Origin of the sequence: Nocardia sp. CA-145437 (assembly GCF_050956485.1) — a bacterium.
Classification (GTDB): Bacteria; Actinomycetota; Actinomycetes; order Mycobacteriales; family Mycobacteriaceae; genus Nocardia.
Map to the genome: position 1 here is coordinate 6931642 of NZ_CP191204.1, position 56023 is coordinate 6987664.

Below are 56023 nucleotides of genomic sequence, written 5' to 3' on the forward strand. Positions count from 1 at the left end.
TCATCCGCGGCCTGCTGGCCCCGGCCCTCATGCGCCTGATGTCCACCGCCAACTGGTGGGCTCCCAAACCCCTTGCCGCCCTGCACAAGCGGATCGGGCTGGAGGAGGAGCCGGGCGCGGCGGCGGCCGGCGACGAGGACCGCGAGGTCGCGCTGGCCCGCTAGCGGCGGGCGGCGCGGCCCGCGTCGACGACGGCGACGAAGTTCTCCAGATCCGAGATCAGGGTGTCGACGGATTCGGGGGCGCCGCCGTCGTCGTGGTGGTGCAGCCAGTCGGCGACGAGCTCGAACATGCCGCCGATGGTGGCCAGGGCCAGGGCCGGCAAGCGGTGTTCCTCGTGCGGGTCGGCTTGCAGCCATTGGTGTTTCAGGAATTCGGCGGACCACCGGCGATTGGTACGGCGCATGCCCTCGACGGCGGGCGAGATGCCGCCCGCTTCGCCGAAGGTGACCTTCGCGAGGCGGGGGTCGTCGGCGATGGCGTGGACGAAGGCCGCGAGGACGGTGGCGCGGCGGGTGGGCCAGTCGGCGTCGGCGGTCTCGACGGCCACCTCGGCGACGCGTTGCTGGATACCGGTGGTGATCTGTTCCAGCAGGGCGGTGTAGCACGCCTCTTTGCTGTCGAAGTGGTCGTAGAAGCCCTTGGTGCCGACGAAGGCGTGCTGGCAGATCTGTTCGATGGAGGTGCCCGAATAGCTTTGCCGGGCAAAGAGTTCGGTGGCGGCGGTGAGGAGCTGACGGCGGCGCTGGGCGCTGCGCTCGCCGGCGTCGAGGCCGCGGATGCGACGCCGGACGGGGGGCGCGCCGGTCGACGCGGCAGATTTGCTGCGGGACATACCTAAACGATAGCCAAGCCCGTTTCAGAACGACATCTTGTTGATAACCCGGGCCCGTGCTGTAACCGCTGTCACGTCGAGGAAGGGAACGGCGAGTGGCGATCGAATTCAGGAACCGCCGCCGCACAACCGCTTCCGGTCGATCAAGACGGTCCGGACGCGCTCGTGACGCAGACCGAGATCCCGTTGAACGCCGTCTTCGGCGCGCGGGGCCGGCCGATCGGGCCGCGGGGAGAACTGAGCGGCGGGACACCCGCGCGGAGCAGACCGAATCGTATATTCCACGGTCCCGGGGTTGCCGTGCCCCGGGGCCGGGTATGGTCGGCTCGGAAAAAGTTTGCCAACGGGGGCTCGCACCAGCGGGCTGAGAGGACGGCTGATGGGCCGTCGACCGTATGAACCTGACCGGGTAATGCCGGCGTAGGGAGGATCTGCAATGTCATCGAGTCGTGTCTCCAGCTCGGCCGCCCCGGTCGACACCGTGACCACCGGCCCCATCCAGGGCAGCGTCAAGCACTACGAGCAGGTCGAGGCCGACGGCACGACGCTGCGGGTTCCGGTGCGGCGCATCAACCTCACCAATGGCGAGCACTTCGACGTGTACGACACCTCCGGTCCGTACACCGACGACACCGCCACCATCGATCTCGAGGCGGGTCTGCCCAAGCTGCGCGACAGCTGGGACAAGCCGCGGGTCGACGGCCCGCCGACCCAGCTGAACTGGGCGCGCCAGGGCGTCGTCACCAGCGAGATGCACTACATCGCCGCCCGCGAAGGCGTTTCGCCCGAGCTGGTGCGCGACGAGGTGGCCGCCGGTCGCGCGGTGATCCCCGCCAACCACAAGCACCCCGAGTCCGAGCCGATGATCATCGGCAAGAAGTTCGCGGTGAAGATCAACGCGAATATCGGCAACTCGGCCGTGAGCTCCTCCATCGCCGAGGAGGTCGAGAAGATGGTGTGGGCCAGCCGCTGGGGCGCCGACACCATCATGGACCTGTCCACCGGCAAGAACATTCACGAGACCCGCGAGTGGATCCTGCGCAACTCCCCGGTCCCGATCGGCACCGTGCCGATCTACCAGGCCCTGGAGAAGGTGAACGGCGATCCCACCAAGCTCACCTGGGAGATCTACCGCGACACCGTGATCGAGCAGGCCGAGCAGGGCGTCGACTACATGACGGTGCACGCGGGCGTGCTGCTGCGCTACGTGCCGCTGGCCGCCAAGCGCGTCACCGGCATCGTGTCCCGCGGCGGGTCGATCATGGCCGCGTGGTGCCTGGCGCATCACCAGGAATCGTTCCTGTACACCAACTTCCGTGAGCTGTGCGAGATCCTGGCGAAGTACGACATCACCTTCTCGCTGGGTGACGGCCTGCGTCCGGGTTCCATCGCGGACGCCAATGACGAGGCCCAGTTCGCGGAGCTGCGCACCCTGGGTGAGCTCACCAAGATCGCGAAATCCTATGGCGTGCAGGTGATGATCGAGGGCCCCGGCCACGTGCCGATGCACAAGATCGTGGAGAACGTGCGGCTGGAGGAGGAGCTCTGCGAGGAGGCTCCGTTCTACACCCTCGGCCCGCTGGCGACCGATATCGCGCCCGCCTACGACCACATCACCTCGGCCATCGGCGCGGCGATCATCGCCCAGGCCGGTACCGCGATGCTGTGTTACGTGACCCCGAAGGAGCACCTGGGTCTGCCGAACCGCGACGACGTGAAGGTCGGCGTGATCACCTACAAGATCGCCGCCCACTCCGCCGACCTGGCCAAGCAGCACCCGCGAGCCCAGGACCGCGACAACGCGCTGTCCAAGGCGCGCTTCGAGTTCCGCTGGACCGACCAGTTCAACCTGGCGCTGGACCCCGACACCGCGCGGGAGTACCACGACGAGACCATGCCGGCCGAGCCCGCCAAGACCGCCCACTTCTGCTCCATGTGCGGTCCGAAGTTCTGCTCCATGCGCATCTCGCAGGACGTGCGCGACTACGCCGAGAAGCACGGCCTCACCGACGTGAACGCCATCGAGGCCGGAATGGCCGAGAAGTCCGCCGAATTCGCCGAGGCGGGCAACAAGGTGTACCTGCCGGTCGTGTCGTAACGATCGAATTCGAGTCGGGGCGGGTGGCTTTCGAGCTACCCGCCCCGGCTCGTCTCAGGGGCGATTCGTGATCTGCTGGACGGCCCAGCTGTTGCCGTCCGGGTCGTCGAAGAACACGAACCCGCTGTTGTTCAACGGATCCCCCTCGGTGACCGGCCCCGGCAGCACCTGGATGTCACTCACCTCGACGCCTCGCTCGACCAGTTCGGCGTGCGCACGCTTCAGATCGTTGACCACCAATTGCAGTCCCTTGATGCTGCCCGGCTCCATCTTCGGGACCGCGCCCTCGCCGATCACGATCGAGCACCCCGACCCCGGCGGCGTCAGCTGGCAGATCCGGATCCCCGGCGCCGGCTGGGTGTCGTGGTCGACATGGAACCCCAGCTTGCGGGCGTAGAAGTCCTTGGCGCGGTCCACGTCCGACACCGGGACGATGACCACTTCGAGTGTCCAATTCACGGCGGATCCTTCCGAATCGAGTGTTTCTCCCAGTAGTCGGAGCGACAGCACGGAAATCATCGTGAACGCTACCCAGGTGTATCGCCCGCGGGGGTCACTCCGGCGAGTAGAACGTGCCCTTGCCCGCGATGTGGGGGAGGTCGGTGTCGATGGTGACCTCGACCCGCCCGGGACCGGTCGGCAGCGTCTCCGGCACCCACAGCGCGTTGCTCGGCCCGAACGGCGTGCCGTCGCCCAGCGGAACCGGCGGGAAGCTGCCGCTGGCGCCGGTATCGAGATTGCGCCAGCTCAGGGTCGCCGTCGCGCCGCAGCCCGGGTTCGGGATGGGCAGGAACGTGAATTCGGCGCGCACCCAGACGGTTTGCTTGCCGTAGTAGGTGTTCTGGGGATCGTGGAACGCCTGGATCTGGCCGAAGCAGGGGAAGGCCCCCGATCCGGCGGTGTAGGCGGGGGTGAAGGTGGTGACCGGGTCGGCGGCGGCGGTGCCGGTGGCCGCGAACAGCGCGGCCGCGGCGAGCGGCAGGGCGAACAGGGGACGGATCCAGCGCATCGCGACTCCTCGAATTGATTACGGGGACAAACGAATGTCGGCGAGAACCCCGCCAACGCTACCGTTCACTGGTCACGGCACTACCGGTCACTGGTCACGACGCTGCCAGCGGTGCGCGAATTCGCCCGGGGCGGGCGGCGGGCCGGGCAGGTCGCCGGTGGCGGTGAGGCCGTCGACGAGCAGGGCCAGCACCCGGCGGCGCAGCTGGGCGGTGCGTTCGGTATCCGGCAGCGTGACGGCGGCGCAGGCCTCGAGGATCAGGCCCAGATCGGCGACGGTGACCTCCGGGCGCAAGGTGCCGGATTCCCGTGCGCGGCGCAGGAGTTCGTCATTGAGCTCGGCGCTGCGCAGCACAGCGGGAAGGATCGAGTCGTCGGCGGTGAAGGTGCCGGCCAGGTGCACCGCCAGCGAGTGGACGTCGGCGTCGACGACACTGCGCAGGAACTCCACCAGCGCCGCCCAGCCGTCCGGATTCTCCAGGGCCGCTTCGGCTTCCGCGTTGTAGCGACGCAACCCGCTGTAGCAGAGGGTGCGCAGCAGGTCCTCCTTGCTCGGATAACGGCGGTACAGGGCGCTGATGCCGACGCCCGCACGCTCGGCGACGGCCGAGATCGGGGCCTTGGGTTCGGCGAGGAACACGTCGCGGGCGGCGGCCAGGATGAGTTCGTCATTGCGCGCGGCCTGGGCCTTGCGGCCGGACAGGGCCCGCTGAGCTGTGCTTTCGGCTGTTTTCGACATGAATCGAGAATACCACTTGAACGGAATGATCCGTTCCGTTATGGTTTAAACAGAACGAAGCATTCCGTTCCATAAAGGAGAGAATGATGAACACCCAGCCCACCACCGCCATCCGCCCGTTCCGCATCGACGTCCCCCAGGCCCAGCTGGACGAGCTGGCCGACCGCCTGCGCAAGACCCTGTGGCCGAACGAGCTCCCCGGCGTCGCCGACGCCTACGGCGTCACCAACGACCGGGTGCGCGGGCTGGCGACGTACTGGCTGGAGGAGTTCGACTGGCGGGCGCTGGAAGCCAAGCTCAACGCCTACCCGCAGTTCACGACCGAGATCGAGGGCGAGGACATCCACTTCCTGCACGTGCGGTCCTCGCGGGCGGACGCCACCCCGGTCATCCTCACCCACGGCTGGCCCGGCTCGGTCCTGGAGTACCTGGACGTGATCACCCCGCTCACCGAGCCCGAGGACGCCGAGGCGCCCGCCTTCCACGTGGTCATCCCCTCGCTGCCGGGCTTCGGCTTCTCCGGCCCGACCCGGTCCGCCGGCTGGAGCCGCTACCGCACCGCCGGCGCCTGGGTGGAGCTGATGAACCGGCTCGGGTACGAGCGTTTCGGCGCGATCGGCAATGACGGCGGCTCGATGGTCTCCCCCGAGATCGGCCGCATCGCCCCCGATCAGGTGGTCGGAGTCCATGTGACGCAACTGTTCTCGTTCCCGTCCGGCGATCCGGCCGAAATGGCCGACCTGTCCGAGGAGGACATGGCGGCGCTGGCGCATCTGCAGTGGTTCTACGAGAACAAGATGGCCTTCAACACCCTGCACAGCCAGCAGCCGCAGACCATCGCGTTCGCGCTCGCGGATTCGCCGGTGGGCCTGCTGGGTTGGAACGCGCAGCTGTTCAGCGAGGGCCTGGACGATGACTTCGTCATCGGCAACACGGCCATCTACTGGCTGACCGGCACCGCCGGGTCGTCGCTGCGCTTCTACTACGAGGACGCGCACGCCGAGCAGCCGCAGGGCCCGACCACGGTGCCCACCGGGCTGGCCATGTTCAAGGGTGACTTCCAGTCCATTCGCCGCTTCGCCGAGCGGGATCACAAGAACATCGTGAGCTGGCATGCGTACGACGTGAATTCGTCCACGTCGACGAGCGCCAATGACGCCGCCGGGCACTACGCCGCGCACGAGGCGACCGACGTGCTGGTCGCCGACATCCGTGGATTCTTCGCCGGTTTGCGCTGATTCGCATGCGACGGGCCCGCACCCTCAGGGTGCGGGCCCGTCGCATGCCTGGACCCTCCCGCATGTTCGCGAGACGCGCGGCGATGTTCCCCGACGGCTCCCGTTGATGTACTTGATTCACCTTCGCAACAACGAATAACCCGAGGTGAGAGACATGAACATCGCCCTTTTCGGAGCCACCGGAACCGTCGGCCGCCACGCGGTCACCCAGGCCCTCGCGGCCGGACATCAGGTCACCGTCCTGGTCCGCGATCCGGCCAAACTGACCGTCACCCACGAGCGACTGCGGGTCGTCACCGGTGACGTCCTGGACCCGGCCGCCGTCGAGCGGGCCGTCATCGGACAGGACGCGGTGATCGTCGCGCTCGGCGCGGGCCGCAAGGGCGTGGTGCGCGCCGAGGGCACCCGCCACGTCATCGAGGCCATGAACCGGACCGGGGTGAAGCGGCTGATCTGCCAGTCCTCGCTCGGCGTCGGCGACAGCGCGGGCAACCTGAACTTCGTCTGGAAGTACATCATGTTCGGCATGCTGCTGCGCCCGGCCTTCGCCGACCACGTGCGGCAGGAGGAGTACGTGCTGGCCAGCGATCTGGACTGGACCATCGTGCGGCCCAGCGCCTTCACCGACGGCCCGGCCACCGGCGACTACCGCCGCGGCTTCCCGGGCACGGAATCCGGTCTGAAGCTGAAGATCTCGCGCGCCGACGTGGCCGGGTTCCTGGTCGAGCAGCTCGACGACACCTCGTATGTGCGTCGTACGCCGGGCATTTCGCACTGATCAGGTCAGGCGTGCTCGTGCATGTCACCCCAGGACGGGAAGGGATCCGGGTACCGCAGCCACGCCCGCGGCCCGGCTTCCCACTCGGCGTCGGTGAGCAGCGCGGCCGTCAGCAGGTCCCGCACGTGCGGCCGGTCGAGCTTCACACCGATGAACACGATCTCCTGTCCCGGAGCCAGATCCAGCGCGTCCCAGTGCGCGCCCGGCTCGAACGTGAGATTCGGACCGGCCTGCGACCAGATCGCCGCCAGATCCGGACGGCTGGCCAGCCAGAAGAAGCCCTTGCTGCGCAGCAGTCGTTCCAGCTGGGAGAGGGCCGCGCCGAGACGCTGCGGATGGAAGGGCCGATCGGCGGTGAAGGTGAGGCTGCCGATGCCGTACTCCTCGGTCTCGGGGGTGTGCCCGCCCGCCAATTCCTCCGTCCAGCCGTCGAATTGGGCCGCCAGGTCCGGGTTGTAGCGCCCGGTGTCGAGCACCTCGGCGAGATCGACCACGCCGCGCGCGGACCGCACGATGCGCGCACCCGGATTCAGTCGCCGCACGGTCGCCTCCACCGTGCCCACCGCGTTCGCGCTCACCAGGTCGGTCTTGTTGAGTACCAGCACATTCGCGAACTCGACCTGTTCGATGAGCAGGTCGGCGATGGTGCGCGCATCGCCCTCACCCGCCTCGAGATTCCGTTCCGCCAGCGCCTGCCCCTTGACGACTTCGGCGAGGAAGGTGGAGCAGTCGACGACGGTCACCATGGTGTCCAGTCGCGCGAGTTCGCCGAGCCGGAAGCCGTCCTCGAACTCCCACTCGAAGGTGGCGGCCACCGGCATGGGCTCGGAGATGCCGGTGGATTCGATGACCAGCTGATCGAAGCGCCCCTCGCGGGCGAGCGTGCCCACCGATTCGATGAGGTCCTCGCGCAGCGTGCAGCAGATGCAGCCGTTGGTGAGCTCGACCAGCTTCTCCTCGGTCCGGTCCAGGTGCCCCTGGCCCGCGACCAGGGCCGCGTCGATGTTCACCTCGCTCATGTCGTTGACGATGACCGCCACCCGGCGACCCTCCCGATTGGCCAGGATGTGGTTGAGCAGGGTCGTCTTACCCGCGCCGAGGAAGCCGGACAGCACGGTCACGGGCAGGGGCTGGGTCTGCGGATCGGAAGTCATGGCGTTAATGGTAACGGTTTTCATTTGCAGCTTGGTATCGGAGCCCGGAAAAAAGCGAAACGCCCGGCCGGAACAAGTCCGGCCGGGCGTTCGGCGTTCGATCAGCTCAGTGTTCGATCAGCTCAGCGTTCGATCACTTGCCCAGGGAGCCCGTGGGCAGACCGGGCAGGCCGAAGGAACCGCCGCCCCCGCCGGGCGTGGTGGCGTCCTTGACGTTCAGGGTCGAGGGCGCGGAGGTCGAGCCCTTGTACCCGGTGCCGCCGGTGTAGACCGCGGTGATGACCCGGTTGCCGGTCTGGCCGACGGTGTACTGCAGGGTCGCCTTGCCATTGACCACGGTCACCGCGTCGCCGATCGGGGTGCCGCCGTCCATGAATCGGACGGTGCCCGAGGTGACGGCCGCACCGGCCTCGGTCTTGACCTCGGCGGTGAAGGCCACCGCGTCCCCCTTGGTGGCCGAGGCCGGAACCGTCAGGGTGGTCGTGGTGTTCAACTCGACGGGAGCCGGATCGCTGACCGTCACGGTCGCGGCCGCGCCGGTCGACGGGTTGAAGCCCTCCGCACCCGAGTAGACCGCCGAAATCGCGTGGGCGCCCGCGGCATTGAAGGTGTAGGTCAGCTTCGCGCCGCCGGAGGCGAGAGCGATCGGGCCGCCGATGTCGGCGCCGCCGTCCTTGAACTGCACGGTGCCGCCCACGGCGGGCACATTGCCGGGAGCGTTCACGGTCGCCCACAGATCCGTCGCCTGACCGGTCGTCGCGGTGCTCGGGACATTCATCGTGGTGGTGGTGTCGACGATCGCGGCGGTGACCGAGACGACCGAGGCCGCCGACGTCGACGGCTGGTTCTTCGAGTCACCGCTGTAGACGGCGGTGATCGAATGCGCGCCCGCGGTGGTGAAGGTCTGCGAGAGGGTCGCCGTGCCGTTGTTCAGCGGAACGGCCGCACCGAGATTGGCGTCGCCGTCCTTGAACTGGACGGTGCCGGTGGCGGCGGCCGGGGCCACCGTGGCGCTCAAGGTGACCGCCTGGCCGATGGTCGCGGTCGCCGGAGCGGTCAGGGTGGTCGTGGTGGAGTTGTTGACCGGCCCGGTGACGGTGATGGTGGCCAGCGGGCCCGCGCCCGCGTTGAGGGTGCTCTTGTCGTCGCTGGGAATGCAGCGGGTCGGGGCCCACTGGGTGCCGAGCAGCGAGGCCTTGGCCAGCGAGGTGCTGAAGTTCTGGTCGTTGCCGTAGCTGGCGGCGCTGCCCGCGGTCCGCACCTTCGGGGTGATCACGCCGGCCGCGACGGCCGTGACGGTGACGTCGACGGCGGGCAGCCGGTACCAGGATTCGCCCGCGGAGTTGGCGGTGCCGTCGAGGTTCTTCTTCAGCTTCGGCGCGCGAATGCCGCCCTCGGAATTGGTGCTACTGGTCGGGCTGTTGCCGACGACCTCGTTATTGCCCGACAGCCGCAGGATGCCACCGGCGTTGTCGACGGCGCCGGAGTCGTTGACGCGCAGCACGTTCGGGGCCACATTGTCGATATTGACGGCGGTGCCCGGCACGATCGCCGCGCTGACGAAGGTCGTGTTGTCGGGAATCGCGTAGTCGTACTTGATGCGCGACAGGTTGGTGGTGGTCGCGCCGGAGTCCTTGTCCGGGTACGAGGACGCGTTGGGCTGGATGCGATAGGTGAAGGTCTCCCCCGCCGCGACCGAGGCGGGCGCGGTGACGCTCATGGTGGCGGCGACGGACTTGTCGACCGTGATGATCGATTTCGCCTGACACGAGCTGGTGAAGCTGGTGTCGCCGGCGCTCGCTGTACCCGGGGTGAGCAGCACCCCGGCGAGCATGGCCGCGCCGGTGACAGGCACGACGGCGAGCCGCTTGGACGAATGGTTCACAGGGACTCCTTACGCCCGGTCACATCGACGGAACCGGACAATCCGAACTAAACGCCGCCAGTATGCATGGTCTGACTAGAACGTGTTTTAGTTTTGATCATTTCATTCGGAAGGAATTTCCGGGCGGCGAACGACCGGCCTCGGAGGACGGGAAGACGAGGTCCGCGGGGGTATCGGTAGGGTCTGTGACGTGCAGTTCCTACCGCTTGCCCCGAATGGCACCACCCCGGTTCGCGCCCTCACCATCGCGGGCACCGACTCCGGCGGCGGCGCGGGCATCCAGGCCGACTCCCGCACCATGGCCCTGTGCGGCGTGCACGCGTGCGTGGCCGTCGCCGCGGTGACCGTGCAGAACACCCTGGGCGTCAGCGGGTTCCACGAGATCCCGCCGCAGATCGTCGCCGACCAGGTGCGAACCGTGGTCGGCGACATCGGGATCGGGGCGGCCAAGACCGGCATGCTGGCCTCCACCGCCATCATCGAGGCGGTCGCCGAGGTGTGCCGCGAGGTCGGCATCGGGCGGCAAGGCGGCATCCCCCTGGTCGTGGATCCGGTCGCGGCCTCCATGCACGGCGACGCGCTGCTGCACGCCGAGGCACTGGACGCGGTGCGGCACACGCTGATTCCACTGGCCACCGTCGTCACGCCGAACCTGGACGAGGTCCGGCTCATCACCGGCATCGAGGTGGTCGACGACGGGTCCGCGCGCAAGGCCGCCGAGGCGCTGATCGCCCTCGGCCCGCAGTGGGCCATCGTCAAGGGCGGGCACCTGCGCACCTCCGAGCAGTCCACCGACCTGCTCTTCGACGGCGACACCTTCCACGAACTCCCGGCCCGGCGGCTGACCACCGGCAACGACCACGGCGGCGGCGACACCCTGGCCGCGGCCATCTGCTGCGCGCTCGCCCACGGGTACTCGGTGCCCGACGCGGTCGCCTTCGCCAAGGAGTGGACCTTCCGCTGCCTGGAAGCCTCCTACGACCTGGGCGCGGGGCACGGACCGGTGTCGCCGCTGTGGCGGCTGCACGTCTGAGCTCGCCACTCGGCGGAATCCCGCTCCCAGGAACCTCCCAGGCAGGGCGCAGACTGATGTGAGTCTGGTGATCGAGATTGGTCACCATGAACGACACCGTGACCGCCGTCCGGGCGGCGGAACCCACTGCAGCAGTGACCGCGCCCGTCGTGGACGTGGTCGTTCCCGTCTACAACGAAGAGGTCGACCTCGGCCCCTGCGTGCGCCGGCTACACGCCTTCCTGACCCTGAACTTCCCGTTCACGGCGCGAATCACCATCGCCGACAACGCTTCCACCGATTCCACCCTCACGGTGGCGCGGCAGCTGGCCGCCCAGCTGGACGGGGTGCGCGTGGCGCACCTGGACCGCAAGGGCCGCGGCCGGGCGCTGCGCGAGGTGTGGCAGGCGTCCGACGCGCAGGTCGTCGCCTACATGGACGTGGACCTCTCCACCGACCTGAACGCGCTGCTGCCGCTGGTCGCGCCGCTGGTGTCCGGGCACTCCGACGTGGCCATCGGCACCCGGCTGGCCTCCCAGTCCCGGGTGGTCCGCGGACCCAAGCGCGAGATCATCTCCCGCTGCTACAACCTCATCCTGCGGACCTCGTTGCAGGCCAAGTTCTCCGACGCGCAGTGCGGGTTCAAGGCCATGCGCTCCCAGGTGGCCAAACTGGTGCTGCCGCTGGTGGAGGACGGCGAATGGTTCTTCGACACCGAACTGCTGGTGCTGGCCGAGAAGATCGGGCTGCGCATCCACGAGGTGCCGGTGGACTGGATCGACGACCCGGACTCGCGGGTGGACATCGTCGACACCGCCCGCAAGGACCTGCTCGGCATCTGGCGGGTGGGTCGGGCGCTGACCACCGGGCGGCTGCCGATCAACGAACTGCGGGCGGCCATCGGGCGTGAGCCGCTGGTCGAGGGCGTACCGCTGGGGATGGTCGGGCAGCTGGTGCGGTTCGGCATCGTGGGTGTCACCTCGACACTGGCGTATCTGCTGCTCTATGTACTGCTGCAAGGGATTACGGGGGCGCAGGCCGCCAACTTCCTGGCGCTGCTGATCACCGCGGTCGGTAACACCGCGGCCAACCGGGCCTTCACGTTCGGGGTGCGCGGATCCAGTCAGGCTGTGTCGCATCACTTCCAGGGACTGGCCATCTTCGGTGTCGGACTGGCGTTGACCTCCGGCTCACTGTTCGCTTTGCACCATTGGGCTCCCGATGCGGCCGTCCATCTGGAACTGGTGGTGCTGGTTGTGGCCAACCTGGTCGCCACGCTGCTGCGGTTCGTCGGACTGCGCTGGGTGTTCCGCAATGCCGGGAAGCACGCCATGCCCGAGGTGACGCGTTGACCTCCTTCTCCCGTGCGCAGCAAGGACTTCCGGACGATTTCCGGCTCGCCGCCGTCGACTTCCCGTACCGTCACCGCCCCGAACACGGCGAACTGCCGTTCTGGACCATCCCCGACGATCCCCGGACCGATCGAAACAGCCGAGGAGGCGACCGATGACCGCGACGCTGACCGAGACCCGGGTCGCCCCGCCCCCGGTCGAGCCGCCCGTGGCGCGCGGCGACCGCCGGGAGTACCTGGCCCTGGCCGCCCTGCTGGTCGGCACGGCCGTCGCCTACCTGTGGAACCTGTCCGCCAACGGCTGGGCCAACTCCTTCTATTCGGCCGCGGTGCAGGCGGGTTCGGTGTCGTGGAAGGCGTTCTTCTTCGGTTCCTCCGACGCGGCCAACTCGATCACCGTGGACAAGACGCCGCTGTCGCTGTGGCCCATGGAGATCTCGGTGCGGATCTTCGGACTGCACAGCTGGAGCATGCTGCTGCCGCAGGCGCTGCTCGGCGTGGCGTCGGTGGCGTTGCTGTGGGCGATCGTGCGCCGGAACTTCGGGGCGACCGCCGGACTGCTGGCGGGGCTGGCGCTCGCGCTGACTCCCATCGCGGCCGTGATGTTCCGCTTCAACAACCCCGACGCGATGCTGGTATTCCTCATGCTGGCGGCGGCCTGGGCGATGACCCGCGCGGTCGCCGATGGACGGTGGCGCTGGCTGGTGCTGACCGGCGCGTTCATCGGATTGGGCTTCCTGGCCAAACAATTGCAGGTGCTGCTGGTGGTGCCCGCGCTGGCGCTGACCTACCTGATCGCCGGGCCGCCCGCGCTGGGCAAGCGGATCGCGCAACTGGTCGCGGCCGGCGCGGCCATGGTCGCCGGTGCGGGCTGGTGGGTGCTGCTCGCCGAGCTGTGGCCCGCCGCGGACCGGCCGTACTTCGGTGGCTCGCAGCATAATTCGATCATCGAACTGACCCTCGGCTACAACGGCCTGGGCCGGTTGAACGGTGAGGAGCGCGGGAGCGTCGGCGGTTTCGGCGGCGACATGCCGAACGGCGGGGGCGGCATGTGGGGCACGCCCGGCATCGGGCGACTGTTCGAGCCGCAGCAGGCGGGTCAGATCGCCTGGCTCATCCCGGCGGCGCTGGTACTGCTCGTGACCGGAATCGTCTTGCGCGGCATGCTGACCCGCACCGATCCGCAACGCGCCACACTCATCCTGTTCGGCGGCTGGCTGGTCGGCACCGGACTGGTGTTCAGCTTCATGAAGGGCATCTTCCACCCGTACTACACGGTGGCGCTGGCTCCCGGTGTGGCCGCGCTGATCGGCGCGGGCTCGGTGCTCGCCTGGCGGCACCGCGACCAGCCCTGGGTGCGGCCGGCCGTGGTCGCGGCCATGGGCCTGACCACCGCCACCGCGTGGATCATCCTGTCCCGCAGCACCTCCTTCGTGCCGTGGCTGCGCTGGACGGTCCTGGTCGGCGGCATCGCCGTCACGCTGCTACTGCTCCTCCGCCTGCCCCGCAAGGCCGGATTGTCCGTCGCGGCGGCCGCGGTGATCCTCGGCTTGGCGGCGCCCACCGCCTACGCCGTGGACGGGATCGCCACCGCGCACCAGGGACCGATGCCCTCGGCCGGTCCGGCGGTCCGCGGCGGCTGGGGTCCGGGTGGACCGCGCGGCGGTGACCGTCCTAACGGGTTCCCCGGCAACGTTTTCGGCGAAGGGAACGGATTCGCGCCCGGCAACGGCGGCAATGGCGGCCCGCGCAACGGCGCTCCGGGCGGTCAGCCCGGCGGCAGCCAGCACGGCGCGGGCATGAACCACGGCGGTTCCACGAACGGCGGCCCGGGCGGAACCACCGGCGGGCCTGAGGGATTCGGCGGCGCGGCGGGCAACATGATGATGGCGAGCCGCCCCAGCGCCAAGGTCACCGACCTGTTGAAGGCGAGCGGCTCCGAGTACACCTGGGTGGCGGCCACCGTCAGCTCGAACTCGGCGGCCGGCTTCCAGCTGGCGACGGAACTCCCGGTCATGCCCATCGGCGGCTTCAACGGCAGCGACCCCTCCCCCACCCTCGCCCAGTTCCAGGAGTACGTCCAGGTAGGCCGCATCCACTACTTCATCGCGGGCAGCCAGATGGGCGGCGAACGCGGCGGCAACGGCACCAGCTCCCAGATCACCGCCTGGGTGAAGGACCACTTCACCGCCGAGGAAGTGGACGGCATTACCCTCTACGACCTCACCGCCCCCAAAACCAACTGACCGGCGGGCTTGCCCCCGCCACGACAGGACCGAGCGCCCGCACCCTCCGGATGCGGGCGCTCGGTTCTTCATTGCGCCCCACCACAACCCGATAAACTGACTGTGACGGCCGTCACGATCCAGGGAATCCGCATGAGCAAGCCGCATCCCCTCCCCGATGAGCATCGAGAAGCCTTCTGGCGCAGGGCCGGATGGGACCCGTTCCTCCCCGACATCGAACGCGAGCGCATCGAACGCCGCTGGGACGACGAATCGATCGAATTGGCAGAAGTTTTCGGCTTCTGATCAGTGCGGGCTGTTCATGTAGGCAGACCCATTGGTCACGATTCCGAACGCCTGCGACAGCAGAGTGAAGAGAACCCCGAGAACGCCCATGTCGACTTCCGTTTCCTAACTTCCGATGGGCACGAAAAGCTCCCGCCCCCAAGAAATACGTCCACGCGAGCCTATCGCGAATCGCCAACCATTCAACCCGCACCACAGCACGCGACCGATAGGGCTACCGATACCGAAAACAATGATCGGTGCCGCCCAGGGAGCCGCCGCCGGCCACCGTTGTCCCGCTGAGTGGACGAGGTCGGGGGAAGGGGCTGTGGGGCGCATGGGGGCTGCTAGGTTCCGCGGCATTCCCGTCTACGCCCAGACCGTCATCGCCGACGTGCTTCGCGGCAAGTACGGCATGACCGATGTCGTCGCTATCGCCGCCGACCAGCAGGCCGATGGCACGCTCACCTACCTGTCCACCGATGGTGTGGCGAAAAAGGTTGCGGCACTGCGTGGTACCTCCCAGGGCACCGATGTCGCCGGTGTCATCGCGTTCAAGGATCACCTGTGGCGCGCGACTTACACGACTCGCGACAACGGACTGCATGCCTACGCGCCCGCCGGGATCACCATGCCCAGCCACTACGATGCGCAATCCGGTCAAGCCTGGACCACCAGCGCCACGACCTACCTCCCGGTGGACATGGCGGCCCGAATCCCCCTGCTGCTCAACGGCACCGGCAGCAGTCGCTGACCTGGGCAGTCCTCGAACACCACCGGCCGAGTAGCCGCACGTGGGGCGGCTATCGGGCGAGCATGGCGGCGGCCGTCCGGTCGGCCACGGTGCGGGACAAGGCGGTACCCACGCCGTCGAGGACCAGTAGCTGCGCCCCAGGGATTTCGGCGGCGAGGACCTCGGCGTTGCCGATCGGGAAGAACGGGTTGGCGCGGCCGTGCACCACGAGCGTGGGTACGGCGAGCCGGCCGAGCCGGTCCCGCCAGCGCGGGGTGCAGTCGATGCGGGCGAACGTCATCCCGAGCTGGTTCGCCTGGTGCACCGCGGGATCGGTCGACGGCGTGCGATCCCAGATTCGGGCAGCGGTCGCCCGCGCGTCCTCAGGATCGTTGCCCAACAGCGCGGCCCCCACGGCGGCGAACTCCGCGACCGCGCCTCGGTCGGTCCAGTCCGGCAGCGGGTGGGCGAACAACGCGCCCATCACTGCGGGGTCATGGTCGGGCAGGTCGTCGTCGACCGGACCCGGTGCTACCGGCCGGGTGTTGACCAGGGTCAGTGCGGTGAAGACGTCCGGGTGGTCCAGCGCGGCGACCTGAGCGACCATCCCGCCGACGCCCACCCCACCGAGGTGCGCGGTCCCGGCACCGAGCGCCTTGACCAACGCAACCGCATCCGCGACAAGATCCCGCAGGTCGTAGCCCAGATTTTCGGGGTCGATGGTCGTCGACGCGCCGGAGTCGCGCAGGTCGTAGCGGACCACGTGCCGACCGGCCGATGCGAGCCGCTCACACAACTCGTCGGGCCAGGACAGCATCGTCGGGCTGCCGACCAGCAAGACGAGGGGATCGTCCGCCCGGCCGAAGCCCTCGATGCCGAGGTCCACACCGTTGGCCCGCACCGAGGTCACGCCCCTCCGAATCGGTCCCGTCATGCCGAACTCCTGTCTGTCGGATCACCCCCGATATACCGACGACGAATCGACCGGAAAGTCATCGGTGTGGCCGCGACAGCGGATGTCAGGCGTGCCATCCGGCGCGTCCGCCCGCTTCCTTCTATTCGGCGAAAGTCCAGCTGGGCCGGATCTACGCTCGACCCAGGGCCTGACACCCGCGTCGGGCCGCTACCGCGAAAGGAGATCATCATGGCCGTCGCCGTCATCGTCGAACTCGACGACACAACGGTTGAGGAGTACGACTCGATTCTCGAGATCTTGGGATTCGCGCCGGGCGGCCCCATGGCTACGGGTGGCCTGTTCCACTGGGCGACCACCACGGACAGGGGGCTCCGCGTCACCGACGTCTGGAGCTCCCCCGAAGATTTCCAGCGCTTCGCCAACGAACGACTGGCCCCGGCGCTCCAAAAAGCTGGAATAACCAGCGAGCCCCGCATCTCGTTCGAACCGGTCCACAGCTATCTGATCGCCGGCTGACCGGAGCCGCGCCGCCTCGGCACCCGCTGGCCGGGAGGTCAGCGGGCTGCTTCGAGGGCGGTGTGGAGGGTGGCGGCCCACTGCTGGACGATTTCCTTGCGGCGCAGGGAGTCATCGGTCAGGACGTCGGCGAGGCCGAGGCCGCGGGCCAGGTCGAGGGTGGCCTGGACCAAGTGGTGGGTCACCGGATCGGTGTCGTCCACACCCAGGGCTTCGATGGCCATGCGGTGGGAGATGCGGCCGAAGCGGGCTTCCATGGGGACGATGCGTTCGCGGAGGACCGGGTCGGCGGCGGCGTGGGTCCAGACCTGGAGGGCCGCTTTGAAGATGGGGGCGGTGTAGGACTCGACCAAGCCCGCGACCACGGCCTCGGTGCGGGCGACGCCCCGCGCGACCTCGGCGACCGCCAGGGCGTCCGCCTTGGCCTGGGCCATCCGGGTTTCGAACATGTACTCGAGGGCGGCGGTGATCAGATCCTCACGGGTGGGGAAATGATGCTGGGCGGCACCGCGCGACACCCCGGCGCGTTCGGCGACGACGGCGACCGTGGCGGCTGCCCAGCCCATCTGGGACAGGCAGTCGATGGTCGCCTCCAGCAGCCGCTGCCGGGTGGCCCGGCTGCGGTCCTGCTTGGGTTCGTGGGGTGTCGCCATGGTGACCTATTGTGCCCAGCTCGGTGGACGGCGCTGCAGGAAGGCCGTCATGCCCTCGATCACCTCGGGGGTGCCGAAGTAGCTCGCGGAGCGTTTGGCCAGTTCCTCGGCCCGCTGGTCGAAGACCTCGAGCAGGTCGGTGTTGACCAGACGCTTGGCCTCGGCCAGGCCCTGGGGGGAGCCCTTGCGGAGTTCGGCGCGCAGGCGGGCCACCTCGGCGGCGGGGTCGTCGGCGGCCACGGTGATCAGGCCGTTGCGCTCGGCCTCGGCGGCGTCGAAGGTCTCGCCGGTGGAGAAGTAGCGGGCGGCCGCGCGGGCGGACATGCGCGGCAGCAGAGTCAGGGAGATCATGAACGGGGCCAGGCCGATCCGTACCTCGGTGAGGCCGAAACTGCTGTCGCGGCCCGCGACGGCCAGGTCGCACGCGCCGACGATGCCCATGCCGCCCGCGCGCACATTGCCGTTCACCTGCGCCACCACGGGTTTGGGCATGGCCAGGATATTGCGCAGCACCGAGATCATCCACTGCGTGCGGATCTCGGCGGCGGCCGCCGGATCGGCGTCCACCGCCTCCTTGAGATCGGCTCCGGCGCAGAAGGTATTGCCGGTGTGGGTGAGCACCACGCCGCGCACCGCGTCGTCGGCGGCGGCCCGTTCCAGGCCGGCGAGCAGTTCGGTCACCAGCCGCGAGGACAGGGCATTGCGATTGTGCGGCGAATCCAGGGTCAGTTCCGCGAACCCGTCGCTCACCTCGTAGCGCACGAACGGCGCGTCCGCGGTGGCACCGGCTGTGTCGGTCATCGAATACTCCTGCTGCTGAGTGACTTACGGAAAAGCGGGACGAGTAGCGGTGGCCGCGCGCACACCGCCACTCGTCGCCGCGGTCAGTAGGACCGGGGCAGGCCCAGCGAGTGCTGCGACACGAAATTGAGGATCATCTCGCGGCTGACCGGCGCCACGCGTGCGATGCGGGAGGCGGCCAGCATGCCCGCCAGGCCCACATCGGCGGTCAGGCCGGAGCCGCCGTGGGTCTGGATGGCCTGGTCGAGCGCCTTGATACTGGCCTCGGCCGCAGCGTATTTCGCCATATTGGCGGCCTCGGCGGCGCCGAAGTCGTCACCGGCGTCGTAGAGGAACGCCGCCTTCTGCATCATCACCTTGGCGAGCTCGAGCTCGATCTTGACCTGGGCCAGCGGGTGCGAGATGCCCTGGTGCGCGCCGATCGGCACGCCCTTCCACACCGCGCGCTCCTTGGCGTAGGAGACCGCCCGGTCGATGGCGTAGCGGCCCATGCCGACCGCCATGGCCGCGCCCATGATGCGCTCCGGGTTCAGGCCCGCGAACAGCTGCGCGATGGCCGCGTCCTCCTGGCCGACCAGCGCGGTCGCCGGAAGCCGGACGTCATCGAGGAACAGCGTGAACTGGTTGTCCGGCTCGATGATGTCCATCTCCTGCTTCGTCTTCACGAAGCCGGGGGCGTCGACCGGGACGATGAACAGGGCGGGCTGCAGGTTGCCGGTCTTGGCGTTCTCGGTGCGGGCCACGATGAGCACGGCCTCGGCCTGGTCCACGCCGGAGATGAAGATCTTGCGGCCGTTGAGGATCCAGTCCTCGCCGTCGCGGCGGGCCGTGGTGGTGATCTTGTGCGAGTTGGAGCCCGCGTCCGGCTCGGTGATGCCGAAGACCATCTTGCCGCTACCGTCGGCCAGCTTGGTCAGCCACTCCTGCTTCTGCGCCTCGGTGCCGTACTTGGTGATGATGGTGCCGCAGATGGCGGGCGAGACCACCATGAGCAGCAGGCCGCAGCCCTGCGCCGCCAATTCCTCCTGGACGAGGGCGAGTTCGTAGATGCCCGCGCCACCGCCGCCGTACTCCTCGGGCAGGTTCACACCCAGGAAGCCGAGCTTGCCGGCCTCGTCCCACAGCTCGTCGAACGGCTCGCCCTTGCGGGCCTTGGGCCCGGCGTAGTCGCGGAAGTTGTACTTGGCGGCCAGCTTGGCCACCGCCGCCCGCAGTGCCTTCTGTTCGTCGGTCTCGATGAAACCCATTGCCTACTCCTGATCTTCGCTGTGGACGACGGCGAGCACCGTGCCGACTTCGACCTGCTGGCCGGCGGAAACGTTCAATTCGGTGAGCACGCCCGCGGCGGGGGCGGCGATGGTGTGCTCCATCTTCATGGCCTCCAGCCAGAGGATCGGCTGGCCCTTCTCGACCCGGTCACCCGCGGCCGCGCCCAGGCGGATGACCGCACCCGGCATCGGGGCCAGCAGCGAGCCCTCGGCCACCTGGTCGGCGGGATCCTCGAAGCGCGGCAGCCGGCGCACCGCCACCGGGCCGAGCGGGGAGTCCACCGTCACCAGATCGCCGTAGCGGGCGATCTCGAAGCGGCGGCGCACCGGGCCGCGCTCGCCGGGCACCTGGAGAATCACCAGATCCGGTGTGGCCTCCAGCAATTCGAGGCCCTGGTGGCCCTCGGCCTCCAGGCCGGAGCGGGTGATCCGGTAGCGCACGTCGTGGCGTCCGGTCAGCCGGGACTCATAGGACTTGGACTGCGCCTGCGACGGCAGGTTGCGCCAGCCGCTGGGCAGACCGCCGCCGATCCGCGCCGTACGCCGGTTGGCGGCGGCGTCGGCGAGCGCCGCGGCCACGATGGACAGCTGCTCGTCCGCCTCGGAAACCAGTGGCGCGGACAGCTTCCCCAGATCGTGGGTGGCGAAGAAGGCGGTGTCGGTGTCCCCGGCCAGGAACGCCGGATGCCGCAGCACCCGCACCAGCAGATCGCGATTGGTGACCAGGCCGTGGATCTTGGCCCGCTGCAAGGCGGAAGCCAGCAGGTGGGCGGCCTCGTCGCGGGTCTCGGCGAAGGAGATGACCTTCGACAGCATGGGGTCGTAGTGCACGCCCACCACCGAGCCGTCCACGATGCCGGTGTCCAGGCGCACGCCCGGCTCGGTCAGCACGGTGAATTCACCCAGGGTGCCGGGGATGTCGAGGCGGTGCACGGCACCGGACTGCGGCTGCCAGTCGTGGGCCGGGTCCTCCGCGTAGAGCCGCACCTCGATGGAGTGGCCGCGCATCTCCGGCTGCCGGGCAGGCAGCGGGCGACCGGCGGCCACCTGCAACTGCAGCCGCACCAGGTCCAGGCCGGTGACCTGCTCGGTGACCGGATGCTCCACCTGGAGACGGGTGTTCATCTCCAGGAAGAAGAAGTCGCCCTTCTCGTCGGCGAGGAATTCGACGGTGCCCGCGCCCTCGTAGCCGATGGCCTCCGACGCCAGCCGGGCCGCCTCGAACAGACGGGCCCGCATCCCGTCGATCTTCTCGACGAGCGGCGACGGGGCTTCCTCGACGACCTTCTGGTGACGGCGCTGGATCGAGCACTCGCGCTCGCCGACCGCCCACACGGTGCCGTGGGTGTCGGCCATGACCTGCACCTCGATGTGGCGGCCGGTCTCCAGGTAGCGCTCGCAGAAGACGGTCGGATCGCCGAAGGCGGACTGGGCTTCCCGCTGCGCCGCCTCGATCTGACCGGTCAGCTCGGACAACTCCCGCACCACACGCATACCGCGACCGCCACCACCGGCGGACGCCTTGATCAGCACGGGCAGCATGTCGGCGGTGACCTCGGCCGGATCCAACTGCTTCAGCACCGGGACACCGGCGGCGTCAATCATCTTCTTGGACTCCACCTTGGAGCCCATCTGCTCGATGGCCGCGACCGGCGGGCCGATCCACGTCAGCCCGGCGGCCTGCACGGCCTTCGCGAATTCGGCGTTCTCGGAGAGGAATCCGTAGCCGGGGTGGATCGCGTCGGCACCGGCGGCCAGCGCGGCCTCGATGATCAGCTCACTGCGCAGGTAGGTCTCGCCAGGAGTGTTGCCCGGCAACCGGATTGCCGCATCGGCCTCGGCGACGTGCGGCGAGTTGGCGTCCGCGTCCGAGTAGACCGCGGTCGTCGCGATACCCATGCGCCGGCAGGTCGCGAACACGCGCCGCGCGATCTCGCCACGATTGGCGACCAGAACGTTGGTGAGCCCACCCGTCGCCCCACCGCCACCCCTGTGGGAATCGCTTCGCGATGCAGTCATTTTTGGCCTCACATCCGGAAGACGCCGAAGCCCTCGGCGCCCGTGATCGGGGCATTGTGAATGGCGGACAACGCCATTCCCAACACCGTGCGGGTGTCGCGGGGGTCGATGACGCCGTCGTCGTAGAGGCGGCCCGACATGAACATGGGCAGCGATTCGGCCTCGATCTGCGCCTCGATCATGGCGCGCAGACCGGCGTCGGCCTCCTCGTTGAACGGGATGCCGCGCGCCTCGTTGGCCGCGCGACCCACGATCGAGATGACACCCGCCAGCTGCGCACCGCCCATGACGGCGGATTTGGCGCTCGGCCAGGCGAAGACGAAACGCGGGTCGTAGGCGCGACCGCACATGCCGTAGTGGCCCGCGCCGTAGGACGCGCCCATCAGCACCGAGATGTGCGGCACCTTCGAGTTCGAGACCGCGTTGATCATCATCGCGCCGTGCTTGATGATGCCCTTCTGCTCGTACTCCTTGCCGACCATGTAGCCGGTGGTGTTGTGCAGGAACAGCAGCGGCGTGTTCTTCTGATTGGCCAGCTGGATGAACTGGGTCGCCTTCTGCGACTCCTCGGAGAACAGCACGCCGCGGGCGTTGGCGAGAATGCCGACCGGGTAGCCGTGCAGCTCCGCCCAGCCGGTCACCAGGCTGGAACCGTAGAGCGGCTTGAACTCGTCGAAGTCCGAACCGTCGACCACGCGGGCGATGACCTCGCGCGGGTCGAACGGGATCTTCAGGTCGGTCGGCACGATGCCGAGCAGTTCCTCCGGGTCGTGCAGCGGCTCGATCACCTCGGTGACCGGGCGCGCGGCCGGACCCTGCTTCTGCCAGTTCAGGCGCTTGACGATGGAGCGGCCCAGGCGGATCGCGTCCTGCTCGTCCACGGCCAGGTAGTCGGCCAGACCCGACGTGCGGGCGTGCATCTCCGCGCCGCCGAGCGACTCGTCGTCGGATTCCTCACCGGTGGCCATCTTCACCAGCGGCGGACCGCCCAGGAACACCTTGGAGCGCTCCTTGATCATGACCGTGTAGTCGGACATGCCCGGGATGTACGCGCCACCGGCCGTCGAGTTGCCGAAAACCAGTGCGATGGTGGGGATTCCGGCCGCCGACAGCCGGGTCAGGTCCCGGAACATGCGGCCGCCGGGGACGAAGACCTCTTTCTGCGTCGGCAGATCCGCGCCACCCGACTCCACCAGGCCGATCACCGGCAGCCGATTCTCCAGTGCGATGTCGTTCATGCGCAAGGTTTTCCGCAGCGTCCACGGGTTGGAGGTGCCGCCGCGCACGGTCGGATCCGGCGCGGTGATCATGCACTCGACGCCCTCGACCACGCCGATGCCGGCGATGACGCTCGCGCCCACATGGAAGTCGCTGCCCCAGGCGGCCAGCGGGGCCAGCTCCAGGAACGGCGAATCCTCGTCGATGAGCAGTTCGATGCGTTCGCGCGCGGTCAGCTTGCCGCGCTTGCGATGCCGCGCCATCTTGTCCGGGCCGCCGCCCGCGATGTTCTTGGCGTACTCGACCTCGACCTCGGCGAGCTTGGCGGTCATCGCCTCGGCGGCCGCCTGGTAGTCCGCCGAATTCGGGTCCACGGATGTGCGCAGAATACTCAAGACTGGAACCCCAATCGCTTGGCCGCGAGGCTGGTCAGAATCTCATTGGTGCCGCCGCCGATGCCGAGGATGCGGACATCGCGGTAATGCCGCTCGACCTCGGACTCGCGCATGTAGCCGAGGCCGCCGAACAGCTGAACCGCCTGGTGGGCAACCCATTCGGCGGTCTCCACCGCGGTGTTCTTGGCGAAGCAGACCTCCGCGATCAGGTCGGTCTCCCCCTGCGCGGCGCGTTCGGCCAGCACGTGGGTGTAGACGCGGGCCACGTCGATGCGGCGGGCCATCTCCGACAGCGTGTTCTGCACGGCCTGGCGGCTGATCAGCGGGCGGCCGAAGGTCTCCCGGTCGCGGGTCCACCGCAGGGTCAGGTCCAGGCAGCGCTGCGCGTGCCCGTACGCCTGCACGGCCAGGCCCACCCGCTCGCTCACGAAAGCGTTTGCGATCTGCGCGAATCCGCTGTTCTCCGGACCGACCAGGTTCGAGGCGGGCACCCGCACGTCGACATACGACAGCTCGGCGGTGTCGGAGGCCAGCCAGCCCATCTTCTCCAGCTTGCGGCTGACCGTGAAACCGGGCGTGCCCTTCTCCACCGCCAGCAGCGACACACCCGCCGCGCCCGGACCGCCGGTGCGGACCGCGGTCACCACGTAGTCGGCGCGCACACCGGAGGTGATGAAGGTCTTGGAGCCGTTCACGATGTAGTCGTCGCCGTCGCGCACCGCGGCGGTGCGCAGGTGCCCGACATCGGAACCGCCGCCCGGCTCGGTGATGGCCAGCGAGCCGATCTTCTCCCCCGCCAGCGTCGGCCGCACCCAGCGCTCGATGTGCTCGGCATTGCCGGAGGCGATGATGTGCGGCACCGCGATACCGCAGGTGAACAGGGACGCGAACAGGCCGCCCGAGCAGCCCGCGTAGTGCATCTCCTCGGCCACGATGGCGGCGTCGATGGCGTCACCGCCGGAACCGCCCGCGGACTCGGGGAACTGGATGCCCAGCAGACCCAGCGCGCCCGCCTTCTTGTGCAGCTCGCGCGGAATCTCGCCGTCGCGCTCCCACTGATCCAGGTAGGGCAGCACCTCACGTTCGGCGAAACCGCGCACGGTGGCGCGCAATTCGCGGCGCTCGGGCGTCTGCCACGGGTTCACATATTGGGCGCTCATACCGCCTCACTCCCCTTCGCACGGCCGGAATGCCGTGTGGTGTCCACTGATTCGTCCGTGTGCCCGCTCATGGCAGCAGCTCCACCGGGATGTCGAGATGCCGCGCGCGCAGCCATTCGCCCAGGCCCTTGGCCTGCGGATCGAAACGGGCCTGATACGCCACGCCCTCGCCCAGCAGGCCCTCGACGATGAAGTTCAGCGCCCGCAGATTCGGCAGCACGTGCCGGGTGACGGGCAGGTCGGCGGTCTCGGGCAGCAGGCGGCGCAGTTCCTCGACGGTCAGGGCGTGGACCAGCCAGCGCCACTGCTCGTCGGTGCGCACCCAGACGCCGATATTGGCATTGCCGCCCTTGTCTCCGCTGCGGGCCAGGGCGATCGAGCCCAAGGGGCCGCGCCGGGTCTCGCCGGACGGAAGCGGCTGCGGCAGTTCCGGTTCCGCGACCACGTCCAGCTCCAGGGTCTCCCCCGCCGGGGCGACCGCCACCTCGGAGCCGTCCGGCAGCACGGCGGTGTGCGGAATCTCCTTGGAGTCCACGTACCCCGGCTTGAACACGCCGTAGGGTCCGCCATTGCCGGGAGGCGCCGTCAGCGAGAAGCCGGGGAAGCTGGCGAGCGCCAATTCCACCGCGACACTGGAGAACGCGCGACCCACCTTGTTCGGGTCGGGATCGCGCACGACACAGCGCAGCAGGGCGCTGGCCTGCTCCTCGGTGGCGGCGTCGGGGCGGTCCAGCCGCGCCAGCGTCCAGTCCAGTTCGGCGGGACGCACCGTCAGCCACGACTCCAGCTGACGCTGCGCCAGCGCCGCTTTGGCCTCGATGTCCAAACCGGTGAGGATGAACTGCATTTCATTGCGGAAGCCGCCGATGGTGTTGGTGGACACCTTGGTCTGCGACGGCGGGGCCTCGCCGGTCACGCCGCTGATCAGCACCCGATCCGGGGCCTCCTGGCTCACCTGGATGCTGTCCAGGCGGGTGGTGACGTCCGGGCCCGCGTAGCGCGCGCTCTGGATCTCGTACATGAGCTGCGCCTTCACCGTGTCCACGGTGACCGCGCCGCCGGTGCCCTCGTGCTTGGTGATGACACTGCTGCCGTCGCGGCGCACCTCGGCGATCGGGAAGCCGGGGCGGCCCAGATCCGCGATCTCGGTGAAGAAGGCGAAATTGCCGCCGGTGGCCTGGGTGCTGCACTCGATGACGTGACCCGCCACCACCGCGCCCGCCAGGGCGTCGTAATCGGTTCGGGCCCAGCCGAAGTGCGCGGCCGCCGGGCCGACCACCACGGAGGCGTCGGTGACCCGGCCGGTCACCACGATGTCCGCGCCCGCGGTCAGGCATTCGGCGATGCCCCACGCGCCCAGGTAGGCGTTGGCGGTCAACGGTGCGCCCAGGCCCAGTTCACCGGCGCGGGCGAGCAGATCGTCACCGGTCACATACGCGACCTTCGGTGCGAGACCGAGCTTTTCGGCGACCTCGCGCACCCGCTGCGCCAGGCCCGCCGGGTTGAGGCCGCCCGCGTTGGCGACGATCTTCACGCCCGACTCCAGGGCCAGCCCGAGGCTGTCCTCCAGTTGCCGCACAAAGGTTTTGGCGTAGCCCAGGTTGGCGTCCTTCATGCGGTCGCGACCCAGGATGAGCATGGTGAGCTCGGCCAGATAGTCGCCGGTGAGCACGTCGAGCTGACCGCCCTCGAGCATCTCCCGCATGGCGCTCATGCGATCGCCGTAGAACCCGGAACAGTTGCCGATCCGGATGAGATCCGGAGTGTCGGCGAGCTGACTCATGAAGGGCCTCCCTGTGTGCGCCCGAAGCCGGCGCAGCCTCGGTGCTGCGGTCGGTTACAGGGTCACATCAGGGACGGAAAAAATCAAGCCCGCGTGCTTGTTATTTACGGAAAGGCCCGGTCAGGGCCGGGTACCGGGGCGCCGGCAACCGTCAGGCAGACTGAACGGGTGTCCACAGACGTCAGCGCGCTCATCCTGCTCGCCCTCGCCGGATTCCTCTTCGGCGGCGCGTACTCGCTGTTCAAGACCTCGCGCCCACTGGCCGTGGCACTCGCCGTCTGTGGCGTGCTCGCAGCAGTGGGCGCGATCCTGTGGATGAGTAACTGAACCCTCGGGCTCTCGTCTTCACTCGGCTTCGAGGCGGAAGATGCGCAAGTCTTCGGGGACTCCACTGAGCGGGGCTGCGAAGAAGCTGCGGCGGTAGGGCTTCACGCCCAGGCCGAGTTCTTCCAGGGTCTCCGGCTGCAGAGCGTCCAGGGTGGCGCCCGAGAGCATGGTGTTGCCGTTGCCGCCCGCTTCCATGACGCGGGCCGCGATATTCACGTCGATGCCGAGCCAGTCGCCGCCGATCTCACGGGGGCTGCCGGTGTGCAGGCCCAGGCGCATCTGCGGGCGATAGCCGTCCACCGATACGGCCGACAGGTTCTCCTTGGCGGCGATGGCGGCCCGCACGGCCCGGTCCGCGGACGGGAAGACGGCCATCACACCGTCGCCCATGCGCTTGACCACCTGACCGCCCCGATCCACGATCGGCGGCTCGATGGCCTTGGCCACCCGGCGCAGCAGGTCCAGGGTCACCTCGTCCCCCGCCGCCAGCGACCAGCTGGAGAAGGCCACCAGATCGGTGAACATGATGGTGATCTCGTCGCTGCCGCGGCCCTTGCCGACCCGCTCCAGCATGGCCTGCCAGACCTGCAGCGCGCCCAGCCCCAATTCGCGTGCGGCGCTGGGCGAATCGCCGACCAGCTTGTCCGCCGCACGGGCCACCGCGCGCACCCCGCCCGGTCCGGAGACCGAGAGCGGATCGCCGAAACCCGGGTCGCCGGGCAGATTCTCGCGCGCCTTGCGGATCGCGCCGATGATGTCGCCGCGCTGATTGGCGGCATTGACCAGGGCCGAGAGCTGGCCCGGGAAGCGGCCGCGGCGACGCGGCTGCCCGTCGAGCTCGTCCGGGTCCTCCGGGTCCTCGGAAAGTTCTGCGGGGATCAGCGGGATGACCACATCCGGGTCGATACGCGGTTGGTCGCGCCCCCGGTTCCCGCCCGTGTCACGCGAGCGGTTGCGATCGGTCCCCAGTCCGTCCGTGCGGTTCGCGTCTTTGGCGCGGTCTCCGCCGTCGGAGGGTCGTTCGCTCACGCCCAGAGCGTATCCCAGCGTTCCGTCATGGGATGGATTAACGATTGCCACCGGACACCTCCCGATCGGTGCTAGCGGCCACATCGTTGGACCCGCCGAAGGTTTGAGTGTTTTGGTTGCTGAACCGATGCTACCGACCGTCCAGTGCAACGCGCCACACCACCACGGCTCGAATCAAACGTTAGCTGGACCACACTTTCGGCCCGGTATGAACCACCCCGCCGAATGACATCGGCCCGATACGGAAACCGTATCGGGCCGATGCGCGCCGCCGTGCCGGGCAGTGGCCGGCGGCTCCCCGGGCAGGGTCTATATCACTCGTAACACGAGTCAGGCATCGCGTTTGTTCACCACGAAGAGCGCGGCTCCGAACACGACTGCGACGAAGGCCGCAAAGTAGATGAGACCACCCCAAGGACCCCAATGCCAATACTCGGATTTCTCGTCCACGGTTCCGAGGAACAGGCCCGCGTTCTGGAAGGGCAGCAGCACCTGGATTTCCCGGCCGACCTTGCCGAACGCGCCGACCATCGGCTCCAGGATCACCGGCCACACGATCAGTAGCGAGAGCGCGCCCGCCGACTGCCGGATCAGGGTGCCGACGCCGACCGCCAGGAAGACGATGAGCAGGATGAAGATCGGGACGGCGTAGAAGACCCGCAGGTCGCCACTGGTGAGGCTGAGGTGGGCGCCCGCGTCGTGGGTCACCATGGCCTTGAAGATGAAGAAGCCGAGGAAGGTCAGCACCACACTCAGCAAACCCATAGCAACACCAATGAGGCCCGCTTTGGTGAGCAGCACGGTGGTCCGGCTCGGGGTCGCCAGGAAGGTCGTCTTGATGGTGCCGAAGCGGTACTCACTGGTGACCGCCAGCGCCGCCAGGATCATCACCATCAGGTAGCCGAAGCCCGGCATACCCTGCGCCAGACCCGTGATACCGAGGCCCGCGATCGAGTTCTCCGCGTACGGCGCGTCCGAGGGATTCATCTTGCCCTCGGCCAGCTGGTCCTGGAACACCCGCCACGACGCGTTCAACGCCAGGCTGAACAGCGCCGCGATCCCCAGCGCGAACGCCGCCAGCAGCACCGTGCACCACACCGGCGACTTGGTCGAGGTCAGTTTGATTCGTTCCGCGGTGAGCACTCCCATCAGAGGCCACCTCCCATCACCTGATCGAAGCCTTCGCCGTGGTACTGCACCGCGCCACCGGTCATGCGCATGAACGCCTCCTCCAGCGACGCGCGCTGCGGGGACAGCTCGTAGAGCGTGATGTCATTGGCCCCGGCCAGCTTTCCGACCGCGTCGCTGGTCACGCCCGCCACCATCAGCGCCGGGCCGTCCGCCTCCGCCCCGTCCTCGCGCACCGTCATGCCGTTCGAGGTGAGCAGGCTGCGCAGCTGATCCAGCTGCGGACTGCGCACGCGCACAGACTGTTCCGACGCCTTCTCGATGAAATCCTTGGTGGAGGTGTCGGAGATCAACCGCCCGCGGCCGATCACGATGAGATGCTCGGCGGTCTGCGCCATCTCGGAGAGCAGATGACTCGACACCAGCACGGTGCGGCCCTCCGACGCCAGCCGCTGCATGAAACGGCGGATCCAGAGGATGCCCTCCGGGTCCAGGCCGTTCACCGGCTCGTCGAACAGCAGCACCTGCGGGTCGCCGAGCAGCGCGCCCGCCAGACCCAGCCGCTGCGACATGCCCAGCGAGAAGCCGCCCGCGTTCTTCCCGGCCACCTCGTTGAGGCCGACCAGGCGCAGCACCTCCTCGACCCGGGACTGCGGAATGTCATTGGACGCGGCCATCCAGCGCAGATGCGAGCGCGCGGAACGATTGGGGTGCACCCACTTCGCGTCCAGCAGCGCGCCCACGGTGTCGAGGGGGCGTTTCAGGTCGTGGTACGGCTTGCCGTCGATGAGCGCGGTCCCGGAGGTCGGGGTGTCCAACCCCAGGATCATGCGCATGGTGGTCGACTTACCCGCCCCGTTCGGGCCGAGAAAGCCGGTCACCTGCCCCGGACGGACCGTGAACGACAGATCCGACACCGCGACGGTCTGGCCGTAATGTTTGGTCAGGCCTCTCAGTTCGATCATACTGCCCAGTCTTCCCCATGTAGTGAGCGCGCACTATCGCCAAAAGGTCGCGCGTCGCTCATCCTCGGGGATGATTACGGCCCGGACCCGGCCCGGGGTTCAGGCCGCGGCCCGGGGAATCAGAAACCCGGCGAGGAAGCCTGCGCCCAGAAGCGTTTCGGGATGCGCCCCGCCTGGCGAGCCAGCCAACCGCCCTCCACCGCACGGGCCATGGCCGACGCCATCACCGCGGGCTGACGGGCGCGGGTGACCGCGGTCGCCAAAAGGACCGCCGAACAGCCCAGTTCCATGGCCAGGGCGGCATCGCTGGCGGTGCCGATGCCCGCGTCCAGGATCACCGGGACGCCCGCGGCGGCCACGATCATCTCGATATTGTGCGGATTGCCGATGCCCAGGCCGGTGCCGATCGGCGAACCCAGCGGCATGACCGCGGCGCAACCGACGTCCTCGAGGCGCTTGGCCAGCACCGGGTCGTCGGTGGTGTAGGGCAGCACCGTGAAGCCGTCGTCCACCAATTGCTCTGCGGCGGACACCAATTCGATGGCATCCGGGAGCAGGGTGCGCTCGTCGGCGATGACTTCCAGCTTCACCCAATCGGTTTCGAGGGCCTCGCGGCCCAGCTGCGCGGTGAGCACGGCCTCGGCGGCGGTGCGGCAGCCCGCGGTGTTCGGCAGCGGGGCGATCTCCAGGCGCTTCAGCAGGTCGAGCACGCCGGTGCCGCCCGCGGCGTCCACGCGGCGCATGGCGACCGTGGTCAGTTCGGTGCCCGACGCCAGCAGCGCTTCCTCCAGCACGGCCAGGTTCTCCGCGCCGCCGGTGCCCATGATCAGGCGCGAACCGAACTCGCGGCCCGCGATGACCAGCGGCTCGATCGCGCTAGCCACCCTGCACCGCCGTCAGCACCTCGATCTCCCAGCCGCGGCCCACCGGCTCGTCCCAGCGGGACTTCGGGAAGACCGCGCCGTCGATCGCCAGCGCCACGCCCTGACACGGCAGTTTCAGGCGCTCCAGCAGCTCGCGGACGGTGAGCTCCTCCGGGAACACGTGGTCCTCACCATTGACGGTGACGCCGACCGGAATTGCGGTCATCGAACTCCTCCTGAGATGAAACGGTGCGGATCCGCGGCTCGCGCCTCGGGCAGCTCGGTGTCGGCGAGCAGGGCCAGCACGGCGTCCGCCGTGACCGGGGTGTCCAGGATGCCGTTGCGGCCGTGGCCCGCGGCCACGATCACCTTGTCGTCGAGGTATCCGATCAACGGCAGATTGTCCGGCGAGCCGGGACGCGAACCCGCGACGGCCTCGGCGAACTCGTATTCGCCCAGGCCCGGCAGGACGGCCTCGGCATCGGTGATCAGGTCCCGGACCCCGGCGACGGTGACGGCGTTGTCGAACCCGACTTCGTATTGTGTTGCACCCAGCACGATCCCGTCAGCCCTCGGCACAAGATATATAGGGCGGCCGTGCACGCGGGCCCGGATCACCCGGGTGGGCGGGGTGGGGGCGCTCGGGCGGCGGCGCAGGCGCAGGATCTCACCCTTCACCGGACGCACCGGAAGGCCCGGCCACAGCTGGGCGGAGGCGGCGCCCGCGGACAGCACGACGCGATCGTGCGGCAGCGCCGCCACATCCTCGATCCGCTCCCGGCGGAACTCGACCCCGGCCTCGAGGCAGGCGAATTTCAGCGCGTTCACCAGGGCCCGGTTGTCGACGGCGGGTTCGGCGGCGGCCAGCAGTCCGGCCCGCACGCCGCGGCCCAGGCTCGGTTCGGCCGCCCGGACGCCCGCGCGATCCAGCAGGCTCAGCTCGTGGCCGCGGGCATTCACCCAGTCGGCGATGGTGCGCAGGTCAGCGGCATCGGCGGCGTCCAGGGCGACGGTGAGGGTGGCGGCGGCGACGAAGACATCGGTTCCCGTGACGGCCTTCAGATCACCCGCGAACCCGGGCCAGCGGACCAGCGAGGCAGCGCCGAACGCGAGGGCCGCGTCCTCCCCCGGCCAGCCCTCCGACAGCGGCGCGAGCATCCCGCCCGCGACCCAGGAGGATCCGGTACCCGAGGCCGGGTCGAAGAGGGTGACGGTCCAGCCCGCTCCGGCGGCCCGCCAGGCCACCGACAGTCCGATCACACCGCCGCCGACGACGGCCAGAGTCCGCATGTGAATCCACCTAACTCGTCCCCGTGTTGCCGGGGGACCCGCATATATCCGCTACGAAACATCGGCCGCGAGGAAATGTCGCGAGCCGCCACACCGGGCGTTTTCCCTCGGGTCGTTTCGACCCGACAACCGTAGCGCGACTACCGTCACCCCTGTGCAACCCTCCCACCCGAACCGGCCCGCCACCCCACGGGAACGCCTCGCCACCGCGCGGCTCTACCTGTGCACCGACGCCCGCCGCGACCGGGGCGACCTGGCGGACTTCGCCGAAGCGGCCCTCGCCGGCGGCGTCGACATCATCCAGCTCCGCGACAAGGGTTCCGCCGGTGAGAAGCAGTTCGGCCCGCTCGAGGCGAAGGCCGAACTCGCCGCCCTCGCAGAACTGAAGGCGGTGGCCCGCCGCCACGGCGCCCTGGTCGCCTGCAACGACCGCGCCGACATCGCCCTCGCCGCCGGAGTCGACGTCCTCCACCTCGGCCAGGGCGACCTCCCGCCCTGGTACGCCCGCCAGATCCTGGGCCCCGACGTGGTCCTCGGCCGCTCCACCCACAACCGCGCCCAAGCCGGTCTGGCCGCCATCGACGAACACATCGACTACTTCTGCACCGGCCCCGTCTACGCCACCCCCACCAAACCCGGCCGCACCCCCGCCGGCCTCGACTTCGTCCGCTCCACCACCGACTCCCACCCCACCCGCCCCTGGTTCGCCATCGGCGGCATCGACGAGAACACCCTCCCGGAGGTCCTCGCCGCGGGCGCGACCCGAATCGTCGTGGTGCGCGCCATCACCGCCGCCGACGACCCTCGAGCCGCTGCCCGCGCGATCAAGCAGCGAATCCTGGAGAACGACCGGTAGCACGATCCGTCGTGCCATTGGAACTGGCGGCATTTCAACGATCCGGATATCACCTAAGTTCGGCTGCGATGGTGATCAGTCCGATCGCCGCATCCTTCGGAGGTCGCCAATGCTCGCAAGTTCTGTGGTACGCAATGGATTCGGCGCGCTACTGCTGACCGCCACCGCGGTCGGCAGTGTCATCACGGCCGCGCCCGCGCAGGCGGCGGTCACCCGCATCTGGATCCAGCAGATCAGCGACGTCCAATCCAACCTCGCCGCGGACGTCGACAGCACCACCCCCGTGTACTTCTACGACAACGGCAAACTCATGCCGGGCAGCCCCGCCACCCCCGTCACCATCGACGGCAAGCACTACTGGGCCGGCGTCCCCCTCTTCGCGAGCGGCGTCCACAGCGTCACCGTCAAACAGGGCGACACCCAGCTCTCCGCCACCTTCCTCTCCACCGGCAGCGGCGAACCGAAACAGATCGGCAGCGGCAGCGCCGGCTGACGCGCCGCGACATTCGGCCGCCGGGGAGAGGCGGCGGCAGTCAGGACACCAGGGTCGGCGGTTCGGATCTCGCCCGATTGACGCGGTGGCTGGATCTGGCACTCATCGTGGATTCCGCCGCAAAGATCCTCGAGCCCGAGGCCGACTCTTCGGGCGAATCGGCATAACACTCACCGGTTCAAGACTCCTCAGCTCGCGGGGCCTTCGATCCGGGCGGATTTCAGTTGCGCCCACGTCTTTCCGGCCACCATGAAATGGTCGTCGGGCATTTCGTCGAGCATCACCCAGACGTGAGCGGGGTCGTAGCCGAGGTTCTCGGCGACTACCCGGCTCACTTCCCGCATGGTGCGGGCGAGGGCCTCGGGCGTCTGCCCCCGCACCGTCTTGATCGTGACCATCGGCATGTGAATCCTCCAGTTCCACCTGAGTCTCAAATTAAGATGCAGCTTGCCGGGGCTGAGTCTCAAAGTCAAACCCTGCTACGGTGGAGGCATGTCGGACAGGCCGGGGCTGCGGATTCCGCTCGACGAGTGCGGGCTGGCACACACCGCCGCGGTACTCGGCGACCGATGGACACTGCTCGTCTTGCGGGAAGCGCACTACGGCATTACGCGATTCGACGATATGCGGGCAGACCTCGACATACCGCGAAACGCGTTGAGCACGCGACTGAAGACGCTGGTCGACACGGGGCTGCTGGCCAAGAGTTCCTACCGGGAACCCGGCGCTCGCACACGCGACGAATACGTGCTCACCGCCATGGGCCGCGAACTACTTCCCGCCCTGATCGCCCTGATGCAGTGGGGCGACAGACATCTGAGCGACGAGGACGGGCCGTTGGAATTCCGCCACGCCGGGTGCGACGGCATCGTCACCGCCCAATTGACCTGCGAGTGCGGGCAATCGGTACAACCCGCCGAGCTGACACCGCGGGTTCGGTAGCCGGCCCTCACCCCACCGGGTCCAGGCGAATCGGGACGCCGTTCAGATTGGACATACCCGCCAGGCGTTCGACGTCGGCGAGATCGGTGGACATCAGGTCGTTGACGTTCGCGCCACCGGCCGCGTTAGCGCGATGCCAGCCGCCCTCATGACCCCAGCCGTGGGGGATGGCCACGGTGCCTTCGGTCAGGTCGTCCGTGAGGCGGGCCGTCACCTCGATGGAGCCGTGGGCGGAGGTGACGCGGCAGCGGTCGCCGTCGGAGATGCCCGCTACGGCGGCGTCTTTGGGGTTGATGCGGGCGGCGTGTTCGCGGTCGCCTCGCATGAGGGGTTCGACATTGTGCATCCAGGAGTTGTGGGACTTGAGTTCGCGGAGGCCGATCACGCGCAGGGGGTAGGTGGGGTCGGCGGGGCGGGCGGTGAGGGTGCGGAGTTCGATGATGATCTCGTCGGGGTCGAGGCGGACGCGGCCACCTTTGTGGCGCACGATGTTTCGCAAGACGCCCGTGGCGATGGTGTCGGCCAGGACCACGCCGTGGGGGTGGCGGCGCAGCATGCGCAGGCTGAGACCCTCTCGCCGGAGGCCGAAACGGTCGCCGTAGGGACCGGAACGCAGGGCGAGATCGGCGAGGAGCGGCGGGGTCGGGCGGGCCGACGCCAACCGGGGGACGCGGCGGCGCAGGGAACTCAGCGCGCGGCCGAGCGGGCGGGCGGGGCCTACGGCGAAGGGCTGCACGCCGATTCGGGTGGCGATGGCGTCGATGATCCGCCATTCCTCGCGGGCCTCGCCGTAGGGTTCGACGACGCGCTCGGTGTACTGGGCGTACGGGGTCGGGGAGAGCGCGGTGAACGGGAGCGGGATGTCGTCACGTTCGAGGAAGGTGGTCGCGGGGAGGATGTAGTCGGCGATGCGGTTGGTGTCGTTGATGTAGAGGTCGATGGAGACGAACAGGTCCAGTTCCGGGAGGGCCGAGGCCAGTTCGCGGCCGTTCGGGACCGAGGAGACCGGGTTGCCCGCGGACGTGAACAGAGCGCGCAGGCGGCCCGGGCCCGGCGTGGTGATCTCCTTGGCCATGATGGCGGCGGGGAACGTGCCCAGGACGTCGGGGAATCCGCCGACCCGGGAGTGGTTGCGGCCGTAGCCCGCGAAACCCAGGCGGGCGCTCAGCTCGGAGACCGCCACCAGCTCCTTGCCGAAGACACTGCCGCCCGGCCGGTCGAGATTGCCGGTGACCAGGGCGAGCGCGTCGACGAGGAAGGCCACCAGGGTGGCGTGGCGGCCCAGGCAGGTGCCGGTGCGGCCGTAGACGGCGGCGGAGTCGGCGCGAGCCAGATCACGGGCCAGGGCGCGAACCAGATCGGGGTCCAGGCCGGTGATCCCGGCGGTCGCCTCGGGCGTGAAACGGCAGACGGCGGAGCGCAATTCGCGGACGCCGCGCGCCTGACGGCGCAGGGCCTGCTCGTCCTGGAGGCCCTCCTCGAAGATCACCTGGAGCAGCGCGGCCAGCAGCCAGGCATCCCCGTCGGGCCGGATGCCGACGTGCTCGAAGAGTTTCGCCGTCTCGGTCCTCCGCGGATCGACCACCACCACCCGGCCGCCACGCTTGGTGATCCCGGTCAGCTTGTCGCGGACCCGCGGCACACTCATCGCGCTGCCGTGCGAGACAAGGGGATTCGCGCCCAGCATGAGCAGGAAGTCGGTGCGGTCCAGATCGGGGACCGGCACCGAGGTCGCGGATCCGTAGAGCAGTTCGCTGGCCACGAAACGGTTGTTGATGTCCTGCGAGCCCGCCGAATACACGTGCTTCAGCCCGGCGGCCAGCTGGAAACCCACCATCCACAGGGTGTGCGAGTAGGAGAACGTAGACGGATTGCCGAAATACCATCCGAGACTGTCGATTCCGTGCTCGCCGATCAGCGCGCGCAGCCGCTCGCCGATCTCGTCGAGCGCGGTATCCCAGGACACCCGCTCGAACTCGCCGGCGGCCGTGCGCCGCAGCGGATGCAGCACCCGGTCCGGGTCGTTCTGGATCTCGGTGAACGCGATGCCCTTGGGGCAGGCGTTGCCGCGGGACAGCGGATGATCCTTGTCGGCGCGCAATCGCACCAGCCTGCCGTCCTCGACGGTGGCGATCAGGCCGCAGAGCGGCTCACAGATACGGCAGTACGTGGGGACCTCGCGCGCGCTCACGCCCTCAAGACAACACCTGATCCAGAGTGAGGAACAACACATTTCCGGCCAAATCGGTCGGTTCCAGGCCGGGTGCGGCGGTCCCGATCCGGGCGGTGCGGCCGGTCTCGTCGCCGGTGGAGTGCAGCCACAGGAAACCCAATTCGGCCAGATCCAGGGTGCGCGGCAACGCGGCCGCCACCGCGCCGTGGTCGGTGATCCCGGCCAGGCTGACCCGGGTCGGGGTGGCGCGCAGGGTCGGCCAGGCGGCGGCGAATCCGGGGTGCAGGGGCCGGTCCACGACCTCGTCCTCGGGCACCCACACCAGATCCTGGCTCTCCAGATTGCCGCGGGTGCGCAGCCGGTCGGCGGCGTCGGCGATGACCGTGGTGTAGGTCCAGCCGCTGGGTGCGGTGGCGGTCACCCGGGAACCGCGCACCCGGATCGAGCCGGACGCGATGCCCGCCTCCTCCTCGGCCTCGCGGACCGCGGCGTGGACGCTGGTCTCGTGCGAGTCGCGGGCGCCGCCGGGCAGCGCCCAGGTGCCGCCCTGATGGGTCCAGGCGGCGCGGTGATGCAGCAGTACCGCCGAACCGCCATCGGCCAGCGGGGCACGCAGCAACAATCCAGCAGCCCCGAAACGACCCCATTGGCGGGTGCCGTCCGCGCTCTCCGCCCACCCGTCGCCGTCACCACGCATCTTCGCAATCCCATCGTCCGACCGCGCCGAGAACTCCCGCGGGGATTCCCGCGTCACGGCGGCGGTACGTCCACAATAAGCTCATCCGGCAGGAACAAGTCGGTCGTTCGATTTCGGTCAGTGGGAGGTGAGGATGGCTCGAGCCCAGGAGTTGAGGCTGGACGAGCTTTCCCCGCGCGCCGCCGCGGCAGCGTGGCGCGAACGGTTCGCTACCACTGAACTGCGCGCCTTCGCCGAATCGTCGCCCGCCAAGCTGATCGCGGTCGGGCTGGTGCTGCTCGCGCTGTGCGCGTCCGCGGGCATCGTCACCGCCACCGCGGTGACCGATCGGCAACACGCGCTCGACGTCCTGCTCGACCAGTCCGAACCCGACGCCTACTCGGCGCAGCGGCTCTACACCTCGCTGTCGGTGGTCGACGCCTCCGCGGGCACCGCCTTCATTTCCGGTGGGCTGGAACCGAAGCCGGTCCGCGACCGCTACAACCAGGCCGTCGGCCAGGCCGCCGCGGAACTGGTGGTGCAGTCCACCGGCGGCGACGCCGACACCGACGCGCAATTGCGCACCGGCATCGCGACCGGTCTGCCGGTCTACACCGGCATCGTCGAGACCGCGCGGGCCAACAATCGCAGTGGGCAGCCGGTCGGCGCGGCCTACCTGAGCGAAGCCTCCAACCTCATGCAGAAGTCCGTGCTGCCGATGGCGCAGGAACTGCAGGAGCATCGGGCCGCCGCCATCACCGAAACCCAGCGCAATCATGTGCGACCGCCGTGGCCCGCCATCCTGCTGCCGCTGCTGGCGGTGGCGGCGCTGATCGCGGCCCAGCTGTTCCTGTTCCGGCGCTGGCACCGGGTGCTGAACTTCGGACTGCTGCTGGCCACCGCGACCATGGTGGTGCTGCTGTCCTGGACGGTGATCGCGGGCTTCATCTCCGCGGTCGACACCACCCACGCCCGCGACAAGGGCAGCGTGCCGACGGCCGCCCTCACCGAGAGCCGCATCCTCGCCCAGCAGGCCCGCACCGCGGAAACCCTGAAACTGGTGCGCCGCGACACCAGCGCCGACTACGACCGCACCTACGACCAGGCCATCGAGAAGCTGCGGAACATCCTGTCCGGCTATCGATCCGACGCGCCGGGCAGTGGTGACGTGAAGACCGCGGCGGCCGCCCTGGACCGCTGGCGGGCCGCCCACCAGCGAATGAACGACGCCCTCTCGAAGGGCGATTTCATCGGCGCGGCCGCGGTGGCCACCGGGCCGGGCGCGGCCGAGGCCACCGCCCAGACCGACGCCCTGGACCGTGCGCTCGGCGACGGCATCGCCGATACCCGGAACCGGTTGCGCGCCGACACATCCCACGCCGCCCGCACCCTGGATCTGCTCGGCCCCGGCGCGCTGGTGCTCAGCACCGCCGCCGCCGTGCTGATCGCCGTCGGGCTCTGGCCGCGACTGCGGGAGTACCGATGACCAGCCGACCGGTCCGTTCCCTGGCCTTGGCGGCCCTGGCCGCGACCGTGGCCTGCACCGCCGCCTGCGGGGACAACAGTCCGCCCCCGCCCGCGCCCTCGACCCGCGTCCCCAGCTACGTCGAACCGCCGCTGCCCTCCGGCGCGGTCGCGGCCCAGCCGCAGGCCACACCGCCGCCCGAGGTGACCGACTGCGGCGACCCCACCGCCAGCCTGCGCCCCACCGGCGTGCGCAGCGGGCCGACGCTCGACGCCATCCGGGCCCGGGGCCGGCTGTTGGTCGGTTTGGATCCGGGCAGCAACCTGTTCAGCTTCCGCGACCCGACCACCGGGGCGCTGGCGGGCTTCGACGTGGAGATCGCCCGGGAACTGGCCCGCGACCTGCTCGGCGATCCGGGTGCCATCGAATACCGGATCCTCGGCTCCGCCGACCGCGAGAAGGCGCTGCAGGAACACACCGTCGATGTCGTGGTCAAGACGATGACCATCAATTGCGCACGGCGGCAACGGGTCACGTTCTCCACCTCCTATCTGCAGGCGCATCAGCGCGTGCTGACGGTGCGCAATTCCGGGATCAACGGACTCACCGATCTGGCCGGGAAGCGGCTGTGCGTGGTCAGCGGCACCACCTCCCTCGACCTGGTGCGGCGCACCCAGCCCGCCGTCTCCATCCTCACCGTTCCCAGCTGGGCCGACTGTCTGGTGGTGCTGCAGCAGCGGCAGGTCGACGCGGTCAGCACCGACGACACCGTGCTGGCCGGGCTGGCCCAGCAGGATCCGGCCATCGAGGTGGTCGGGCCCAACCTGAGCACCGAGCAGTACGGCATCGGAATCTCGCAGGGCTCCGACGATCTGGTGCGCTTCGTCAACGGCACGCTGGAACGCATTCGCGCCGACGGCACCTGGAACCGGCTCTACCGCCGCTGGCTCATCGCCGAACTCGGCGACGCCGCCATCCCGCCGCCCCCGAGGTATCAGGACTGACGATGAGCACTCCGTCCGATCCGCAGCACCCCGACCGCGGCGACGCCGAAGGCGTCCCGACCCAAACCACCAACGCCGAGGGCGTCCCGACCCACGCCACCAACGTCGGACCGCACTGGCCCGCCCGCACCGAGATCACCACTCGGCAGGCGCCCCCGCGCGGCGAACGCGCACGCCACGCCGTCGAGCCGGACGAACCCGCCGCGACCCAGGCCACCCCGCGCACCGAGATGACCCAGCGCGCACCCCGCATCGAGGACGAACCGGAAGTCGCACCGGCGGAGGCGGTTCCGGTCTCCGAGGGCGAACCGCGCACCCCCACCCGGCCGTCCCAGCGCACCGCGCGCATGGCTCGCCCGCGCCCGGTGGTGCGGCGGCTCGGCGCGGGCCTGGTGCCGATCCCCACCGTGGAGCCGGTGGATCCGGAGCAGGCGGTGCTCGACGATCCCGTGGTCGCCGAGGGCCGCCGATTCTGCTGGCGCTGCGGCAAACCGGTCGGCCGGGCCACCCCGACGCTGCCGTCCACCACGGCGGGTGACTGCCAAACCTGCGGCGCCCCCTACGATTTCCGGCCCTCCCTCTACCCCGGCGACCGGGTGGCGGGCCAGTACGAGATCCAGGGCTGTATCGCGCACGGCGGCCTGGGCTGGATCTACCTCGCCATCGACCGCAATGTCAGCGACCGCTGGGTGGTGCTCAAGGGCCTGTTGCACGCCGGTGACGCCGAAGCGCAGGCGGTCGCGCTGGCCGAACGGCAGTTCCTCGCGGAAGTGGTGCACCCGAGCATCGTGAAGATCCACAACTTCGTGGAGCATCCGGGCCCGGACGGGACGCCGATCGGCTACATCGTGATGGAGTACGTGGGCGGGCATTCGCTGCGCCACCTGCTCGACCACTACGCGCCCGCCCGCATGCCGGTCTCGGTGGCCATCGCCTACCTGCTGGAAATCCTTCCGGCCCTGGACTATCTGCATTCGGTGGGGCTGGCCTACAACGACCTCAAGCCCGACAACATCATGATCACCACCGACCGGGTGGAGCTCATCGACCTGGGCGCGGTCACCCAGTTCGAGGCGTACGGAAACCTGTACGGCACCAGGGGATTCCAGGCCCCCGAGATCGCGCACACCGGGCCCACCGTGGCCTCCGACATCTACACCGTCGGACGCGCGCTCGCCGTGCTCACCCTGCACCTGCCGATGGAGCGCGGCGCCTACGTCGACGGCATCCCGGATCCCAAGGACGAGCCGATACTGGCCCAGCATCCGTTCCTCTGCCGGCTGCTGCTGCGCGCCACCGATCCCGATCCGGACCGCCGCTTCCCGTCCGCGCGGGTCCTGGCCACCCAGCTCACCGGCGTACTGCGCGAGATCCTGGCCGCCGAGACCGGCAACGAGCACCCGCAGCTGTCGACCCTGTTCAGCCCGCCGCGCACCAGCTTCGGCACCGGCGAAATCATCGCGCAGACCGACGGCATCATCGACGGCATCGGCCGCGGCACCCTGCTGCAACCCGGTGACGTGGTGGCCGCGCTGCCGGTGCCCATCATCGATCCGGGCGACCCGTCCGCGCCGCTGCTGGCCGGCGCGGCCCACCCCGAACCCCGGCACTCGCTCGAGGAACTGCGGCACGCCCGCCAGCGCGGGGCCGCCGAACCCGGTGGCGCGCCCGAGACCCTCGAACTGGAGGTCACCCTCGCCGAGGCCCGCGCGCACCTGGACCTGAACGAGCCCGCGGCCGCGCGCATGCTGCTGGCCCGCCTCACCGACGAACCCGAGCCGCCCGCGTGGGACTGGCGCATCGACTGGTATCTCGGGCTCACCGAACTGCTGGAACTGGAGTACGAGCGCGCCTTCGCCCGCTTCGACGCGGTGCTGGAGGCGCTGCCCGGTGAGATCGCGCCCAAGCTGGCGCTCGCCGCCACCGCGGAACTCATTCTCCAGCACTGGGATTCGCCGGACCCCGAGGAATGGCGCTCCTACGCCGAGAACTACTACGCCACCGTGTGGCGCACCGACCGGGGCGTGGTGAGCGCCGCGTTCGGCCTGGCCCGGCAGCTCGCGGCGGCCGGGAACATCGCCGCCGCGGTGCACGCGCTCGACCAGGTGCCGCCCGCCTCCCGGCATTACGCGGAAGCCCGGATGACGGCCATCCTCATGCTGCTGACCTGCGCTCCGGCCGCGGAACTGGACGAATCGACCCTCCAGGTGGCGGCGGCGCGCGTGCAGGACCTGCCGCCGGGCGAGGGGCGCGCGGCGCAACTGCGGATCCTGTCGATGGGCATCGCGCTGGGCTGGGTGCAGGCGGGAAACAAGCCGAAGTCGGCCCGCTCCACGCTGTTCGGGTCGCCGTTCACCGAACGGGATCTGCGGCGCGGCATCGAGACGGGGCTGCGTGGGCTGGCCCGGTCCGCGCCCGAACGGAATCATCGGTACGCGCTGGTGGACCTGGCCAACGCGGTGCGCGCCAAATCCTGGTTCTGACAGCCGGTCTCAGGGAATCCGGAGGAGCCCCGTGTCGCCCGCGGCGGTCTCGAGGGCAGCCTGAGACCATGTGTGACCGGCGAGGGATTTTCGGCCACCACCGCGGTTGTGCGTGGTGCGACACGGGTTCCGGTGGACCGGCGGGAACCAGTCCGGGCACCACTGTGCCGACCGCATCATGATGATTTCGTGAAGCAGCCTCAGCCGACCAATCGCGCGGCCGCGCGGGCGATGGCGAGCTCCTCGTTGGTCGGCACCACCAGCACCGAGATCTCCGAGTCGTCGGCCGAAATGCGACGTGCGGTCCGGTCTTCGGCGGTGTTCCGGTCGGCGTCGATCCGGATGCCGTAGCGCTCCAGACCGGCCAGCGCCTCCGCGCGCACCCGCGCGTCGTTCTCGCCGACCCCCGCGGTGAACGTGATCGCGTCCACCCGGCCCAGCTCGATCAGATACGCGCCGATGTAGCGCCGCAACCGGTGGATGTAGACATCGAACGCGAGTTTCGCGGTGGGATGGCCGGTTTCGATGAGACGGCCGAGCTCGCGGAAGTCATTGACGCCGGACAGGCCCTTGATCCCCGAGTACCGGTTCAGCAGGGCGTCCACATCGTCGACATCCATGCCCGCGGTGCGGATCAGGTGGAAGATGATGCCCGGATCCAGATCCCCGGATCGGGTACCCATGACCAGGCCCTCCAACGGCGTCAGGCCCATGGTGGTGTCCACCGCCTGCCCCGCGCGAATGGCGGAGGCGGACGCGCCGTTGCCCAGGTGCAGCACGATCTGGTTCAGCTCGGCGCGATCCTTGCCGAGGAACTCCGCCGCCTGCCCGGACACGTAGTCGTGCGAGGTGCCGTGGAACCCGTACTTGCGGACCCCGTGCGCCGCGGCGGTTTCCGCGTCGATGGCGTAGGTCTTGGCGGCGGCGGGCAGATTGTGGAAGAAGGCGGTGTCGAACACCGCGACCTGCGGCACCCGCGGCAGCAGCGCCCGCGCGGACTCGATACCGATCACGTTCGGCGGATTGTGCAGGGGCGCCAGGGAGGACAGGTCGGTGATGGCCTGCACGACGTCGTCGGTGATGAGCGTCGGCTCGTAGAACACCTCGCCGCCGTGCACCACCCGGTGCCCGACCGCGCCCAGATCGGCGTGCGCCAGATCCTGGCCGCTCGCGATGAACAGGTCGAACACCACCTGCAAGCCCTGCGCGTGATCGGCGATCGAGCCCTGGTATTCGAAAGTCTTCTCGCCCGTGTGGTGTTCGACGGTCACCACGTCCGGTTCGACCGCCTCGCCGATGCGCTGCACCATGCCGTGCGCGCACACGTCGGCCGTGGCGGGCTCCAGCAGCTGGTACTTGATCGACGAGGAACCCGAATTGATCACCAGGACCTTCATTTACGCCTCCTGCTGCGCCTGAATCGCGGTGATCGCGACCGTGTTCACGATGTCGGCGACCAGCGCGCCCCGCGACAGATCATTGACCGGCTTGTTCAAACCCTGCAACACCGGGCCGATCGCCACCGCGCCCGCACTGCGCTGCACGGCCTTGTAGGTGTTGTTGCCGGTATTGAGGTCCGGGAAGATGAAGACCGTCGCCTGCCCGGCCACCGCGGAATTCGGCAGCTTGGTCTTGGCCACCGTGGGCTCGATCGCCGCGTCGTACTGGATCGGGCCCTCCACCAACAGCTCCGGCGCGCGATCGTGCACGAACTTGGTGGCGTCCCGCACCTTGTCGACATCCGCGCCGGTGCCCGACTCGCCCGTCGAATAGGAGAGCATGGCCACGCGCGGGTCGATGCCGAACTGGGCGGCGGTCCGCGCCGACGAGATGGCGATATCGGCCAGCTGATCCGAGGTCGGGTCCGGCACCACCGCGCAGTCGCCGTACACCAGCACCCGGTCCGCCAGGCACATGAGGAACACGCTCGACACCGTGGAGACGCCCGGCTCGGTCTTGATGATCTCGAACGACGGGCGGATGGTGTGCGCGGTGGTGTGCGCCGCGCCCGACACCATGCCGTCCGCGACCCCCATGTGCACCATCATGGTGCCGAAATACGAGATGTCGCCTATGTATTCGCGAGCCCGGTCCACCGTCATGCCCTTGTGGGCGCGCAGGCGGGCGTACTCCTCGGCGAATTCGTCACGCAGCGGACAGGTCTGGGGATCGAGCACCTCGGCGGCGTCGATGTTCACGCCCAGTTCGGCGGCGCGGCCACGCACCGCGGCCTCGTCGCCCAGAATCGTGAGATCGGCGATCTTGCGCTGCAGCACCCGGCCGGCCGCGCGCAGGATGCGGTCGTCGTCGCCCTCCGGCAGCACGATGCGCTTGCGGTCGTTGCGGGCGCGCTCGATGAGCTGGTACTCGAACATCTGCGGGGTGACGATGTTCGGAATGGGAACCTCGATCTGCCGCAACAGCTCCCGCGGATCGACCCGCTCCTCCATGACGGCCAGGGCGGTGTCCACCTTGCGCATGCTCGACAGCGACACCCGGCCCCGGGTCAGCGCGGTGGCCTTGGCGGTCTCGTAGGTGCCGAGCTCGGTCGCCAGAATCGGCAGCCGGGGCTTGAGACCCGCCATCAGCCGGGCGATGGGGGGCTGGGGGCGGATACCGCCGTTCATGATGATGCCGGCCAGCGACGGAAAACCTTCCGCCTCATGGGCATTCACCAGGGCCAGCAGCACGTCGGAGCGGTCACCGGGGGCGATGACGGCGACACCGTCGGTGAGGCGTTCCAGAATGTGCTCGGCCGTCATGCCGCCCACCATCACGTGCAGCGCCTCGCGGTGCATGAGTTCCGGGTCGCCACTGTAGATCTCGCCACCGATGGCCTCGCGCAGCTCCTCCATGGTGGGCGCCTGCAGCAGCGGCACCTCCGGCAGCGTCCAGGACGGCACCGCGCACACCTTGGCCAGGGCCTCGGCGTCGGCCTCCAGCTGCTCGGGCAGGCAGCGGTTGGCGATCACGGCCGCCAGCTTGGCGTGCTCGGCCACCAGCTCATTGCGGCACAGCTCCACCAACTGGCCCAATTCGTCCGGGGTGCGGCCGATTCCGCGGACCACCAGTAGAACGGGCGCGCCGAGATTCACCGCGATCCGGGCATTGAAACGCAGTTCGCTCGGACTGGCCACATCGGTGTAGTCCGAGCCGAGGACGAGCACGGCGTCGCACTGCTTGGCGACCGCGTGATACCGCATGACGATCTCGCTGATCGCGGCGTCGGGGTCTTCGTGCACCTGCTCGTAGGTGACGCCGATGGCCTGGTCGTAGTCGACGTCGGAGGTGGAGTATTCGAGCAGCAGCTCGAGAATGTAGTCCCGTCCCGTCGCGGACCGGGTGATCGGCCGGAACACGCCCACCCGCGGGGTGGTGGCGGCCAGGGCCTGGAGGACCCCGAGCGCGACCGTGGACTTTCCGGTGTCGCCCTCGGGGGACGCGATGTACACACTGGAGACCGGTGTGGCAGCCATGGCCGAAAGCCTACCGACCGTTATGGGCTGTTTTCCGCAGGGACGGGGATCACTTCGGATGCCCGTCCCCGATGGAGACCGTCGTGATGCCCAGTGCGAAGCGGAGGGGCGATCAAACACCCAGAGCGCGGAGGCGCGGGGCCAGGTCGCGTTCGAAGAGGTCGAGGAAGCGGCGCTGGTCGTGGCCCGGGGCGTGGAAGACCAGGTGGTTCAGGCCGGCGTCGAGGTAGGGCTTGATCTGCTCGACGGCCTGGTCCGGGTCGCTGGCCACGATCCAGCGCTTGGCGATCTGCTCGATCGGCAGGGCGTCGGCGGCGGCCTCCATCTCCATCGGGTCGGTGATGGAGTGCTTCTGCTCCGCGGTCAGGGACAGCGGGGCCCAGAAGCGCGTGTTCTCCAGTGCCAGAGCGGGATCGGTGTCGTAGGAGATCTTGATCTCGATCATGCGGTCTATGTCGTCGGCCGCACGGCCCGCCTTGGCCGCGCCCTCCGCGACAGCGGGCATCAGCTTCTCGGTGTAGAGGTCCATGCCCTTGCCCGAGGTGCAGATGAAACCGTCGCCCGCGCGACCCGCGTACCGGGCCACCAGCGGGCCGCCCGCCGCGATGTACACCGGGATGCCACCCTTGGGCACGTCGTAGATGGAGGCGCCGACGGTCTTGTAGTACTCGCCGTCGAAGTCCACGCGGTCGCCGGTCCAGAGCGCGCGCATCAGCTCCACCGACTCGCGCAGACGGGCGAACCGCTCCTTGAACTCCGGCCACTCGCCCTGGAAACCGGTCGCGATCTCGTTGAGCGCCTCACCCGAGCCGACACCCAGCATGATGCGATCCGGGTACAGGCAGCCCAGGGTGGCGAACGCCTGCGCGATCACCGCCGGGTTGTAGCGGAAGGTCGGGGTCAGCACCGAGGTGCCGAGCTGAATCCGGTTGGTGCGCTCCCCCACCGCGGCCAGGAAGGCCAGCGAGAACGGGGCGTGCCCGCCATTGTGCCGCCACGGCTGGAAATGGTCGGAGACCGTCGCGCTGTCGAGGCCGTGCTCCTCCGCCGCCACCGCGAGCTCCACCAGCTCCCGCGGGCCGAACTGTTCGGCGGACGCCTTGTAACCGAGCTTGAGGTCCTTCACCTGGGCACTCCTGTCGCCATGCTGCGCTCGCACCGGTCGGCGCGAACGGCCTCCTTCGCACCCTAGTCAGCACCGGACGACGGTGCGGCAGCGGTCACACCGCAGGAATATATGAGCTTTCGATCCGCGGATAGCGGAGAATATGCGCGTGACCAACGCGAGCCAAGAACCGATCCTCTCTTACCTGACCGATATGGACGGCGTCCTGGTCCACGAGAACCACCTGGTGCCTGGAGCCGACGAGTTCCTCGCCGAACTGCGCGATAACCAGATCCCGTTCCTGGTGCTCACCAACAACAGCATCTACACCGCGCGCGACCTGCAGGCCCGGCTCCAGCACACCGGCCTCGACATCCCCGTCGAATCCATCTGGACCTCCGCCCTGGCCACCGCCACCTTCCTGAAGGACCAGCGGCCCGACGGCACCGCCTACGTGGTCGGCGAATCCGGGCTCACCACCGCGCTGCACGAAATCGGTTACGTCCTCACCGATTCCAACCCCGACTACGTGGTGCTCGGCGAAACCCGCACCTACTCGTTCGAGGCCATCACCACCGCCATCCGCCTGATCGCGGCGGGTGCGCGCTTCATCGCCACCAATCCCGACGCCACCGGGCCCTCGCGCGAGGGCATCCTCCCGGCCACCGGCTCGGTCGCGGCCCTGATCACCCAGGCCACCGGCAAGAAGCCGTACTACGTGGGCAAACCCAACCCGCTGATGATGCGCTCGGCGCTGCGCCGGCTGGGCGCGCACTCGCAGTCCACCGTCATGATCGGCGACCGCATGGACACCGACGTCATCTCCGGCCTGGAGGCGGGCATGCGGACCATCCTGGTCACCACCGGCATCTCCACGCCCGCCCTGGTCGAGCAGTTCCCGTACCGCCCGACCGCCATCCTGCCGTCGGTCGCCTCGCTGGTCGGCAAGACCAAGGACCCGTTCGCGCTGTAGTCAGGCGGCGCCCGTCGCGTCGTCCTCGAGCGCGTCGAGGGCGGCCGACAGGGTCGTCAGCGCGTCCACCACCCGCTCCAGCTCGGCCTTGCCCAGGTGCGCGACAAGGCGTTTCGCCATCGCCGCGTGCTGGGGGTCGATCGCGCGGACCGCGTCGTGACCGGACTCGGTGATGGCCACCAGCTTGGCGCGCCGATGCGCCGGATTCGGCTTGTACTCGACGAATCCCTTGCCCTCCAGCACATCCGCGATGCGCTGCACGCTCTGCCGGGTGATGCCCATCTCCCGGGCGATGCCCGCCACCGGCAGCGGCCGGCGCAGGATCGCGCCGAGCACCTGCCACCACGCCACCGTGATCCCGGACGGCCGCGCCAATTCCTCGGCGATACCGAGGAATTGGCCGTTCAGCTTGAACGACGTGACCGCCGCCGTCGCGAACAGTTCCTGCCCGGTACGCGTCACCGCGCCGCCGCCTGCTGCTGCTCGTACTCGTAGAGCGTGTAGAAGCCCGCGGGATCGTTGTTTCCGTACAGCTTGTACCAGGCCTCCAGGACGTGCGGCTCGAAAATGTCGAGGCGAGCGAGGATCTCACGCGCGAACTCGACCGGGCTGGTGCCGGACGCGGTGATCACATCGCCCCCGGTGACGGCCGGCGCCTGGACGAAGTGCTCGCCGCCCGCATAGCCGGAGTAGGCGAGGTATTCGGCGGCATTGCTGGTGTGCGGCCGGTCATCGAGCAACCCCTCCTGCGCCAGCGCGAAGGTTCCGCCGCAGATCGCCGCCACCGGCACCCCGGCCGTCACGAACTCGCGGGCCTTGCGCGCGAAAGCGGCGGGCGTCTCGGGATCCAGCTCGGTCTCCAGACCCGGCAGGATCAGCATCGCGCTGTCGCCCGGCTTCAGATCCTCGAGGACCAGGTCGGGCAGGATGCGCATGCCGCCCATGGAAGTGATCGGTTCGGCACCGATGGCGACGGTCTTGACCTGCCATGTTCCCGGGTCACGGTGCCAGAGCGCCCGGTTGATGTGTGCGGTCGCGTGGCCGACCTCCCAGTCCGAGAAGGTGTCGTAGACGGCCATGTGAACTGTTTTCATCATGACAGCATGCTGTCATGTTTGACAGCATGCTGTCAATGACCGCGAGAATCGACATCATGAAGCGGCGCCGAAGCACGGCCAGGCCCCCGAGGACGCTGGGCCGAGCCGGCAGGCTTCCTGACGATCAGCGGGTCGCCGTCGCACATGCAAGCCGTCGCGGGCGAGCTGGGCGGGGCTATCAAGATCGTGTACCGCAGTGACCCCCGGACCTCACGAGAAGGCGGCAACAGGATTTGGTGGACACCAATACTTTTCGACACGCTTTGTCGACACGTGCCCGGGTCGGGTGGTCTGGGGCGTAGCGACCACATCACGGCGGGGGACCCCCGTGTTGTAAATCGACCGATTCACAACACCCGCGTCCTGATCCCTTCAGAGACATCCGCTCGTTCGTCCGGCACGCTCCGGTGGCACTTGACCCGAGCGACCGCCTGGTTGGAATTGGGGTAGGCCAGCATCTCGTCCAGTTTCGGACTGCCACCGGCACAGCTTGGGGTTCAGGTAGTAATGGCGCAGAAACCAACGAAGTTCGGGTAACCGCAGGTCAGTTCACCGGCGGCGATCGGCGCACAGCCGGGCCGTGATCGGCGACTTCGGCTCGATCCGGAAGTTCCGCCAAAAGCCAAATACGTCAAAAGATTTCATTTCGTCAGATCAGCACGTTCGGCACCCGAGCGGAACGAACAACAGCACCGAGCAAGCCTTGGTGGTCCACCAAATAAACTGAGCATCCGAGAACTTATCCGCCACCATCGGAACCATTGGTCTCATCGCCAGCACGACCCTTCAGGTGTTGCCCGTCCGCAATAGAAGGAGGAGTCATGAGCAGGGAACCGAACCACGACGATCAGCCGGACTTCGAAGCGCTGTACCGGGACGCGTCATCGGAACCGGGTGCTCCCGCGTTGATCCCCTGGGACATCGGCGGCCCACAACCGGTCGTGCAGCAGTTGGTGGCCTACGGCGCCGTGCGGGGCGAGGTGCTCGACCCCGGAACCGGCCCGGGACATCACGCGATCTACTACGCATCCAAGGGCTACTCGACCACCGGTATCGATGCGTCGCCGTCGGCGATCGAGCGGGCCAAGCACAACGCCGAGCGCGCCGGGGTGACGGTGGACTTCGAGGTGGCCGACGCCACCAAACTCGAGGGCTTGGAGGACCGGTTCGACACCGTCGTCGACAGCGCGTTCTACCACGTGTTCCTCGACGACGAAGAAATCCAGACCCGGTACCTGCAGGCCCTGCACCGGGCCACCAGGCCGGGGGCGCGACTGTTCATGTTCGAATTCGGCCGCCACAACGTCAACGGCTTGCAGCTCGAAGGTTTGCCGGCCGAGAATTTCGACCGCGTGCTTCCCGCGGCCGGGTGGCGCCTCGACCACCTGGGAACCACCACCTACCAGGGCAACTTCAGCCCGGAGACGTTCACCTATATGACCAAGGAGATGAGCGAGGACTCCGGATGGGCCGATCGGATGAAGCCGATGCTCGAACAACTCCAGGTCATTGGGCCGTTGCTGAAAAACAATCGGGTGCACCTGCCCGTGTGGGCCGTGACCGCCACGCGCCTGGACTAGCGCTGGCCCGGCTGTCCTACGACCAGGCCCGTGACCTGCTCGACGCCGCGACCGCCGTCGACGGGCCGGGGACCGGGTGGGATCTGCACGAGCTCCGGCATTCCGTGCTCACCCATCTCGGCGAGGCTGGCGCGAGCCTGCTGGAGCTGATGGCCAAGTCCCGGCACCGCAAAGCCGAGAACCTACGCCGTTACTACAAGCCGTCGCCGCAGGCGATGTCAACGCGCATCGCGTCGGCGGCAGGCTGCGTGGGCGTGGTGGTGCCGTTGGCGACGGTGATCTGCTGGGTGGTGGTGGGTCCGGCGACGTCGTCGTCGAGGCCGGTGAAGCTGACCTTGATGGTCGCCTTGCCTGCGGTCTCGGGGGTCCACTCCGCGGTGGCGGTGCCGTCGGCGCTGACCGATACGGCTGAGACGAACGGTTCGAACTTGCCGCCGTTGACAGATTCCTCGAAGGTGAGGTCGCCCCTTGCTGCGGGGTTGACCTTCGCGGTGAGGATCGTGAGCTTGCCGACGGTGGCGCCGGTGATGGGGTTGAGGGTGATGGTGCTCTGTCCGGCCGGCGTGGTCGGTTTCGTGGTGGTCGGCGGTGTCGTGGTCGGCGGTTCGGCCGAGCCGAGGGCCGGCCCCAGCACCGTGCGCACGAACTGCAGGAAGTCGGGCAGCTGCAGACTCGAACCGTCGGCGACATCCCGGACGTTCAACGCGACGTCGTTGCGGACCGGATCGATCGCCGCACCGCCCACGCGGCCCGACAACGCCGCGGGCAGATTCTGGATCCAACCGGTCAACTGACCGAGTTGATCGAGCAACGTGCGCTCGCTACGCGGCTGGTCCTGCACCCGGTACCCGGCGACCTCGACCGCCGTACGCGCGGTGGCCTGATCCGGCCCCGCCGCCACACCGATCATCGGCACACCCGACTGATCGAGCCACGCACCAGCGAAGGACTCGGGGAACTTCGCGCGCATCGAATCGGCGAACGCCGCCAACTGCTGACCGGCCTCCGCACGATCGAGGTACTGGGCCGGAGTGAGCCCGAGATCACGCTGGATCGCGGCCACCAACGCGGCGGGCAGCGCGGGCGATGCCGGTGCGTCGGGCTCCGCGTGAACAAGGGACACGGCGGGCACGCCCACCAGCAACGCTGCGGCGCCGATCACCGCGGCACGGCGAGCATGAAAACTACGCAGGAGGGTCTTTCGGATTGCGTGTGGATAAGCATGATCGGAGCGTCGGGACTCGCGACGCGAGATGGGGAGCTATTCCCCTAGCGCTATTCGGAACCGCAGCCGACCGCGAATCCTGGCGCTTGCTTCGAGAAATTCCTTAACCTCATGAAGCGCAAGAGCGTTCAGCCGCTACTCAAAATGGAGGTCTCGCGGTTGCCGCGACCAAAATTTCTGCGGCTCATCGGACGGTGCCCGGCTCGAGGCAGGGTTGAGCCGGGCACCCCCGACGGCCGTGGTCAGCTTGTCTTGTGGGTGCCGGACGAGCCGGTACTCAGCAGTTTCTTCAGCTCCGCGACAATGGCATCCAGCCCAAAATTGCCCAGGGAACCCATGCTCATCTCCATCGGGTCAGGTGTTGATCGCGAGCGAATCGAACTCGCTCCGAAGACATTAGCCAGGACCGGATTCGGAGAGAAGTTATATTTTCGAATCCACCCACAACCATCAATTGTTGTTCTTGGCAGTCGCATTCGGCCGATCAACGCTCCGAAACCCGTGCGTTGATCGATCGTTTTCCGAACACCGATGAGGTAGGCGCGCCGAGCCATATAGCCCAGGTCGTGAGGCGCGCCTGGTGTGCGGTCTATCTGCCCATGCGCACAGCGTGGTCGGATGTGCGCTACACGGCCAGGAAGGGTGGGGTCAGCGTTTGCCGACGGCTCACCAACTCCGGAGCCTTGCGTAATCAGCGCTGTTCAGTCCCTGTGTGAGTTTTCGAGGTGTGAGGCCCTTGGTCGACCTGCGTAGGAGGGGCGTGCTGGTGCAGGGTTAGCAGCAGGTGATCGAATTGCGAGCGTGTCGCCGGTGTGATCTGGATGGCGGCGATTTCGGTGATCAGCCGGGCCGCGAGATCTCGCAGGCGGATGTTGGTTTCCTGTGAGCGCCACACCAGTACTCGGAATGCTTGCTCGGCGCTGATGCCGTAGACGAGCATCAGCGCTCCTTTGGCCTGCTCGATCACTACCCGATGTTGGAGTATCTGCGGTAGCAGGTCGTCGAGGATTGCGTGGGTCTGTGCGGGGTCGCGGTCGGTCAGGTCGATGTAGTAGCCCTCGGTGCCGACCACGGTGCCGGCGTCGTCGGTGACCGAGTCCGACACCACCACGACATGGTGCTCGATGCCGTGGGTGTCGATGATGCGGTGGCGGCTGGAGAAGGGCGCGTGGTCGTGCACCGAGGAGACCAAGGCTGCTTCCACCCTGTCGCGGTCATCGGGGTGTTTGTGCGACAGCAACAGCTCGGTGGTCGGGGTCACTTCGCCGGGCGTGTAGCCGTGCATGTGGGCCACCTCGTCGGACCACTCCCAGCGTTGGTCGGCGAAGTGGAACCGGAACCAGCCCGCTTGCAGTGCGTTACCGGCGGCGACCACCTTCTCCACCGAGGCCACCACCTCAGCGGTGCCGCGGTCGTCCTCGGTCATGGCCTCAGTGTCGCACCCGGCGGCTGGGCGGGAGCCATGATGGCGTTCCACCAGGATCGCAGGGGGCTGGGTTCGGGCCAGTGCACCACCGGTACGTCACCGGAATCGGTTGCGGCGGTGGTGGGCGTGTGGCCGATGTCGCGGCGATGGTCGGTGCGGGTATGCGGATGCGATCGGGAGGTCATGATGATTCCTCGTGCTGGCGTGCCGGTCGTGTCCGGACGGGGTTGTGGGCTGGGGACCGTGTCATGACATGTGGTGTCGGCAGCGCGATCGGCGTTGTCGTGCCTGGTGGGGGCGGTGCGACGGGGTGGGTGTGCGGTGGTATGGGTGCGGGTGTAGGACACGACGCGGGTGGCTTCGGGCCCGCGGGGGGTGTCGGCGGCGGTGAACACCACCGGCTGCCCGGCGTGCAAGGTTTTGAAGCCGGGGGGGACGTCGATCGCCTGGTAGTCGACGAACACCGCGGGACCGGTATCGGGAGTCAGGAACCCGAGGCCCTTTGCGGTGTTGAACCAGGCGACCTGGCCGTGCCGCCAGCACCGCGATCCCTTCCCGCCGCTGGTGTGTGGGTCGCAGCGGGTGGTGTCGGTGGGGGTGGTGTCAGTCGCGGGCGTAGTCATAGTCGTCATCGAGATCCAGTGGGGTGATCCAGGCTTGGTCGAATCGGTCGGCGAGCGTGGCGGCGTCGATGGCGGCGCGCACCCGTTCGTGCGGCGGCTGCAGCGCGGCGGTGTCCAGGCCGGCGCCGCGGTCGCTGTCGTCGATGTGCTGGGCGCGGTCGAAGTCGCTGCCTGCCGGGGCGAAGGTCGCGGTGCTGGTCATGGCGGTCTCCTCCTCGGGTGTGGGAGTCGATTCGGTGAAAGGGCCGGGTGAGCCCGGAAGCTCGAGCTGACCGGGCTCACCCGTGGGTGGAAGGAACCTGACGTCGTGTTGTGAAGGGCCGTGTGGGGGCGGGAGCGCCGCGCCGTGCCTGCGATGCCGCTTCGAGTGGCTGTGCACACCCGGTCGGGTCAGGGATCGGTGCCGGGTGCAGGCTCCGGGTCGCCGCGTCCCGCCTCCCACACGGATCGATTGAGCTGTCGGGCGATAGGCATCACCTCCTGCAACGTTCACGATGTCGAATTCGGGCCGCCACGCCGCCCCGGACTCGGAGGACCGCGCGGAACCGGTGGAACCGGGCCCGGATTGTGGCGCGGGGGCACGGGCGGGCGTACTGTCCGATGCGCTCCCGCCCGGACCGGCGCGACCACGTCGCCGGCACCGGGTTCGGACCCGGCCGCGGGGCGCGGGGCGCGGCACCGCGCAGGATGTCGTCGACCTCGGCGAACAGTTCCTCGATGTCGGGATCGAGCGCGAGCAGCCGTGCATCGAGCCACAGGGGTTGCGTGGCACTGGTACCAGTCGGTGCGGTCATCACCTGACCCCGTCGTCGCCATGAGACAGACCCGGGATCAGGCGTCGATGGCCTGACGGTCGGGCTCGGCCCGGGTGATCTCGATCTTGCGGGGTTTGGCCTTCTCCGCGACCGGGATCGACAGGCGCAGTACCCCGTCGCGGTAGTCGGCGCGGATGGCGTCGGTGTCGAGATTCTCACCCAGGAACAGCTGGCGGGAGAACACCCCGCGGGTGCGTTCCGCGGCGATCATCGACCGGCCCGGATCCAGGTCCGGGCGCGAGGCCTTCACCGTCACCACATTGCGTTCGACATCCAGGTCCAGAGAGTCCGGGTCGATGCCCGGCAGGTCGAATTCGGCGAAGAACTCGTCGCCTTCGCGCCAGGCGTCCATCGGCATCACCGCCGGCCGGGCCGGGGTGCCGAACACCGCCTGCGTGAGGCGATCCAGGTCACGGAAGGGATCGGTACGCATCAGCATGGTCGCCACCTCCCATTCACTCCATTCTCGATCGAAGGGAACTCAGATAACTTGTGTCATCTGGCTTAGATTTGTTTTAGCACTCTGATGAGAAGAGTGCAAGCATCGTGGTGAGGTAATCTGGAGTCTGCGAGAGAGGAGTCCGGATGCTGCCGGATCGACACGACCATCACCCGCCCGGCCGCCGGCCCGGCCCGGGGCAGGCGGTGTACGGGATCTCGGTGGCCGCCGAGCTGGCCGGAATGGGAGCGCATTCGCTGCGCCTCTACGAGCAACACGGGCTGGTGACCCCGGCCCGCAGCTCGGGGGGCACCCGCCGCTACAGCGACGACGACCTGGCGCGGCTCGCGCGGATCGCCGCCCTGAGCGTGCAGGGAATCAACCTGGTCGCGATCGCGCGGATCCTCGACCTCGAGGACGCCAACACCGCGCTGCGCGACACCAACGCCGCGCTCACCGCCGAACGCGACCAGCTCCGTAGCGACCACCGCGGCTGCTCGTGACCACCACCGACTCCGCCGCCGATCTGTTCCGAGCATCCCGCGGTCCGGAATACACTGACCTCGGTTGAAACAAACAGCCCAGCCTGCGCCTTTATGGCAATGGCGATTCGTTTGCGGTCGCTCTCGGGGGCGTCACCCGCAGTCGGACAAGGGATTTGATCCTGATGCCGGATTCATTCATCACCTCGCCAGGATCGGCTGGAGTCACGCCGAACCGGACGCGCACCCTGATGCACATCACCCACAGTCGACCCTCGCCGTCGATCACGATCGTGACCATTACCGGAGAGATCGACTGCACCACCGTCGGCGAACTGCGCCAACACCTGCGAGAATCGCTCGCCACCACCGGCAGACTGGTCGTGGTGGACCTGTCGCGGCTGGCCTTTCTCGGTCTCCCGGGCTTACAGGCCCTCCTCGACGCCGACACCCACGCCCGTGAGCACTACCGCGCGCTGTGCGTCGTCACCGGACCGCGGTGCGTGAACCGCCTACTCGAAGTCTGCGGCCCCCTGGACCTGATCACCGTCGACTCCGTCGCTGAGGCCTGCGGGCCGAACCCCTGGATCACGACCAGCTACAGGCGCCTGCACACCTCATCCTGAGCTCAGCCCCTCGTGTCGCGCCGCGGCACGGTTGAGTCCAACATCCAACCCGCCAAGTCCTAGACCAGTTGAGCCCCATGGAATTCGGGGGCGCTTCGAGTGGTCGGCCTGCGGAAACGGATCCGGAGCCGGCGAGGTGTTCGCAATCGGCAGACGATCGTTTTCCGAACACTCCCGCATCGTCTCGGACTCGGCACCTGACCCGCCCCGCCACACGCGTTGCGGCTCTTGCCGGTTGTATCGTCCGTGGTGAGGACATTTCGGTCGTAGGTTCGGTGCTTCGTGTCAGCCGCTCGTGCGCGCTCTGCGCGCGAGGAGCAGCAATGTCGGTGCGGTCTACGGATAGGAGTGTGCGATGGGGTCAGCCTTACCGACCAAGGCCGAGTCGCTCG

The 56023-nt window shown here is 68.7% G+C and carries 57 protein-coding genes and 1 riboswitch (2 of these 58 running past the window's edge); of the genes, 23 read left to right on the forward strand and 34 right to left on the reverse strand.

Translation table 11 applies throughout. The annotated features are described in order from the left end of the window. On the forward strand, nt 1-164 hold the final stretch of the coding sequence (locus ACQPYY_RS32085; protein ID WP_433592050.1) for an MMPL family transporter. Its footprint begins 2101 nt before the window's first position; only the last 164 of its 2265 coding nucleotides appear in the window; its start codon lies beyond the left edge, outside the window; the stop codon is at nt 162-164. Here the strand turns inward: ACQPYY_RS32085 and ACQPYY_RS32090 are convergent. Then, complete coding sequence (locus tag ACQPYY_RS32090; protein WP_433592051.1) at nt 161-835, reverse strand: TetR/AcrR family transcriptional regulator; 675 nt, start codon at nt 833-835, stop codon at nt 161-163. The genes ACQPYY_RS32085 and ACQPYY_RS32090 overlap by 4 nt on opposite strands. Nucleotides 836-1168: 333 nt before the next feature. Continuing rightward, nucleotides 1169-1279, forward strand: a riboswitch (TPP riboswitch). Here ACQPYY_RS32090 and thiC point away from each other — a divergent pair. Continuing rightward, the gene (thiC, locus tag ACQPYY_RS32095; protein WP_433592052.1) at nt 1272-2933 is read left to right on the forward strand and encodes a phosphomethylpyrimidine synthase ThiC; all 1662 of its coding nucleotides are present in this window, start codon (nt 1272-1274) and stop codon (nt 2931-2933) included. (Overlaps the previous riboswitch by 8 nt.) A 54-nt stretch (nt 2934-2987) precedes the next feature. Here the strand turns inward: thiC and ACQPYY_RS32100 are convergent, their stop codons facing one another. From ACQPYY_RS32100 to ACQPYY_RS32110, 3 genes are all read right to left on the reverse strand, one after another. After that, the gene (locus tag ACQPYY_RS32100; RefSeq protein WP_379102316.1) at nt 2988-3392 is read right to left on the reverse strand and encodes a VOC family protein; all 405 of its coding nucleotides are present in this window, start codon (nt 3390-3392) and stop codon (nt 2988-2990) included. A 94-nt stretch (nt 3393-3486) separates the two neighbouring features. Then, nucleotides 3487-3942 (reverse strand): hypothetical protein, encoded by a 456-nt coding sequence (locus ACQPYY_RS32105; protein ID WP_357094526.1) that lies wholly within the window; start codon nt 3940-3942, stop codon nt 3487-3489. An 87-nt stretch (nt 3943-4029) separates the two neighbouring features. Next, nucleotides 4030-4680, reverse strand: a complete 651-nt coding sequence (locus tag ACQPYY_RS32110) for a TetR/AcrR family transcriptional regulator (protein ID WP_433592053.1) — start codon at nt 4678-4680, stop codon at nt 4030-4032. 86 nt (nt 4681-4766) lie between these two features. Between ACQPYY_RS32110 and ACQPYY_RS32115 the strand changes: the two genes are divergently transcribed. Then, nucleotides 4767-5918 (forward strand): epoxide hydrolase family protein, encoded by a 1152-nt coding sequence (locus tag ACQPYY_RS32115; RefSeq protein ID WP_433592054.1) that lies wholly within the window; start codon nt 4767-4769, stop codon nt 5916-5918. Nucleotides 5919-6072: 154 nt separating this feature from the next. After that, the gene (locus tag ACQPYY_RS32120; protein WP_433592055.1) at nt 6073-6696 is read left to right on the forward strand and encodes an NAD(P)-dependent oxidoreductase; all 624 of its coding nucleotides are present in this window, start codon (nt 6073-6075) and stop codon (nt 6694-6696) included. A 5-nt stretch (nt 6697-6701) separates the two neighbouring features. On the opposite strand, the gene ACQPYY_RS32125 is transcribed toward ACQPYY_RS32120, so the two are convergent. Together ACQPYY_RS32125 and ACQPYY_RS32130 are read right to left on the reverse strand one after the other, a co-directional pair. Continuing rightward, nucleotides 6702-7850, reverse strand: a complete 1149-nt coding sequence (locus tag ACQPYY_RS32125) for a GTP-binding protein (protein ID WP_433592056.1) — start codon at nt 7848-7850, stop codon at nt 6702-6704. Nucleotides 7851-7983: 133 nt separating this feature from the next. Further along, complete coding sequence (locus ACQPYY_RS32130; protein WP_433592057.1) at nt 7984-9735, reverse strand: Ig-like domain repeat protein; 1752 nt, start codon at nt 9733-9735, stop codon at nt 7984-7986. A gap of 190 nt (nt 9736-9925) precedes the next feature. On the opposite strand from ACQPYY_RS32130, the gene thiD reads away from it, so the two are divergent. From thiD to ACQPYY_RS32160, 6 genes are all read left to right on the forward strand, one after another. Then, nucleotides 9926-10768 (forward strand): bifunctional hydroxymethylpyrimidine kinase/phosphomethylpyrimidine kinase, encoded by an 843-nt coding sequence (thiD, locus tag ACQPYY_RS32135; protein WP_433592058.1) that lies wholly within the window; start codon nt 9926-9928, stop codon nt 10766-10768. 86 nt (nt 10769-10854) lie between these two features. Then, entirely contained in the window at nt 10855-12099 is a 1245-nt protein-coding gene (locus ACQPYY_RS32140; RefSeq protein ID WP_379102331.1) for a glycosyltransferase, read from the forward strand. Next, nucleotides 12096-12257 (forward strand): hypothetical protein, encoded by a 162-nt coding sequence (locus ACQPYY_RS32145; RefSeq protein ID WP_433592059.1) that lies wholly within the window; start codon nt 12096-12098, stop codon nt 12255-12257. The genes ACQPYY_RS32140 and ACQPYY_RS32145 overlap by 4 nt, the downstream gene beginning before the upstream one ends. After that, nucleotides 12254-14344 carry a glycosyltransferase family 39 protein gene (locus tag ACQPYY_RS32150; protein ID WP_433592060.1) on the forward strand — a complete coding sequence of 697 codons (2091 nt, stop codon included), beginning with the start codon at nt 12254-12256 and terminating at the stop codon, nt 14342-14344. The genes ACQPYY_RS32145 and ACQPYY_RS32150 overlap by 4 nt, the downstream gene beginning before the upstream one ends. Nucleotides 14345-14476: 132 nt before the next feature. Then, nucleotides 14477-14629 carry a hypothetical protein gene (locus tag ACQPYY_RS32155; protein ID WP_379102337.1) on the forward strand — a complete coding sequence of 51 codons (153 nt, stop codon included), beginning with the start codon at nt 14477-14479 and terminating at the stop codon, nt 14627-14629. Nucleotides 14630-14945: 316 nt separating this feature from the next. Beyond that, nucleotides 14946-15362 carry a hypothetical protein gene (locus ACQPYY_RS32160; protein ID WP_433592061.1) on the forward strand — a complete coding sequence of 139 codons (417 nt, stop codon included), beginning with the start codon at nt 14946-14948 and terminating at the stop codon, nt 15360-15362. A gap of 49 nt (nt 15363-15411) precedes the next feature. On the opposite strand, the gene ACQPYY_RS32165 is transcribed toward ACQPYY_RS32160, so the two are convergent. Further along, nucleotides 15412-16275, reverse strand: coding sequence for an alpha/beta fold hydrolase (locus ACQPYY_RS32165; RefSeq protein ID WP_433592062.1), 864 nt, complete (start codon nt 16273-16275; stop codon nt 15412-15414). A gap of 210 nt (nt 16276-16485) precedes the next feature. Here ACQPYY_RS32165 and ACQPYY_RS32170 point away from each other — a divergent pair, with 210 nt between their 5' ends. Further along, complete coding sequence (locus ACQPYY_RS32170; protein ID WP_379102343.1) at nt 16486-16773, forward strand: hypothetical protein; 288 nt, start codon at nt 16486-16488, stop codon at nt 16771-16773. Nucleotides 16774-16811: 38 nt separating this feature from the next. On the opposite strand, the gene ACQPYY_RS32175 is transcribed toward ACQPYY_RS32170, so the two are convergent. The 7 genes from ACQPYY_RS32175 to ACQPYY_RS32205 form a co-directional block, all read right to left on the reverse strand. Then, nucleotides 16812-17426, reverse strand: a complete 615-nt coding sequence (locus tag ACQPYY_RS32175) for a TetR/AcrR family transcriptional regulator (protein WP_433592063.1) — start codon at nt 17424-17426, stop codon at nt 16812-16814. A 6-nt stretch (nt 17427-17432) separates the two neighbouring features. Then, on the reverse strand, nt 17433-18227 hold the full coding sequence (locus ACQPYY_RS32180; protein ID WP_433592064.1) for an enoyl-CoA hydratase family protein: 795 nt from the start codon (nt 18225-18227) through the stop codon (nt 17433-17435). Between the two features lie 83 nt (nt 18228-18310). Beyond that, the gene (locus ACQPYY_RS32185; protein ID WP_433592065.1) at nt 18311-19474 is read right to left on the reverse strand and encodes an acyl-CoA dehydrogenase family protein; all 1164 of its coding nucleotides are present in this window, start codon (nt 19472-19474) and stop codon (nt 18311-18313) included. Between the two features lie 3 nt (nt 19475-19477). Then, complete coding sequence (locus ACQPYY_RS32190) at nt 19478-21514, reverse strand: acetyl/propionyl/methylcrotonyl-CoA carboxylase subunit alpha (protein ID WP_433592066.1); 2037 nt, start codon at nt 21512-21514, stop codon at nt 19478-19480. 8 nt (nt 21515-21522) lie between these two features. Then, the gene (locus ACQPYY_RS32195; RefSeq protein ID WP_433592067.1) at nt 21523-23127 is read right to left on the reverse strand and encodes an acyl-CoA carboxylase subunit beta; all 1605 of its coding nucleotides are present in this window, start codon (nt 23125-23127) and stop codon (nt 21523-21525) included. Continuing rightward, nucleotides 23124-24272 (reverse strand): acyl-CoA dehydrogenase family protein, encoded by a 1149-nt coding sequence (locus tag ACQPYY_RS32200; protein ID WP_379103680.1) that lies wholly within the window; start codon nt 24270-24272, stop codon nt 23124-23126. The genes ACQPYY_RS32195 and ACQPYY_RS32200 overlap by 4 nt, the downstream gene beginning before the upstream one ends. 82 nt (nt 24273-24354) lie before the next feature. After that, nucleotides 24355-26070 carry an acyclic terpene utilization AtuA family protein gene (locus ACQPYY_RS32205; protein ID WP_433592068.1) on the reverse strand — a complete coding sequence of 572 codons (1716 nt, stop codon included), beginning with the start codon at nt 26068-26070 and terminating at the stop codon, nt 24355-24357. A 168-nt stretch (nt 26071-26238) separates the two neighbouring features. Here ACQPYY_RS32205 and ACQPYY_RS32210 point away from each other — a divergent pair, with 168 nt between their 5' ends. Further along, nucleotides 26239-26397 (forward strand): hypothetical protein, encoded by a 159-nt coding sequence (locus tag ACQPYY_RS32210; RefSeq protein ID WP_357284743.1) that lies wholly within the window; start codon nt 26239-26241, stop codon nt 26395-26397. Between the two features lie 18 nt (nt 26398-26415). On the opposite strand, the gene ACQPYY_RS32215 is transcribed toward ACQPYY_RS32210, so the two are convergent. From ACQPYY_RS32215 to thiO, 6 genes are all read right to left on the reverse strand, one after another. Then, on the reverse strand, nt 26416-27183 hold the full coding sequence (locus ACQPYY_RS32215; protein ID WP_379103682.1) for an adenylate/guanylate cyclase domain-containing protein: 768 nt from the start codon (nt 27181-27183) through the stop codon (nt 26416-26418). 573 nt (nt 27184-27756) lie between these two features. Continuing rightward, the gene (locus tag ACQPYY_RS32220; RefSeq protein ID WP_433592069.1) at nt 27757-28575 is read right to left on the reverse strand and encodes an ABC transporter permease; all 819 of its coding nucleotides are present in this window, start codon (nt 28573-28575) and stop codon (nt 27757-27759) included. After that, nucleotides 28575-29519, reverse strand: coding sequence for an ABC transporter ATP-binding protein (locus ACQPYY_RS32225; RefSeq protein ID WP_379102359.1), 945 nt, complete (start codon nt 29517-29519; stop codon nt 28575-28577). The genes ACQPYY_RS32220 and ACQPYY_RS32225 overlap by 1 nt, the downstream gene beginning before the upstream one ends. 119 nt (nt 29520-29638) lie before the next feature. Beyond that, the gene (locus tag ACQPYY_RS32230; RefSeq protein ID WP_379102361.1) at nt 29639-30403 is read right to left on the reverse strand and encodes a thiazole synthase; all 765 of its coding nucleotides are present in this window, start codon (nt 30401-30403) and stop codon (nt 29639-29641) included. Next, on the reverse strand, nt 30396-30608 hold the full coding sequence (gene thiS, locus ACQPYY_RS32235) for a sulfur carrier protein ThiS (protein ID WP_433592070.1): 213 nt from the start codon (nt 30606-30608) through the stop codon (nt 30396-30398). The genes ACQPYY_RS32230 and thiS overlap by 8 nt, the downstream gene beginning before the upstream one ends. Then, the gene (thiO, locus tag ACQPYY_RS32240; RefSeq protein ID WP_433592071.1) at nt 30605-31672 is read right to left on the reverse strand and encodes a glycine oxidase ThiO; all 1068 of its coding nucleotides are present in this window, start codon (nt 31670-31672) and stop codon (nt 30605-30607) included. Before thiO ends, thiS begins: the two co-directional genes overlap by 4 nt. 154 nt (nt 31673-31826) lie before the next feature. On the opposite strand from thiO, the gene thiE reads away from it, so the two are divergent. Next, nucleotides 31827-32528, forward strand: a complete 702-nt coding sequence (gene thiE / locus ACQPYY_RS32245) for a thiamine phosphate synthase (RefSeq protein ID WP_433592072.1) — start codon at nt 31827-31829, stop codon at nt 32526-32528. 109 nt (nt 32529-32637) lie between these two features. After that, the gene (locus ACQPYY_RS32250) at nt 32638-33021 is read left to right on the forward strand and encodes a hypothetical protein (RefSeq protein ID WP_433592073.1); all 384 of its coding nucleotides are present in this window, start codon (nt 32638-32640) and stop codon (nt 33019-33021) included. A 188-nt stretch (nt 33022-33209) separates the two neighbouring features. On the opposite strand, the gene ACQPYY_RS32255 is transcribed toward ACQPYY_RS32250, so the two are convergent. After that, nucleotides 33210-33425 (reverse strand): tautomerase family protein, encoded by a 216-nt coding sequence (locus tag ACQPYY_RS32255; protein ID WP_433592074.1) that lies wholly within the window; start codon nt 33423-33425, stop codon nt 33210-33212. An 88-nt stretch (nt 33426-33513) separates the two neighbouring features. Between ACQPYY_RS32255 and ACQPYY_RS32260 the strand changes: the two genes are divergently transcribed. Then, entirely contained in the window at nt 33514-33963 is a 450-nt protein-coding gene (locus tag ACQPYY_RS32260) for a winged helix-turn-helix transcriptional regulator (protein WP_433592075.1), read from the forward strand. Between the two features lie 7 nt (nt 33964-33970). Here the strand turns inward: ACQPYY_RS32260 and ACQPYY_RS32265 are convergent, their stop codons facing one another. Continuing rightward, nucleotides 33971-36154 carry a molybdopterin-containing oxidoreductase family protein gene (locus ACQPYY_RS32265; protein WP_433592076.1) on the reverse strand — a complete coding sequence of 728 codons (2184 nt, stop codon included), beginning with the start codon at nt 36152-36154 and terminating at the stop codon, nt 33971-33973. 4 nt (nt 36155-36158) lie between these two features. Then, the gene (locus tag ACQPYY_RS32270) at nt 36159-36833 is read right to left on the reverse strand and encodes an NUDIX domain-containing protein (protein WP_433592077.1); all 675 of its coding nucleotides are present in this window, start codon (nt 36831-36833) and stop codon (nt 36159-36161) included. A gap of 133 nt (nt 36834-36966) precedes the next feature. Between ACQPYY_RS32270 and ACQPYY_RS32275 the strand changes: the two genes are divergently transcribed. Genes ACQPYY_RS32275 through ACQPYY_RS32285 form a run of 3 tightly spaced genes read left to right on the forward strand, consistent with a single transcriptional unit; the run spans nt 36967 to nt 41764 of the window. Beyond that, nucleotides 36967-38298, forward strand: coding sequence for a hypothetical protein (locus tag ACQPYY_RS32275; RefSeq protein WP_379102378.1), 1332 nt, complete (start codon nt 36967-36969; stop codon nt 38296-38298). Next, complete coding sequence (locus ACQPYY_RS32280; RefSeq protein ID WP_433592078.1) at nt 38295-39281, forward strand: transporter substrate-binding domain-containing protein; 987 nt, start codon at nt 38295-38297, stop codon at nt 39279-39281. The genes ACQPYY_RS32275 and ACQPYY_RS32280 overlap by 4 nt, the downstream gene beginning before the upstream one ends. 2 nt (nt 39282-39283) lie before the next feature. Then, nucleotides 39284-41764, forward strand: a complete 2481-nt coding sequence (locus ACQPYY_RS32285) for a tetratricopeptide repeat protein (RefSeq protein ID WP_433592079.1) — start codon at nt 39284-39286, stop codon at nt 41762-41764. Nucleotides 41765-41964: 200 nt separating this feature from the next. On the opposite strand, the gene ACQPYY_RS32290 is transcribed toward ACQPYY_RS32285, so the two are convergent. The 3 genes from ACQPYY_RS32290 to fgd form a co-directional block, all read right to left on the reverse strand. After that, nucleotides 41965-43161: an acetate kinase gene (locus ACQPYY_RS32290; protein ID WP_433592080.1), complete on the reverse strand. Its 1197-nt coding sequence runs from the start codon at nt 43159-43161 to the stop codon at nt 41965-41967. Then, nucleotides 43162-45240, reverse strand: coding sequence for a phosphate acetyltransferase (gene pta / locus ACQPYY_RS32295; RefSeq protein ID WP_433592081.1), 2079 nt, complete (start codon nt 45238-45240; stop codon nt 43162-43164). It lies immediately after the preceding gene. 112 nt (nt 45241-45352) lie between these two features. Continuing rightward, complete coding sequence (gene fgd, locus ACQPYY_RS32300; protein ID WP_433592082.1) at nt 45353-46366, reverse strand: glucose-6-phosphate dehydrogenase (coenzyme-F420); 1014 nt, start codon at nt 46364-46366, stop codon at nt 45353-45355. 193 nt (nt 46367-46559) lie between these two features. Between fgd and ACQPYY_RS32305 the strand changes: the two genes are divergently transcribed. Next, the gene (locus ACQPYY_RS32305) at nt 46560-47318 is read left to right on the forward strand and encodes an HAD-IIA family hydrolase (RefSeq protein ID WP_357094669.1); all 759 of its coding nucleotides are present in this window, start codon (nt 46560-46562) and stop codon (nt 47316-47318) included. Here ACQPYY_RS32305 and ACQPYY_RS32310 read toward each other — a convergent pair whose 3' ends face one another. Continuing rightward, on the reverse strand, nt 47319-47780 hold the full coding sequence (locus tag ACQPYY_RS32310; protein WP_433592083.1) for a MarR family winged helix-turn-helix transcriptional regulator: 462 nt from the start codon (nt 47778-47780) through the stop codon (nt 47319-47321). Beyond that, nucleotides 47777-48415 carry a type 1 glutamine amidotransferase family protein gene (locus tag ACQPYY_RS32315; RefSeq protein WP_433592084.1) on the reverse strand — a complete coding sequence of 213 codons (639 nt, stop codon included), beginning with the start codon at nt 48413-48415 and terminating at the stop codon, nt 47777-47779. The genes ACQPYY_RS32310 and ACQPYY_RS32315 overlap by 4 nt, the downstream gene beginning before the upstream one ends. Nucleotides 48416-49236: 821 nt before the next feature. Here ACQPYY_RS32315 and ACQPYY_RS32320 point away from each other — a divergent pair. After that, complete coding sequence (locus tag ACQPYY_RS32320) at nt 49237-49995, forward strand: class I SAM-dependent methyltransferase (protein WP_433592085.1); 759 nt, start codon at nt 49237-49239, stop codon at nt 49993-49995. On the opposite strand, the gene ACQPYY_RS32325 is transcribed toward ACQPYY_RS32320, so the two are convergent. The 6 genes from ACQPYY_RS32325 to ACQPYY_RS32350 form a co-directional block, all read right to left on the reverse strand. Continuing rightward, nucleotides 49992-50162, reverse strand: coding sequence for a hypothetical protein (locus ACQPYY_RS32325; protein ID WP_433592086.1), 171 nt, complete (start codon nt 50160-50162; stop codon nt 49992-49994). The genes ACQPYY_RS32320 and ACQPYY_RS32325 overlap by 4 nt on opposite strands. Nucleotides 50163-50188: 26 nt before the next feature. Then, on the reverse strand, nt 50189-51157 hold the full coding sequence (locus ACQPYY_RS32330; protein ID WP_433592087.1) for an Ig-like domain-containing protein: 969 nt from the start codon (nt 51155-51157) through the stop codon (nt 50189-50191). A 754-nt stretch (nt 51158-51911) separates the two neighbouring features. Continuing rightward, complete coding sequence (locus tag ACQPYY_RS32335) at nt 51912-52646, reverse strand: PAS and ANTAR domain-containing protein (RefSeq protein WP_433592088.1); 735 nt, start codon at nt 52644-52646, stop codon at nt 51912-51914. Then, nucleotides 52643-53278, reverse strand: coding sequence for a cold-shock protein (locus tag ACQPYY_RS32340; protein ID WP_433592089.1), 636 nt, complete (start codon nt 53276-53278; stop codon nt 52643-52645). Before ACQPYY_RS32340 ends, ACQPYY_RS32335 begins: the two co-directional genes overlap by 4 nt. Beyond that, entirely contained in the window at nt 53250-53471 is a 222-nt protein-coding gene (locus ACQPYY_RS32345; protein WP_433592090.1) for a hypothetical protein, read from the reverse strand. The genes ACQPYY_RS32340 and ACQPYY_RS32345 overlap by 29 nt, the downstream gene beginning before the upstream one ends. Nucleotides 53472-54100: 629 nt before the next feature. After that, a complete protein-coding gene (locus ACQPYY_RS32350; protein WP_433592091.1) occupies nt 54101-54523 on the reverse strand; it encodes an Hsp20/alpha crystallin family protein in 423 nt (140 codons plus the stop codon). A 146-nt stretch (nt 54524-54669) separates the two neighbouring features. Between ACQPYY_RS32350 and ACQPYY_RS32355 the strand changes: the two genes are divergently transcribed. From ACQPYY_RS32355 to ACQPYY_RS32365, 3 genes are all read left to right on the forward strand, one after another. Then, a complete protein-coding gene (locus tag ACQPYY_RS32355; protein ID WP_357281193.1) occupies nt 54670-55026 on the forward strand; it encodes a MerR family transcriptional regulator in 357 nt (118 codons plus the stop codon). A 164-nt stretch (nt 55027-55190) separates the two neighbouring features. Further along, nucleotides 55191-55631: an STAS domain-containing protein gene (locus ACQPYY_RS32360; protein ID WP_433594780.1), complete on the forward strand. Its 441-nt coding sequence runs from the start codon at nt 55191-55193 to the stop codon at nt 55629-55631. A gap of 355 nt (nt 55632-55986) precedes the next feature. After that, nucleotides 55987-56023: the start of a hypothetical protein gene (locus ACQPYY_RS32365; RefSeq protein WP_433592092.1), read on the forward strand. Its footprint extends 545 nt past the window's final position; the window shows 37 of its 582 coding nt (coding positions 1-37); its start codon is at nt 55987-55989; the stop codon falls past the right edge of the window.

Bases quoted from the DNA above. Each gene is read 5' to 3' on its own strand.
- ACQPYY_RS32170 (WP_379102343.1), top strand. From the start codon at position 16,486: ATGGCCGTCGCCGTCATCGTCGAACTCGACGACACAACGGTTGAGGAG.
- ACQPYY_RS32340 (WP_433592089.1), bottom strand. From the start codon at position 53,278: ATGACGACTATGACTACGCCCGCGACTGACACCACCCCCACCGACACC.
- ACQPYY_RS32150 (WP_433592060.1), top strand. From the start codon at position 12,254: ATGACCGCGACGCTGACCGAGACCCGGGTCGCCCCGCCCCCGGTCGAG.
- thiC (WP_433592052.1), top strand. From the start codon at position 1,272: ATGTCATCGAGTCGTGTCTCCAGCTCGGCCGCCCCGGTCGACACCGTG.
- ACQPYY_RS32305 (WP_357094669.1), top strand. From the start codon at position 46,560: ATGGACGGCGTCCTGGTCCACGAGAACCACCTGGTGCCTGGAGCCGAC.
- ACQPYY_RS32110 (WP_433592053.1), bottom strand. From the start codon at position 4,680: ATGTCGAAAACAGCCGAAAGCACAGCTCAGCGGGCCCTGTCCGGCCGC.
- thiS (WP_433592070.1), bottom strand. From the start codon at position 30,608: ATGACCGCAATTCCGGTCGGCGTCACCGTCAATGGTGAGGACCACGTG.
- ACQPYY_RS32250 (WP_433592073.1), top strand. From the start codon at position 32,638: ATGCTCGCAAGTTCTGTGGTACGCAATGGATTCGGCGCGCTACTGCTG.
- ACQPYY_RS32175 (WP_433592063.1), bottom strand. From the start codon at position 17,426: ATGGCGACACCCCACGAACCCAAGCAGGACCGCAGCCGGGCCACCCGG.
- ACQPYY_RS32225 (WP_379102359.1), bottom strand. From the start codon at position 29,519: ATGATCGAACTGAGAGGCCTGACCAAACATTACGGCCAGACCGTCGCG.
- pta (WP_433592081.1), bottom strand. From the start codon at position 45,240: ATGGCTGCCACACCGGTCTCCAGTGTGTACATCGCGTCCCCCGAGGGC.
- ACQPYY_RS32355 (WP_357281193.1), top strand. From the start codon at position 54,670: ATGCTGCCGGATCGACACGACCATCACCCGCCCGGCCGCCGGCCCGGC.
- ACQPYY_RS32280 (WP_433592078.1), top strand. From the start codon at position 38,295: ATGACCAGCCGACCGGTCCGTTCCCTGGCCTTGGCGGCCCTGGCCGCG.
- ACQPYY_RS32105 (WP_357094526.1), bottom strand. From the start codon at position 3,942: ATGCGCTGGATCCGTCCCCTGTTCGCCCTGCCGCTCGCCGCGGCCGCG.
- ACQPYY_RS32320 (WP_433592085.1), top strand. From the start codon at position 49,237: ATGAGCAGGGAACCGAACCACGACGATCAGCCGGACTTCGAAGCGCTG.
- ACQPYY_RS32090 (WP_433592051.1), bottom strand. From the start codon at position 835: ATGTCCCGCAGCAAATCTGCCGCGTCGACCGGCGCGCCCCCCGTCCGG.
- ACQPYY_RS32350 (WP_433592091.1), bottom strand. From the start codon at position 54,523: ATGCTGATGCGTACCGATCCCTTCCGTGACCTGGATCGCCTCACGCAG.
- thiO (WP_433592071.1), bottom strand. From the start codon at position 31,672: ATGCGGACTCTGGCCGTCGTCGGCGGCGGTGTGATCGGACTGTCGGTG.
- ACQPYY_RS32260 (WP_433592075.1), top strand. From the start codon at position 33,514: ATGTCGGACAGGCCGGGGCTGCGGATTCCGCTCGACGAGTGCGGGCTG.
- ACQPYY_RS32165 (WP_433592062.1), bottom strand. From the start codon at position 16,275: ATGACGGGACCGATTCGGAGGGGCGTGACCTCGGTGCGGGCCAACGGT.
- ACQPYY_RS32285 (WP_433592079.1), top strand. From the start codon at position 39,284: ATGAGCACTCCGTCCGATCCGCAGCACCCCGACCGCGGCGACGCCGAA.
- ACQPYY_RS32255 (WP_433592074.1), bottom strand. From the start codon at position 33,425: ATGCCGATGGTCACGATCAAGACGGTGCGGGGGCAGACGCCCGAGGCC.
- ACQPYY_RS32140 (WP_379102331.1), top strand. From the start codon at position 10,855: ATGAACGACACCGTGACCGCCGTCCGGGCGGCGGAACCCACTGCAGCA.
- ACQPYY_RS32160 (WP_433592061.1), top strand. From the start codon at position 14,946: ATGGGGGCTGCTAGGTTCCGCGGCATTCCCGTCTACGCCCAGACCGTC.
- ACQPYY_RS32120 (WP_433592055.1), top strand. From the start codon at position 6,073: ATGAACATCGCCCTTTTCGGAGCCACCGGAACCGTCGGCCGCCACGCG.
- ACQPYY_RS32155 (WP_379102337.1), top strand. From the start codon at position 14,477: ATGAGCAAGCCGCATCCCCTCCCCGATGAGCATCGAGAAGCCTTCTGG.
- ACQPYY_RS32290 (WP_433592080.1), bottom strand. From the start codon at position 43,161: ATGAAGGTCCTGGTGATCAATTCGGGTTCCTCGTCGATCAAGTACCAG.
- ACQPYY_RS32185 (WP_433592065.1), bottom strand. From the start codon at position 19,474: ATGGGTTTCATCGAGACCGACGAACAGAAGGCACTGCGGGCGGCGGTG.
- ACQPYY_RS32360 (WP_433594780.1), top strand. From the start codon at position 55,191: ATGCCGGATTCATTCATCACCTCGCCAGGATCGGCTGGAGTCACGCCG.
- ACQPYY_RS32345 (WP_433592090.1), bottom strand. From the start codon at position 53,471: ATGACCAGCACCGCGACCTTCGCCCCGGCAGGCAGCGACTTCGACCGC.
- ACQPYY_RS32180 (WP_433592064.1), bottom strand. From the start codon at position 18,227: ATGACCGACACAGCCGGTGCCACCGCGGACGCGCCGTTCGTGCGCTAC.
- ACQPYY_RS32270 (WP_433592077.1), bottom strand. From the start codon at position 36,833: ATGCGTGGTGACGGCGACGGGTGGGCGGAGAGCGCGGACGGCACCCGC.
- ACQPYY_RS32275 (WP_379102378.1), top strand. From the start codon at position 36,967: ATGGCTCGAGCCCAGGAGTTGAGGCTGGACGAGCTTTCCCCGCGCGCC.
- ACQPYY_RS32335 (WP_433592088.1), bottom strand. From the start codon at position 52,646: ATGACCGAGGACGACCGCGGCACCGCTGAGGTGGTGGCCTCGGTGGAG.
- ACQPYY_RS32220 (WP_433592069.1), bottom strand. From the start codon at position 28,575: ATGGGAGTGCTCACCGCGGAACGAATCAAACTGACCTCGACCAAGTCG.
- ACQPYY_RS32115 (WP_433592054.1), top strand. From the start codon at position 4,767: ATGAACACCCAGCCCACCACCGCCATCCGCCCGTTCCGCATCGACGTC.
- ACQPYY_RS32125 (WP_433592056.1), bottom strand. From the start codon at position 7,850: ATGACTTCCGATCCGCAGACCCAGCCCCTGCCCGTGACCGTGCTGTCC.
- ACQPYY_RS32205 (WP_433592068.1), bottom strand. From the start codon at position 26,070: ATGAGTCAGCTCGCCGACACTCCGGATCTCATCCGGATCGGCAACTGT.
- ACQPYY_RS32315 (WP_433592084.1), bottom strand. From the start codon at position 48,415: ATGATGAAAACAGTTCACATGGCCGTCTACGACACCTTCTCGGACTGG.
- ACQPYY_RS32190 (WP_433592066.1), bottom strand. From the start codon at position 21,514: ATGACTGCATCGCGAAGCGATTCCCACAGGGGTGGCGGTGGGGCGACG.